The organism is Pseudothioglobus sp. nBUS_23 (assembly GCF_051201565.1).
In the GTDB taxonomy this organism is placed as follows: domain Bacteria; phylum Pseudomonadota; class Gammaproteobacteria; order PS1; family Pseudothioglobaceae; genus Pseudothioglobus.
Genome location: NZ_CP179200.1, coordinates 690,229 through 747,041, shown reverse-complemented (window position 1 = coordinate 747,041; position 56,813 = coordinate 690,229). Strand labels below are relative to the sequence as shown.

The window sequence follows — 56,813 nt, the reverse complement described above, 5'->3', positions numbered from 1 at the left end:
GTAGTCTTTAAAACTCGTTTTGGTCTTCGACTTCGAGCTGTAGGAGAGAATCCAAAAGCGGTGGATACGGCTGGAATCTCTGTTGAGTCTCTTCGCTATAAAGCCCTTTTAATTGGTGGAATATTGTGTGGTATAGGCGGTGTATATCTCTCTACTGCATATAACGCTCAGTTTGTTAAAGATATGACTGCTGGAAGCGGATTTATTGCTCTTGCAGCTCTTATTTTTGGAAAGTGGCATCCCTACAAGGTCCTTGCAGCATGCTTCTTATTTGCTTTTTTAGACGCTATCTCGATTAGACTTCAGGGCATAGTTATTCCGGGTGTTGGGGAAATTCCTGTCCAGCTTATCGAAGCTACACCTTATATTCTTACTATTATTCTTTTGGCTGGGTTTATTGGCAAAGCTGTCCCGCCTAAAGCCTCAGCACAGCCTTATATTAAGGAGTTATAGAATGACTGAAGATAGCCATATACAATTAACCAAAGAAGCAATGAGTAAGGCCTACGTTCCCTATTCAAATTATCCTGTTGGGGTATTAATTATTACCGACAAGGGTAGTGAATATAGTGGCTGCAATGTTGAAAACGCTAGCTATCCTCTTGGTAACTGCGCTGAAGCTTCTGCAATCGCATCTATGGTTATGGGAGGTGAACATAAAATTAACAAAATCTATGTCATGACCAAAAACGATGAAGGAGGAATTCCTTGTGGCGGATGCAGGCAAAGAATAAGAGAGTTTTCTGATGCAACTACCGAGGTCATAATGTGCTCGACAGAAGGCATTAAGAATCGTATGCATTTATCCGATCTTCTTCCGCAATCATTCGGACCGGAGCACCTGTAATGACCCAAGTGCAAGAATGTGTTGAGATTATTAATCAACACGTCAAAGGCTTTAAGCCAAAAATTGGACTCATTCTTGGCTCAGGTCTTGGTCAATTTTGTGACAACATCAATATAAAAAGCACTCTAAATTTTACTTCTTTGCCTGGGTTTCCAGTTGCAGGAGTCGGTGGTCATGCGGGAAAACTATTGTTTGGTGAGGTTCAAGGCACAAGTGTTGTTGTTATGCAAGGAAGGGCTCATTACTATGAGCATGGTAAGGCAGATATTATGGCTGTTGCTATTGAAGTATTGAATGCGATAGGCTGCCAAAGTTTAGTTTTAACAAATGCTGCTGGAAGCACTTTAGAAAAGGCATCTCCAGGAAGCGTCATGCTCATTACAGATCATATTAATATGACAGGGGTTTCCCCTTTATTTGGAGCTGATGGTAACGAGCGATTCGTCAACATGGTCAACGCTTACGACCCAAAACTAAGCAATGACATGAGGATTGCTGCAAAGGCTAATAATATCAATTTATTTGAGGGTGTCTATGCTTGGTTCAGTGGCCCACAGTTTGAAACGCCTGCTGAAATAAGGGCGGTAAAAATGCTTGGGGCTGACGCTGTTGGAATGTCAACTGTTCCAGAGGTCATTCTAGCTCGCCACCAAGGCATTCAACTTTGTGCTCTCTCAGTCATTACAAATTATGCCGCGGGAATGAGTGAAAGCGATATTAGTCATGAACAGACTATTGCTTTTGCAAGTAAAGCAGCAGATACTGTAGAGAAATTATTAAATTCTTACCTAAAAAACCAGTAAGATCAATTGGTTAGAAATATTATGAATACAAATAAAAATTCAACAAAAAACGAAGCATTACAAGAAGACAAGAAAATTCTTAATCTTGTTGAATCTGATGAGATAGAAACCACTCATAGTGATTTAAGAAATCCTGGGATAGACTTTAGTCTTGATCTGATTTCGAGCATATCTGTAAACCGAAGCGCTGTTGAGAGAAGATGTGCAAATTATGGCCCTAGACGAAGCATCAAAAAAGAGAATCAAGCTGCATGGTTATTAAAAGCTATTACTTTAATGGACTTAACCACTTTATCTGGTGACGATACAGTCGCACGAGTAAGAAGACTTTGCAGCAAGGCAAGGCAACCTATCAGTATTAATCTTGAGAAAGAATTGGGCATTGAATCTTTAAATCTAAGTGTTGCTGCTGTATGTGTTTATCATGACATGCTAGTTGCTGCTAAACAAGCCATCAAAGGCTCCTCAATAAATCTTGCTGCTGTATCTACAGGCTTCCCTGCTGGACTCTCCCCGCTTCCACTGAGACTTCAAGAAATAGAATATTCTGTCAATGAAGGAGCTAATGAAATCGATATAGTGATCAGTAGAAGGCATGTTTTAGAGGGTAATTGGAAGGCGCTTTATGAAGAAGTCAAGATGTTTCGTGAACAATGTGGCGATGCCCACATGAAAACTATCTTGGCGACTGGAGAATTAGGGAACCTTACAAATATTGCAAAAGCTTCCCAAATTTGTATGATGGCTGGTGCTGATTTTATTAAGACATCGACTGGCAAAGAGTCAGTCAACGCCACCCTTCCTGTAAGTCTTGTCATGGTTAGAATGATTAGAGATTATTATATTAAAACTGGTATTTCAGTTGGTTTTAAGGCTGCAGGTGGCATCAGTGATACTAAGACAGCACTTTTATATATGACTATGATTAGAGAAGAGTTGGGTCGTCGATGGTTAGAGCCTGATTTGTTTAGATTTGGTGCATCGAGTCTTCTTGGTGATATTGAGCGTCAATTAGATCACTACTCAACTGGCTTCTACTCATCATCATATCGTCACCCATTAGCATAGGATTTAATTATGACAATTCTAAAATCTTTTGATAGTCTCGAATATAGCGAAGCATTTGAAAGCAGCAAAGAGGCCCATGTGTGGCTAGAAAAAAATAATCGAAGATTTGGTCAGCTCATTAATGGTCGATTTGTTTCAAATAATAAATCAGACTTGATCGCCACTCTTGACCCCTCAAACGGAGAGCTTTTAGCTAACATTGAAATTGCCAACTCTAAACAATTAGATTCTGCTGTTTCTGCCGCCAGAAAAGCGCAGCCTGCTTGGGAAAATCTTGGAGGTCATAAGAGAGCTAAAGTTCTTTATGCGCTCGCGCGATTAATCCAAAAACACTCAAGACTTATAGCCGTCCTTGAGTCTCTAGACAATGGGAAACCAATTAGGGAAAGTAGAGACATCGATATACCTCTGGCGATTAGGCATTTTTATTACCATGCAGGCTGGGCACAGCTACAAGCAAAAGAGTTCTCAAGCTATAAAGCCATTGGTGTTGTGGCACAAATTGTTCCCTGGAACTTCCCACTCTTGATGCTTTCTTGGAAGATTGCACCAGCACTTGCCATGGGAAATACTATTGTCTTTAAAGCAGCTGAACAAACGCCATTGACCGCTATGTTTTTTGCTCAACTCTGTGAAGAGGCAGGCCTTCCACCCGGGGTCATTAATATGATTAATGGTGATGGCGCAATTGGTGCTGAGCTTGCAGCACACAATAGCGTTAACAAAGTCGCATTTACTGGCTCTACAGCTGTTGGAAGATCAATCAGGCAGAGCACTGCGGGACAAGGAAAAAAACTAACTCTTGAGCTTGGAGGAAAGTCCGCATTTATTGTATTTGAAGATGCTGATCTTGATGCTGCTGTTGAAGGATTAGTTGACTCAATCTGGTTTAACCAGGGTGAGGTCTGCTGCGCCGGATCCAGATTATTAGTGCAAGCTGATGTCGCAGATGAGCTTCACCAAAAGATTAAAAGAAGAATAAAAACACTTCGACTTGGATCATCACTTGACAAATCAACGGACATAGGCAGTCTTGTTAGTAAAACTCAATTTCAAAGAGTTAGCGAAATGGTTGATGGTGGACTTATCCATGGTGGAGAGCTCTATCAGGCCTGTGATCTTGACTCAGAAAGGAATTACTATCCTCCTACACTCATCACTGAGGTCGATTCAAGTCATCCGCTTGTTCAAGAGGAAATTTTTGGACCAGTTCTGGTTTCAATGACTTTTAGAACTCAATCTGAAGCCATTGAGTTGGCCAATAATAGTCGATATGGACTCGCTGCAAGCATATGGAGTGAAAATATTAATCGCGCTATGGATGTAGCGCCAAAAGTCAAAGCTGGGGTTGTCTGGATAAATTGCCACAATCAATTTGATGCTTCTTGCGGCTTTGGTGGTATTAAAGAGTCTGGTTTTGGAAGAGAAGGCGGCAAAGAGGGTTTATATGAGTACCTCAAACCTGAAGGACTTCAAACATCAACTAAGCTCCCTACTTCATCAGCTTCATATAAAGAAGAAGCGATAGATCGCACTCTCAAGTTTTATATTGGTGGAAAACAAGTTAGACCAGATGGTGGTCATAGCATTGCAACTTTCAATGCGGATGGTTCACTCGCCGCTTATGTTGGCTCTGGAAACAGAAAAGATATTAGAAACGCTATTAGTGCTGCCTCAAAGGCATCATCATGGGGATCACTTAGTGGTCATGGCAGGGCTCAGATAATCTATTTTATTGCTGAGAATTTATCAATACGAGAGTCAGAATGGGTCTATCGTCTGATTAATCTTTGTGGAACTACTAAAAAACAAGCCAAAGCTGAGTTTGATGAAAGTATCAGTCGATTATTTAGTTATGCCGCCTGGGCTGACAAATATGACGGCGCTGTTCATAGTGCTCCATATAGAGGCGTCACCATGGCTCTACCTGAGCCTGTAGGCATTCTTGCTCAAATTGCGCCAGAGCATTCGCCACTCCTTTCAACAGTTTCATTAATTGCTCCAGCAATAGCTATGGGCAATCGCGTTGTATTTGTTCCCAGCCAAAAATTTGCTAGTGTTGCTTTAGAGCTTGTCCAAACCTTTGAAACTTCAGATATTCCAGCTGGCGTTATCAATATTGTTAGTGGTAACAAACAAGATCTCGCTGAACAGCTTGCAGGTCATGCTGATGCTGACGCAATGTGGTGCTGGGCTGACCAAAATGTAATTGCCTCAGTGGAATCTATCAGCGCTAAGGATTTAAAGCGTTTATGGGTCAATGAGGATTTGGATAGAAACTGGATTGACCCAATGCAAGGTGAGGGTCTGGAATTCCTAAGAAATGCTACAGAAATTAAAAACATTTGGACTCCTTATGGAGACTAGTCAAGGATGAGTGAGCTATTTTTACCTCAAGAACTCATCAGAAAAAAACGTGACGGAATTTCGTTGAGTGACCCTGAAATTGGATACATGGTTCGAGGCATCACTGACGGAAGCTTGACGGATGCTCAACTGGGTGCCTTTGCTATGGCTATCTTCAAATGCGGCATGAGTATGGATGAAAGGGTTAACTTAACTAGGCATATGATGAACTCTGGAGATACCTTAAACTGGGATCAGCTCAATCTAAATGGCCCTGTAGTAGACAAGCATTCAACTGGTGGAGTTGGGGATAAAATTAGTTTAATGTTGGCGCCAATTGTGGCCTCTTGTGGAGGCTATGTACCGATGATTTCAGGGCGAGGACTGGGTCACACAGGAGGAACCCTCGATAAACTTGAGAGCATTCCTGGATATGATGCGACGCCCAATAATTCAGCATTCCAGTCTCTCGTTAAGCAAGTGGGATGTGCGATTATTGGACAAACAGCAAACCTAGCTCCTGCAGACCAGCGCTTCTATGCAACACGAGATGTTACTGCTACCGTAGAGTCAATTGATTTAATTACTGCTTCGATTTTATCTAAGAAGCTAGCATCAGGCCTTGATGCTCTTGTCATGGATATTAAAACAGGTAATGGCGCCTTCGCAGCTAATTACAAAATGGCTCAAGAGTTGGCACAAAGTATTGCCAATGTTTCGAGTAATTCTGGAGTCCCAACAAGCTGTTTAATTACCGACATGGACCAGGTTCTAGGGCACAGTGTTGGTAATGCAATCGAAGTGATGGAGTGCATTGACTTCTTGAAAGATCCTCACAATGCTGATCAAAGACTTTTAGAGCTGACTCTTGAATTATCCGCCTACATGCTTCAGCTGAGCGGCCTGGAGTCAGATTTAGATAGCGCTAGAAATAAATCCAAACTCGCACTTGAGTCTGGAAAAGCCGCATCAATATTTGGAAAAATGATCACTGAGCTTGGAGGCCCAGTTGATTTGATTGAAGTTCCGGAAAAACACTTAAAACCAATGCCTTTGGTTGCATCTATTCAGTCAAATTCATCTGGATACGTCTCTGAGGTCGATGCTAGAGCAATCGGACTTAGCATGATTCATTTAAAGGCGGGTAGAACAAAATCTAGTGATCCTATTGATCATGGTGTTGGTCTCAGTGAGATAGTCAGCAAGGGTCAATGGTTAGATAAAGGAGAGTCACTTGCAATGGCGCATTGTCGTGATCAAATGCAACTCGATTTTCTGCAATCTCAGCTTCCTAAACTCATTCATTTCAATCAAAAAAAGCCTAGTAATACAAATTTAATCAAAGAAGTTCTCACCTCAAATAAAGGCCTAAACTGATGAAAAGGGCAATCATTTTAGTTCTAGATTCTCTTGGCCTGGGTTCAAGTGAAGATGCCCATCTCTATGGGGATCAAGGATCAGATACGTTTGGACATATTATTGAAGCGTGTGACTCAGGTAAAGCCAATAATTCAGATCGAAGTGGGCCCCTCAAAATACCAAACCTATTAAGGTGGGGGCTTGGTGAGGCTGCTATTGAAAGCCGAGGGAATTCTCTTCCAATTCAGAGAGTTAAGCCTGAAGGAGCGTTCGGCTTCGCCAAAGAAATCAGTGCTGGAAAAGACACTCCCAGTGGGCACTGGGAAATCTGTGGTCTACCAGTCCCATTTGAATGGGGGACCTTTCCAAAAATTGATAACTGCTTTCCAAGGAGTCTGATTGATGAGCTATTGAAGCAAGGAAATATTCCTGGAACGCTTGCAAATAAACACGCATCAGGAACCCAAGTCATTGAAGAATTTGGAGATGAGCATATCCAATCTGGATTTCCAATTTGTTATACATCAGCAGACTCTGTCTTTCAAATTGCTGCTCATGAAGAGCACTTCGGCCTGGAGAGACTTTACGAGCTCTGTAAAGTTGCCAAAAGACTAGTCGACCCATTAAATATTACAAGAGTTATCGCAAGACCTTTTGTAGGTAACTCTAAAGATGGCTTTAAAAGAACCTCCAACCGCAAGGATTTAACAACCCCTCCAAATGACTTCACTCTGCTAGATCAAATTCAGGAGGCCAATGGACAAGTTATTTCAGTCGGCAAAATAGGTGATATTTTTTCGAATCAAGGCGTTTCTTATACCGTTAAAGCTTCTAACAATATGGGTTTAGTTGACCAACTGATTAATGAAATGGATAAAGTTAAGGATGGCTTAATTTTTGTAAACCTTGTTGATTTTGATACACATTATGGTCATCGAAGGGATGTCCCTGGCTACGCATTAGCGCTTGAAAAATTTGATAAGCGTATTCCAGAAATCGAATCCAAGCTCATTGATGATGATCTTGTCCTCATTACAGCTGATCATGGTTGCGATCCAACTTGGCCTGGGAGTGATCATACTCGTGAGCACGTTCCTGTAGTCTTTTATGGAAAGTCCATTAAAGCCCAAAATCTAGGCAAAAGAGAGACTTTTGCTGATATGGGACAAACTATTGCTCAGCACCTCAAGATAAAGCCCCTTGCCAATGGCAAGGCGTGCGAGCTAAATTAAATGCAAGACCAAGTCTATAGAGTTCCAAAAGTAGAGCTTCATAGTCACCTTGAAGGCACCATCAAGCCTTCGCTTGCCCAGGCGATTGCAAAACGTAACGCTGTCTCCTTAGATAAAAATCTTTTTCTTGCTAATGGTAGTTACGCATGGAGTGATTTCCCTAGTTTTTTGACGGCCTATGATAACGTTAGCTCTTGCTTAAGATCGGGCAAAGATTATGCGGACATTACCTATGAATACTTGAAAGACTGTGCAAAAGACAACGTAATTTATGCAGAAACCTTTATCTCTCCAGACCATGCTGCAGAATGCGGTATCAGTTACGATGATATGATTTCAGGCATTACCAACGGAATAAATGATGCCGAACGTGATTTTGGAATCATTGGTCGCATTATCGTTACCTGCGTCAGGCACTTAGGACCTAAACAAGGCTTCAATGTTGTTCAAACCATGGTTCAAAACCCTCACCCCTATGTTGTCGGCTTTGGAATGGGAGGCGATGAAAACGCATATACATTAGAGGAGTTTGCGGAAGTCTATAAGATTGCTGAAAAGGCAGGTTACTCCTGTACAGTTCACGCTGGAGAGATCTGTGGACCTGAAAGCGTTTGGGATGCAATCAATTACCTGCCTGTAAGTAGGATTGGTCATGGTGTGAATTGCATTAAAGACGAAAAACTAATGAATAAGCTTGTTGAACAAAATATCCATCTAGAGATTTGTCCAGGAAGCAATTTATCGCTATCCATTTTTTCTGATTGGGACACCCACCCTCTTCCATCAATAATGGAAAAGGGTATAAGTATTAGCCTTAATTCTGACGACCCTCCATTTTTTAATACTACTGTTGGCCAAGAATATTATGACAGTGCTAAACACTTTAACTTAGATATTGAAAAGCTAAAGCAGATTTCGCTCATGGCTATGGAGGCCTCGTTTGCTGACTCTGAAATTAAATCTAGGTTGTTAGAAGAAATTCAGAAATTTAAAAGCTAAAAACCCTTTAAAATTTAAGTATTAAATTTCGGAACCCTTCTATGTCAATTGCAAAAAAATATATCACCGCTGATGAACTTCTTCATGACTCGTATAAATTAGGAGTTCAAATTCACAATAGTGGCTTCAAACCTGACTTTATTGTTGGTGTTTGGAGGGGGGGAACACCTGTTGGAATAGCCATTCAGGAAATACTTGCATACCTTGGAAATGACTCTGATCATATCGCTATTCGCACCTCATCATATTACGGCATTAATCAGCAATCCAAAGAGGTTAGAGTTCATGGCATAGACTATCTTATCAGCCACATGAATGCTGAAGATAAATTACTGATAGTTGATGATGTTTTTGATTCTGGAAGAAGTATTAAAGCAATTCTTGACACACTAAAAGAAAAGTCTAGAAAGAATATTCCTCATGATATTAGAATGGCAATGCCCTGGTACAAGCCTGAAAGAAATATCATTGAAGTTGAACCAGATTATTTTGTTCATGAGACTGATGATTGGTTAGTGTTTCCTCACGAAATGGATGGACTCACTGAAGAGGAGATTTTTGAAAACAAAAAAGGTATGAAGGAGATTCTTTCAAAGGTTAAAAAATAAATTAATGTTATTAACTTTTAATTAAATCCCACAGACCATAGAAAATAGCTAGCCATATCAACCCCTTGATTAGAAAAAATAAAAAAGGTACTACAATTAAAAGCCATTTATTTTTAATGCGTTTTTTTAGGTATTTAATCATGGAAGTGGCAAGCAACACTATGGTCTTTCGATAAGCCCTTAAACTCAGGCTTTTCATTTGCACAGACCTCCTGAGCTTTATGACACCTGGTTCTAAATACGCAGCCTGAAGGTGGGTTAATTGGTGATGGTAATTCACCCTCAATCAAGATTAAATCTTTATTTTTTTCAACACTTGGGTCTGGAATCGGAACGGCAGAAATGAGCGCTTGAGTGTAAGGGTGGCTTGGTGCTTTATAAATGTCTTCACTATTCGCTAGCTCAACCATATTGCCCAGATAAAGAACCATGATTTTAGTGCTGATGTGTTTCACAACGCTTAGATCATGAGCGATGAATATTAAAGCCAAGTCCATCTCTTCCTGCAAATCCATCAACAGATTAACGACCTGAGCCTGGATGGACACATCTAGTGCTGAGACAGGCTCATCACATATAATAAGTTTAGGTTTCAAAATTAGAGCGCGAGCAATACCAATTCTCTGGCACTGGCCTCCAGAGAACTCATGCGGATAGCGATTCATTAAATTATCTAGGAGTCCAACTTTATTCATTACATCACTCACTCTAGCTTGGACATCCGACTCTGGTGTTTTTGGGTAATGCGTCCTCAGAGGTTCTGCTATGATTTCTCCAATGTTCATTCTTGGATTGAGGCTTGCTAAAGGGTCCTGAAAAATCATTTGAATTTGTTTGCGATATGGCCTTATTTCAGCGCTACTCATCCCAAGCAAGTCATTGCCAAGCCAAACAACCTCTCCAGATTCTGCGGGCACCATTTTGACAATCGCTCTTGCAAGAGTCGACTTTCCACACCCAGACTCTCCAACCACTCCAAGCGTTTCTCCAGCCTTTAAGGAGAAAGATACATCGTTCACTGCTTTGAGCTTCTTTGCCTTTGTCCATGGCATATCCCCCTCTGACCTAACATCAAAGTTAACCTTTAAGTTTTTGACTTCAAGAATTTCCTGATTACTCATGATATCTTTTCTTTAGCAACGTGACATGCCCTGAAGTGATTATCACTCACTTTTGCTAGAACGGGTGAGTCACTATTACATTTGTCTAGTGTGTAATTACATCTAGGAGCGAAAGGACAGCCCTCTGGAGCCTTCATCATATTTGGAGGGTTGCCCGGAATTGTAATCAACCTCTCCTCAGAATCATTAAGCCTTGGAACCGCGCTCATTAACCCCTGAGTATATGGGTGGGTTGGTGAGGAATATATATCCTCTGTCTTACCAATTTCCATGATTTCACCGCCATACATGACTAGCATGTCATCACTACTTCCTGCAACCACTCCAAGGTCATGAGTAATAAGAATTATTGACATCCCAAAGTCTTTCTGTAGGTCTGCCAAAAGCTTCATAATTTGCGCCTGAACTGTAACATCAAGGGCGGTTGTTGGCTCATCAGCAATGAGTAATTTAGGTCGACAAAGTAGTGACATAGCAATCATTACTCTCTGTCGCATACCTCCTGAAAATTCATGCGGATACATTCTGATACGGTTGCCTGCATCAGGAATTCGAACAGCATCAAGCATACTGATAGATTGTTTAAGTGCATCAGATTTTGATACGCCCTGGTGATGAATTAAAACTTCGGTCATTTGCTCAGAGACTCTGACATAGGGATTAAGACTTGTCATAGGGTCTTGAAAAATCATGGCTATTTTTTCCGCTCTGATTTGATTTAATTTTTGATTGGAGAGATTAAGAATCTCTTCACCTTCAAACATGACACTGCCAGTAGCTTTACCGTTATGATCAAGGAGTCCAGTCATTCCAAATACAGTTTGACTTTTTCCACTTCCAGACTCGCCAACAATGGCTAAAATTTTTCCTTCATCAATAGAAAAGTTAACGTTGTTCACTGCACTCACTACGCCGTCTGCGGTTTCAAATTCAACCTTTAGATTTTTAACATCAAGCAGACTCATTTTGAACTACCTCTCCTTAGGATCAAGCGCATCACGAAGGCCATCACCGATAAAGTAAAAACAAAAAAGACTGACGACAAAAAAAGCAAGTGGAAAGAGAAGTTGCCACTCCGTGTCATAACTAATGGTTCCTGCACCCTCTTTAATGAGAGCACCCCAGCTTGTTGAAGGCTCCTGAACTCCAAGCCCAAGGAATGAAATAAAGCTTTCAGCTAAAATTATTCCTGGAACCAGTAAGGTTGCATAAACTGCGACGATTCCTAATAAATTAGGAACAATATGCCTTGTAATAATTTTGAAGTCACTGACACCAGTTACCCTAGCGGCCTCTATAAACTCCTTGTTCTTTAGGTTTAAAGTTTGGCCACGAACGATCCTACTCATATCCAGCCATGACAGAAGCCCAATTCCGATAAATAGCATCCCAATTGACCTTCCAAAAACCACAAGAAGAAGAATCAGAACAAACATGTATGGTATTGACATTAGTATGTCAACGATTCTCATCATGATTTGGTCTGTTCTTCCGCCTAGATAACCAGAGGTAGCGCCATAAAGCGTCCCAACAATGACTGCAACAGTGGCCCCTAAAACTCCAACCATAAGGGATATTTGTGTCCCCTGTATCACCCTTGAGTAGAGATCTCGGCCCAAGTCATCTGTCCCAAAGAAGTGACCACTTTCAATTGAAGGCATTCCGACTCTGGCTGCTGAACCCATAGCATTCCAATCAATTTGTTCGTAACTCCATACAGCAAAGTAAGGTCCAATGAAAGAGAATAAAACGATAGAAAGTAAAATAAAAAGGCTTATTGTTGCCGCTTTGTTTTGCATAAATCGCATGCGGGCATCCTTCCATAGTGAGCGACCTGCACCAGACTCAGAAAGGTTTTCTGCCATCGTTTTAATCTTGCCTTTATTCGCCACTATCATTTGATTAATACCTTATTTTTGGATCAATCCATGCATACAACAAATCGGCAATCAAGCTAAATAGGATGGTCAAGCTGCCGACAACAATTGTAATTCCCATCATGACTGAGTAGTCTCGGTTAAATGCTGCGTTTACAAAGAAGTAGCCCATACCACCTGTTGAGAAATAAATATCAATAAGGACTGAACCTGTGATTAGCCCCACAAACGCTGGTCCAAGGTAAGAGATAACTGGAAGAAGTGAAGGCTTTAGTACGTGTCTAAAGAAAATAACCTTCGTTGGTAAGCCTTTGGATCTTGCTGTCCTGATGTAGTTTGTATTTAAAACTTCAAGCATAGAAGACCTTGTGATACGCGCAATAGAGGCCATATAGCTGGTAGAAAGAGCTATAACTGGCATAACAAGGTACTGCCACGCTCCCCCATTCCAACCCCCTCCTGGAAGCCAGTCAAGCCACAAAGTGAAAACAATAATCAGCAAAGGCGCCATGACAAAGTTTGGAAGCACCTGAGCACCAATAGATACACCAACAGCAAGATAATCAATCCAAGTATTTTTACGGATAGCTGCAATAGCGCCGAGTGGAATACCTACCCCAACAGCAACGATAAATGACCAGAATCCGTACTTCAAGGTAATTGGGAAGCCATGACCTATAATCTCATTGACCGTCCTGTCGTGATATTTATAAGAAGGTCCAAAATCAAACTCAGTAATAACGCCCCATAAATAGTTAATCATTTGACGCCATATTGGCTGATCTAAGCCATATTTAGCCTCTATGTTTGCAAGCACTTGCGCTGGCAATGGTCTCTCAGAGGTGAATGGCCCTCCAGGTGCAGCATGCATCAAGTAGAAGCTCACTGCTATAAGGATTAAGAGTGTCGGAATAGCAATTCCAATTCGCTTAATTATGTAGTTGATCATATCCGAAATTGACCAGAAAGAAATTTATTGAATTATTGTACCGTACAAACAAAAAAAAGCACCACACAATGATGCATGGTGCTTTATTTTTTTAGAACTAAATGTTACTTCGCAACTTTATATAAATTACGAGAATACCAATTTTGTTCTACGTTGTTATATGGCCAACCTTTAAGATTAGTCTTAAGCATGAACACACCTGCGTAGTGGTATACCGGAATGACTGGCATTTCATTTGCCAAGATTTCCTCAACGCGTGTGTAGTTAGCCGATGCATCATCCAAAGTTCTTGCATCTAACATTAATGAATCTACCTCAGCATTGCTAAATTTACCATCGTTATAACCAGATGGTGTTGTTAGTAGATCAAGGAATGTAGAAGCTTCATTATAGTCGCCACACCAAGCACCACGAGCTAGCTCAAAGTCTTGAGAGCCACGTGTCTTCAGGAATGTTTTCCACTCCTGATTAGCTAGTGTAACTTCAGCACCAAGTACCTCTTTCCACATTTGCTGCGCAGCAATTGCAATCTTCTTGTGTCCTTCTGAAGTATTGTAAATATACTCAAAGCTCAGCGGGTTTCCTGGACCATAACCTGCGTCAGCTAAAAGCTCTTGAGCTTTCGCTTCACGGTCTGCTTGTGACATCTGACCAAAAGCTACCGGAGGAACTTCAAAACCAGCAGTTGCACCAGGCGTAAAGGTGAATGCATTAATTTGACCTGCCTGAAGAATCTTTTCAGTAATCACAGAACGATCAAGCGCGTATGCAAGTGCTTGACGAACCCTAACATCTTTAAAGATTTCAGGACCACTATCTGACAAGTTAAATGTCATGTAATAGTTACAAAGTCTTGGGAATGAAGTCGCTTCATCAGGGTAGTCCTGCTTCAAGCGAATAAATTGACCTGAAGGAACCGTACCTTTGTCAAGTTCATTAGCCAAATAACGAGTGAAGTCTACATTCTCATCATTGATTACTAGAGCAACAACCTTTTCTAAAATAGTAGCCTCATCATTCCAATACATTGAGTTACGCTCACGAACTGAACGCTCATTAGGAATGTGCTCAGTTAAAACATAAGCACCATTAGATACAATATTTCCAGGCTTAGTCCAATCATTTCCAAACGTTCTCACTCTCCACTCTGGAGCTGGGAATGTTGATGAATGAGTTGTCATTGCAGCAAAATAAGGCAATGAATCAGTTAAGCGCACCTCTAAAGTGTGATTATCTAATGCTGTAACCCCTAAAGCGCTTGTTGGTAAATCACCAGACATTACAGCGCCTACATTTTCAAGTGACATAATTTCAGCGAACCATGAGTATGGTGAGGCTGTTGCAGGATCAGCGAGACGCTGCCAAGCATAAACAAAATCATGAGCAGTTACAGGGTTACCGTCTGACCACATTGCGTTGTCACGCAGTGTAAATGTATATACATCCTTAGCATCGTTAGTTGTATAACCAGTAGCTACACCCGGCACAAGATTACCATCAGCGTCTTGATTCATGAGACCTTCAAATAGGTCACGAACGATGTTAGCGCCCTCTACATCTTCTACAATTTGGGGGTCGACTGACGTGAATTCATCGAGCAAACTGTATGTGAATGTTTGATCATCAGCAAGAGTTTCTCCTGTTACTGGGTGAGTTGCAGCCATCACTGATGAGGATGCAAAAATCGCTAATAAGAAACCCGTAGCCAAAGATTTTGGCAAATAGTTCATATATCTCTCCTTAATAATAAAAAATTATAAATCCACCATATTTAAATGAGGATATACAGAAGTTTATACTTTTTTTAAGAATAGAGCTAAGTTTTTCAGCAAATTACTATTGAAAACTCCATCATAAATTCATCAATTCAACATGAACAAAATCTGGACAATTAATATAATTGTACTTAATTCGATCTCCTAAGGCTATTGTGAGATTAGCCATAAATGATAGTAGTTTCTCTCACATCAAAGTTCTCCTTTTCTTTGATTAACTACTACCACCCTTCTCTTAATATTAGAATCAGTGTTCAAACTTAAAACTTAATCTCTGTTTTTTCGAGCTCAATAATCCTATCTTTAATCACTTCAGGAATGGATGTTTTTTTATTTTTTTCGTAATCAAACATTACAACTTTAGCATCGCCAATAGCTACAAGCCTTTGATTATTATTACTAATCACAGCATACTTCATGGTGAAATATTCATTAGCTATTGAGTCAACTCTTGCACCAATGACTATAGTATCTGGGTATTTAAGTGGATAAATGAATTTGCACTGTGTAGATGCCAATATAGTTGAAATCCTGGACTCAGTAAACAGGTTGTCTGAATTATTTTTTTCAAAATAAGCAATGCGAGCCTTCTGAAAGTATTTGAAATATTCGACATTATTTACGTGTTGAAGAGCATCCATATCACCCCAATCAACATCCATTTCTAATTGAAAAGCAAACTCATCTAGTAATTTATTCATGATTAAATTTTATTATAGAAATAAGATATTAATGAGTCTAAAAATAGTTCAAAATGATTTTTTAAAAAAATATCTCTTAAAAATAGAAATTTATATTTAATGAAGCATTTAATTCTTGTTGAAGAGGCCAATCAGTTTGCCAAATTGAGTGAATTTAATAAGGCTATTAGTTCTTATGAAGAGGCGATTTCAATTCAGCCAGGCTTCGTAGAGGCCTACTACAATCTTGGTAACTTATATCATCAGATGGGGGAACTTGACAAAGCAGTCAGACACTATAAAAAAGTTGTAGCGTTAGATCCTGATTACTCAAAAGTGCATCCTAACAAAACACTTCTAGTCATTTATTTCTTCTCAAAAGGTGAAATTAATAATGCCCTAGAAACTCTCCAAAAATGGATTAAATCAAACCCAGATGATGCACTTTTATTCAACATGATGGGTGGCTGTTATTTGAGTCTAAGGGAATTAAAAATGTCAATTCAGAGTTATGAGAAAGCACTTGAATTAAAACCAGATTACGCCATTCCTCAGCACATGATTAACTCACTAAAAGGACATACAAGTAAATCACCGCCTAAAGAGTATGTTAAAAATCTTTTTGATGATTACGCTGAGAGATTCAATGATTCATTAGTTCAAGGCTTGCAATACAAACTCCCCTTCATAATTAAAGATCTTATTCGAAATATATCTTCAAAATCTAAATTCGCAAAAACGATTGATCTAGGCTGTGGAACTGGTCTGTCTGGAAGCGGATTAAGTGAGATTAGTGAACACCTTAGCGGCATTGATATTTCTGAAAATATGATTTCAAAGGCAGATGAGCTTGATGTTTATGATAATTTGTATACTGGAGATATTGTTGAGGCACTGAATGCAGTCCAAGAAAATTTTGATTTGTTTGTTGCTCTAGATGTTTTAATCTATGTTGGAGATGTTGAGTCCATATTTAAAACCGTCCATAAATACTCTAATCCTGAATCAATCTTTGTTTTTTCAACTGAAATACAAGAAGAAAGTGGTTACTCGCTGCTATCAAGCTCAAGATATTCTCACTCTGATAGCTACATTATGAATCAAGCTTCTGGAAAATTTATTTTGATCAAATCAAAAGATACAGTTATAAGAAAAGAGGGAAATAATTTGATTCATGGAAAAATATATTTTTTTAAGCCTTATAGTTAATGATTGTTGTCTTTAATAGACTGTCTAAATATTAATATTTACTCACTCTCATTTCAGAGAGTATTTGGGCTTTAGCTAATTCAAAATTTAAAATTATAGCTAGCATAAATATTCGTCTCGGTCATACCCTGATAGGGCAACTCTTCATACTGCGCCTTTACCCTTAATATTTGATTATCAGTAACTTTATGATCATATCCTAGAGCAACTATAGGTCTGGTAGATTGATGATTTTTTTCTAAATCAACAGTAGTAATTCCTGTAACTCCTGTTGGTGAAAGTGCTGAAACATTGTGAGATAAGTCATACTCTAACCCAAGTGTTCCATAGATACTGAATTTATTATTAATTATATTATGAAATTTTAATCCAGCAATTGCTGTTAAAGAATTATCAACAATCTTGTTATAGGTTAATGGTGAGCTGACTCCTGTTTCACTATATCCTTTTTGAAATTTTTGAGAGTATCGATTAGCAACATAGGGTGATAGAGTTAATGAACTTGATACCGGGATATTGTTTTTCAGCTCTAGAACTAGTTCATTTGCAGTAATAGTTGTGACACCACTAGCCTCTTCAGAGATTCCACTTTGTGGCCTTGTAATTTTTGCACTAGTAGACTGATAGGAATTACCAATTTTAGCTTGTAGCCCAGTTTTATTAGTATTTTCATTCCAAACTCCGTATAGACCAATCATAGGAGTTTTTTCTGATAAAGATAGATTTGAAGATGTTTTAAATGAAATATTTGAATGCAAAAATCCACCCCACCTAAAGTGATCTGATTGCTTTTTTCCATAAACCAGAACAACCCCATTGATATCTGACTCAGGATTATTGACCGATATACTCCTTCCACCAATTGAAAAACACTGGCCTGATGTGCCAAAAGTATCACAGTCATAAGTATTCATATGCGCGAAGTTAGTGTTTGTCAGTGCATTAAGACCATTCTCTATGGATGAGGTAACACATTGCGTTTTATTGCAGTTTATAGAGCTTGAATTGACAGAGCATTGCGTTGGTGCGGTGAAATTATTGATCACTAAGTCCCATTGACTACTTGATGAATTTTTAAGGTTATATTTGTAGTGGATTCCATCACTCATATGATTGCCAGAACTTGTTGATATGTTTTCAGCACTAACTCCATTTACAACAGCTTCATAAGTACCTTCTCCAACTGTTGAATCATCAGCAATACTTACATTCATCGCTCCAGAAGGATTACTAATAGTTATTTTCCCAAAACTAGAAGAGCTATTAACTTTTATATAATAATTGGTAGGAACTTTAGAATAAAACGTAAGATTATTTTGTGAATTAGTTAGATTCGTAATGCTTCCTGTATTATAAATATCATAACCTGAAGTTCCCTTAATCGTTCCAGTATTGACTATGTTGGTTATGCTGCCTCCATTAGCAAATCCGTGCAAGCCTCCAGTAATTGCTCCTGAGTTTGTAACTGATGAAATGCTTCCATTATCTCCTACTCTAATGCCATAACCTTCAGAGGATCCAGTGCCTTGAATTGTTCCAGAGTTAGTCACTGATGTAGCACTATCATTCCAAAAGACAATGCCACGGTTTGAACTACTCCCTCCTTGTGCAATAATTGTTCCAGTATTTATAATTCGATCAATAGTTGCAGTATTAATAGATATTATTCCTCGGGTGTGCACTGAACCAGTAGCTGATATTGTTCCATCATTGGTTATTGTGTTAACTGTTCCACCAGTATTGACTCTAATTGCACCAGAATTGTATGCTGAGTCAGTAACCTTAATGGTTCCGCCAGAAGAGTTGGTAATTTTAGTTAAGGCGGCATCTTGGACGTTAATAGCCTGACCATAATTACCGCTTGTTTCTGTTTGAATAGTGCCACTATTTATAACAGAATTACTTCCTGAGTTATCAATGAATAAAACACCATTTAAATTTGCATTGCCATCAGTATCAATTAATCCCGAGTTATTTACTGATGTTCCAGCCTCTAACCTAATTGTGGGATTACTATTAGAGGTGATATTAGATGATTCAATTGTGCCCGCATTCTCTAAAGTGTAGGGACCACCCGTAAGCTCTTGAATTGTCAGACCAGAAGCATTTGAAACACTAGAGCCGGAAGATATATTAACATTTTGGTTTAAAAGTTGTTCTGAATGAACTAACCAGCTCAGCGAGATAATAATTAAAAGCAATAAAAATTTAAAATTAATTCTCAAGGGTCAAGTACTGATAAATCAACTTATTAATCTGATTAATTTTAATATATATCATTTCAATCAATTGTAAGCAAAATAAAACCGAATGAAGACTCGATAGGATGATTTGTTTCTATTTAGTACCTTTTGTATTGTTGCCAAGATAAACCTCCACTTAAGTGCACGAAATTTACACGAAATGCTAAGATTTATGTCGCAAAAAAAAGGCCTTCATCTCTGAAGGCCTTTAGTTGTATGGTGGGGCGTGAGCGATTCGAACGCTCGACCAGCGGATTAAAAGTCCGATGCTCTACCAACTGAGCTAACGCCCCCAATTAAAAACGTGAAATTATACTGAACAAGGGTTCAATAATCAATCGTATATTAGCCTTTATTAACGGCTTCTTTTAGTAACTTTCCAGGTTTAAAAAAAGGTACAAATTTTTCAGAAACTTGGGTCTTTTCTCCAGTCTTTGGATTAATCCCCATCCTGCCTTTTCTATGTCTTTTTTGAAAACCACCAAAGCCACGAACTTCGACTCCTTTTCCAGAAACAATTGCTGAACTAATCTCATCTAAAATAATTTCTACGGATTGCTTAGCTTCAGAGCGAGTAATCTTTATTTCTTTTGAGACTGCTTCAATAAGATCTATTTTTTTCATATTTAAAGACGCTACTATGCCAAGGCATAGTAGCTCAAAATTTATTTTATTTATCTTTTGCTTCTTTTAAAAGGTCACCCAGAGTTGATCCTGAGGCTTGAGTTGACTGACTATTATAGTCATCCATCGCAGCCTTCTCTTCAACAGAGTCTTTTGCCTTCATGCTAAGATTAACTTTCCTAGTTCTCTTGTCAATCATAGTAATAGCAACCTCAACCTCTTCACCTGCCTTAAGAACAGTGGAGGCATCTTCAACTCTATCTTGAGAGATTTCAGAGGCTTTAAGATAGCCAGTAATCCCTTCAGCAAGCTCAATTACAGCGCCTCTTGCGTCAACTTCTTGAATTGTGCCTTTAACAATAGAGCCCTTCGAGTTAGATGAAGCGTATTGAGAGAAGTTATCAGACGTTAACTGCTTGATGCCTAATGAAATTCTTTCTTTTTCAGCGTCGATATTAAGGATAACAACATCAAGCTCTTGGCCCTTAGAGTAGGTTGAAACAACCTGATCAGCAGATTGCTTCTCCCATGAAATGTCGGCCAAATGAATCAGTCCATCGATTCCACCAGGAAGCCCTACAAAAAGACCAAAATCAGTAATTGACTTAACCGTTACATTGATAGTGTCGCCTTTGTTATGTGAAGACTCGAATGCCTCCCAAGGGTTCTCTTTGGCTTGCTTCATGCTCAGAGAAATTCTGTGTTTTGATTCTTGAACATCAAGCACCACAACGTCAACTTCTTGACCAAGCTTAACGAACTTCGAAGGCCTTGCGTTTGCATTTGTCCAATCCATTTCACTGACGTGAACTAACCCTTCAACACCCTCTTCGATTCTCACAAATGCACCGTAATCAGTCAGATTTGAGACCACACCTGAAACTTTCTTACCCATCGGTAGGCGCTCAGATATATTATCCCAAGGGCTTGGCGTTAACTGCTTAAGTCCAAGTGAAACTCTCATTTTTTCTTTGTCATAGCTAAGAACTTTGACCGTTATTTTGTCACCAATAGAGAGTTTCTCTGATGGGTGGTTAACTCTCTGCCATGAAATATCTGTAATGTGAAGAAGTCCATCTACACCACCGAGGTCAACAAAGGCACCGTAGTCAGCAAGATTCTTAACAATACCCTCAACCTCTTTGCCAGTATCAAGATTCTCAATAAGGGCCTCTCTGTCAGCAGAATTAACTTCCTGCATCACAGCCTTTCTAGAAATTACAATGTTGTTTCTGACTTCGTCCATCTTAATGACAAGTGCTTCAATTTCTTGACCTAACAAGAAGTCAAAATCTTTTACTGGTCTAACGTCAACTAGTGAACCAGGCAAGAAGGCCTTTATTACACCAATATCAACAGTCATTCCACCTTTGACAGATCCAGTAACAATACCCTTCACAACTTCTTTTGAGTTCATCGCAGCCTCAAGCTCTTGCCACATCTTAATGCGCTTAGCTTTCTCTCGTGAAAGGAGTGTATGGCCTAGGCCGTCGTCAATAGACTCAAGGGCAACTTCAACAACATCACCTTCAGTGATTTCTAGTTCGCCTTTGACATCTTTAAATTCGTTTAATGAAATAAAACCTTCAGATTTAAGTCCAACATTGATGATCGCTTTTTCACGATTCATGCTGACGACTGTACCCATTAACAGGGCGCCCGGTTTTACGTTTTGTTGTATTTCGCTATTCTCAAATAGCTCGGAAAATGATTCTGACATAATATCTCGATGTTGACCGCTAAATGTTAAGTTGTATCGGTTTAAACTTAACTCTTATCGGGTTAATTAAAAAAAGGTTTGACCGCTCAAACCTTAACTAGCGCCATTACTTTCGTAACCACTTCATCAACCGTTAGATCAGATGTATCTATGATTAATGCGTCTTTAGATGGCTTTAGGGGGGAGTGTTTGCGACTTGCGTCCCTTTCATCTCTTTTCCTAACGTCTTCTAAAGTGTGCGAAATGTTACCAGTTATGCCTCTTAGGTGCAACTGTTTTAGCCTTCTTTTGGCTCTTTCTTCAACATTTGCGGTTAAAAAAACTTTATAAGGCGCATCTTTGAAGACAACTGTCCCCATATCCCTCCCATCAGCAACGAGTCCAGGTAGTTTTCTGAAGTCTTGCTGCCTTTTAAGGAGTGACTCTCGTAGAGGTCCAATCATTGCAAACTTTGATGCAAGCTCTGCTGTTTTTTCTGTTCTGAGCTCTGAAGAGACGTCTTGATTATCAAGATATACCCCTAAGATATTATTTGCAGAATCTGGCGCAAATCTGAGGTCTAAGTTTGAAGCGAGCTCTAGTAGCTGCTCTGTATTATCAATTTGAATATCTCTTTTGGAGGCTGCTATTGCAAAAGCACGATAAATTGCACCAGAATCTAAAATATGCCATTTGAGCTCAGCTGCTACAATATTAGCGACAGTGCCTTTTCCAACTCCGCTTGGGCCATCAATTGTTAGAACTGGAATCATATGTGGGAGCTAGTAACCCGCTTCTGGATTATTTCTCATACTCTGGTCTCATATGAGGAAACAACAGGACATCTCTGATAGAAGCTGAGTTTGTAAACAGCATGACTAATCGATCGATTCCAATACCCTCTCCTGCAGTTGGAGGCATGCCATATTCGAGCGCTCTAATGTAGTCAGCATCATAGTGCATTGCCTCGTCATCTCCGGCATCCTTTTCGTTAACCTGGTCACGGAATCTTTGTGCTTGGTCCTCAGAATCATTGAGCTCAGAAAACCCATTGGCAATTTCTCTTCCGCCAATAAAGAGCTCGAAACGATCCGTGATAAATGGGTTGTCATCGTTTCTTCGCGATAGCGGTGACACTTCAGTTGGATACTCAATCACAAAGGTGGGCTGAATCAGTTTCTCTTCAACCGTTGCCTCAAATATTTCAATTTGCACCTTGCCTAGACCCCAGCTCTCTTTGATATCAATGCCTAGAGATTTGGCAGTCTTTTTGGCGTTGTCCTCAGACAAATCTATGGCTGATAGAGATGGGTTATGTTTCAAAATTGAATCAAAGACGCTGATTCTCTCAAAAGGCTTTGAAAAATCAAACTCATCGCCCTGATATTGTATAGTCTCTGATTGACAAACATCAGTCGCGATACCTCTCAATAGATTTTCTGTGAGGTCCATGTAGTCGTGGTAGGTTGCATAGGCCTGATAAAACTCAGCCATTGTAAACTCTGGATTATGTCTTGGAGAGAGCCCCTCATTCCTAAAATTTCGATTAATTTCAAAGACTCTATCTAGACCGCCCACTACCAATCTTTTAAGGTAAAGCTCAGGAGCAATTCTAAGGTAAAGATCCATATCAAGAGCATTGTGATGAGTAATGAATGGTTTAGCAGCAGCTCCTCCAGGAATGACCTGCATCATTGGCGTTTCGACCTCAAGGTAGTCATGATCAAGAAAGAACTGTCTGATGTAAGAAATGATTTTTGACCTGAGCTTAAAGACTCTTCTTGAGTCTTCATTCATAATCAGATCGACATACCTTTGTCGATAAATGGTTTCTTGGTCTGACAAGCCATGAAATTTCTCAGGTAAGGGCCTTAGAGACTTCGTCAATAGTCTAATCTCGCTGACTCTGACTGAGAGCTCTCCAGTCTTAGTCTTGAAGAGAGTTCCTGTGGCTCCGATAATATCGCCAATATCCCATTTCTTAAACTGCTCGTTATAGTAGCCATCTTCGAGCTCATCTCTGGTGACAAATAGCTGAATCTGGCCTGAGGTATCCTGGAGCTGAACAAAGCTGGCTTTCCCCATAATCCTCTTGAGCATGATGCGCCCAGAGACCGTTACCGATTCATTCAGCTCTTGCAGCTCGTCATTGGTCTTGCTATCAAAATTGGTGTGGATCTCAGAAGATAAATGGAGCGGAGTAAAGTCATTAACGTAGGGGTTACCAGATTCTCTGAGTAGTGCTAATTTAGATTTTCTCTCAGCTATTAATTTGTTTTTGTCTTGGTCGCTCACTGTTATCCTATTTTTTTGATTGTTCAATTTCTTGTTTAGCTAGCTTCTGTGCCTTTGCAAAATCTTTGTCAGCTAAATCACTTTGTCCAAGTCTTTTGTAGACAGAGCCACGATTATAGTATGCCTGATAAAAATTATTATCTAAATCAATTGCTTGGCTCAAGTCTTTCAAAGCATGATTATCATCTGCTATTTTAGAGTATGCATTGCCGCGATTATAATAAGCTGCAATATATTTTGAATCGATTGATATTGCCTCAGTGTAGACTCTGATGGAATCTTTACTTTTGTTAAGGCGGTCATAACAGTTCCCAAGGTTGTTGAGTGCACCAACGTCGTCTGGCTTAAGCTTTAACGCAGATTTAAAAAAACCAATCGCCTCATCAAAGTTCTCTTTCTCTTGCTCCATATAGGCTAGACAGAAAAAAGCTTCTGAGCTGTTGGGGTTCGCCTTGATGGCTTTTGCCATTGATTCATAGGCGAGGTCACCGTTTCCTTGCTGCAGGTGAAGGTTACCGAGATTTAGGTGTGCATTAGCCGATAAGTCCTGGGTAATTGATTTTTGGTTTATCAGTGCATTCCATGACTGAATGGCTTGAGAGAGTTGCCCATTTTTTTGGTGAGTATAGGCCTTAACTATCAAATCACTGATTTCGTTTTCATTCATATTTTTTACTTTAATAATTTTTTGGCTCTATCGAGATCACCGTCTACATCAATCTTTTTTTCTTTATTTGCTCGAGTCGATCGAAACAAAAACAGAAGAGAGATGATCAAAACCAATACTGGGGCAAACCATAAAACATAAGTCTTGGAGTTGACTGGTGGCTTATAGACCACAAAGTCACCATACCGCTCCACCATGAACGAGTATATCTCTGAGTCGCTCTGACTATCTATAATCATGTCACGTACCTTTGCCCTTAGGTCTTGCGCCAGGTCTGAGTTAGATCCACCAATGCTCTGGCCTTGGCAGACTGGGCAGCGAATGTTTTCAATGAGTTGTGTATATCGACTCTGCTGCTCTTGAGTTTCAAAGCCACTTGCCTCAATACTTTCAGCAAAAGGTGCTTGAATAAGCAAAAGTCCAATAACAAAATGAATAAAATAACGCATTAGTAAAGCTGTTATTTAAAGTTACAATTTTAACTTATGCCACTTATTACCTTAGACAATATTTCTCTGAGATTTGCTGAAAAAGTAATTCTCGACGAGATTAATGCGACCATCCATAAGGGCGATAAAATTGGACTCATTGGAAGAAACGGTGAGGGAAAATCAACCTTTTTAAAACTTTTAGCTGGTCTCATTTCAGCAGATGATGGTGACTTAAAAATACAGAATAGAACAACCATTAGCTACCTAGAGCAGCAACCACCAGAAGACAATAGCGACACCCTTTTTAATATAGTTGCTCACGGACTTGGCGATACTGGAAAAATCCTTGCAAGTTACCACGACGCCCTGAAAGAGGGAAATGAATCAAAAAGCTCTCGACTTCAAGAGCAGATCGAAAGCCAGGATTTATGGCACTACCTCCACAAAATTGATACAATTTTAAACCGATTTCAACTCAAATCTGACACTCAGCTCTCAACACTCTCAGGTGGCTGGAAAAGAAGGGTAATGCTTGCTAAAGCTATTATTCAGGAGCCAGACATTCTTCTTCTGGATGAGCCTACCAACCATATGGATATAACAGCCATCTTGGATCTTGAGAAAATGCTCAAAGATTTTCATGGCACTCTCCTACTCATCAGTCACGATCGCTCCTTTGTTAAGGGCATTGTAAATAAAATTTTTGATCTTGATAGAGGCAGACTATCAATCTTTGACTGCGGCTATCAGGACTATCTGAAGCGAAAGGAAAACCTTCTCAATAGTGAAGAACTTGAAAATGCGCGGTTCAACAAAAAACTAGCTCAAGAGGAGGCATGGATACGTCAAGGCATTAAGGCAAGAAGAACTCGAAATGAGGGCAGAGTGAGAGCGCTTGAGGCCATGCGAAAAAAGTTTATTAACACTCGCAAAAGGCAAGGTAATGTCAAGATTCATACCTTGGAGGATGAAAAACGAGTATCAAAAATTGTGTTTGAAGTTAAAAATATAAGCTACTCGATTAAAGAACTTGAGCTCGTAAAAGAGTTTTCTCTTCTCGTCTTAAAAGGAGAGAAAATTGGAATTATAGGCGGCAATGGATCCGGTAAGTCAACACTCATTAAACTTCTACTCGATGAGTTAAAACCGAACAAAGGCAATATCAGAAGATCAAAAACAATTCAACTCGCCTACTTTGATCAAATGAGAGAGACGCTTGATCCAAACGTAAAGGCGATGGATTTTGTATCCGGTGGAAAAGACTATATTGACATCAACGGAAAGAGTAAGCATGTCATTGGCTATTTGAGACAGTTTTTGTTTACTGGAAAACAAGCCATGGCTCCAATCAAGATGTTTTCTGGAGGTGAGAAAAACCGATTAATGCTTGCAAAAATTTTATCTCAGCCCGCCAACCTTCTGGTTCTGGATGAGCCCACGAATGACCTAGATGTTGAAACGCTTGAGTTATTAGAGGAGATGCTGGTCGATTATGAGGGCACCTTAATACTCATATCTCATGACCGTACATTTTTGAATAACATCGTCAGCTCAACTATTGTGATGGAGGGCAACGCGATTATTGAACAGTACAATGGCGGGTATGACGACTATATCCTTCAGAAAGATAACAATAAATCTAAACCCTCTGAACAACAAAGCGCCAAAGCCAAACCTAAAAAATCTTCTCAAAAGCTTTCATACAATGACCAGCAACTATTAAAATCTTTACCTGGAAATATCGAAGATTTAGAGAACGAGATTTCTATGGCTCAGAAATTACTCTCTGATCCAGACTTTTATCAGAACCCAGACGCCCAAAACTTAACGATTAACCTGAGGTCTATGGAACAAGAATTAGAACTGCTTTATGACAAATGGAGTGAACTAGACAGTGGACAATGACAACCTTCCGTTAATTGTCGATCTGGATCACACCCTTATCGATACGGACCTATTGTTTTTATCATCGCTCGGCGTTCTCACTAAGAGGCCATGGCTTTTAGGTCATTATCTTTTTTGGCTGTCAAAAGGAAAAGGGTTTTTAAAAGATCAACTCGTCAGAAGATTTGAGATTAATATTCCCGAACTGCCTTATAACGATAACGTTATCAGCTATATTATGGAGCGCAAAAAACAAGGATGTCAAATTGTTCTTGCAACGGCATCTCACAAAAACTATGCATTTGCTGTGGCAAAACACCTCAAGATCTTTGATGACGTCATGGCCACCAATAAAGACTTTAATTTATCTAGCCAAAATAAGGCTGATACATTGGTGGAGCGATTTGGCGAGAAAAACTTTGACTATATGGGGGACCATATGAGAGACCTACCAGTTTGGGAGGTATCTAGATTATCTATTATAGTCAACGCAACCAACAGAATCATTAGCAGTACAAAGCACCTTAAAACCTTGGTACTATCGAATAAGTCCTAGGATCCTTCTACCAGATAGGACAGGCCAGAAAGCACTAGAAAGATTACAAAAGTTGCGCTCAGCACCCAGGTCGCAATTTTAGATAGTGCAATATTTTTACCCATGACGCGGGTATTGAATAACCAGATAAGATAGCTAACAATGAGCGCTGCAATTAGAAGTCTTAATATAAACATAGATTCAAGTTATTTCTTTAAAGATTCTCGTATTTTAGTCGCTAATTTAAGATTAATGCCGACTACTTTTTGAAGTTCGTCAATGCTTGCATTTTCAATTTCTTGAATGCCGCCAAAATGATTCAAGAGTGCGCTCCTTTTATTGGTGCCGACGCCCTTGATCGACTCCAGAGATGACTTCGTTCTTTTCTTGGCTCTTTTTTTACGATGGTTTTTAATAGCAAAGCGATGAGATTCATCTCTGATATGATTGATTAAAAGAAGAGCCGGATCAAAAGGCGGCAAGTTTATCTTTTTAACCTTTTCCCCCTCAACTGTAATGAGTGTTTCAAGGCCTGACTTTCTTCCCTCACCCTTTGCAATACCAACCAATAGAACATTGTCGATTCCGATAGAGTTCATCACCATGATGGCTTGATTGAGCTGACCCAGTCCGCCATCAATGAACACAATATCCGGCATCTCTTTTTGTGCTTCTTGAATCCTAGAATATCTTCTATATACTGCTTGGTTAATCGCAGCATAGTCATCACCCGGAGTAATGTCCTTAATATTGAACTGTCTGTACTCACTCGTCTTGGGAGCACCCTTTTCAAAGACAACACATGAGGCCGTAGTTGCCTCTCCCATTGTATGACTAATATCAAAGCACTCCATGACCTCTGGTAGTTTTTTTAAAGCTAGAATTTTTTGAATTGCCTCGAGCTGTTTCTTTTTAGTGAATTTCAGTAAAAGGCGCTGCTTTAGATTCTCTTTAGCATTTAATGTGGCCAATTCAAGGAAATGTTTTTTATCAACCCTTGGAAGATGGATGAGCTTTGTCGAAAGGCCCTTTTCTAGAAGAGATTTGTCATTCAGCTTATGGCTGATGACTATCTCTTTAGGTGTATTCTTTCCAAGGTAATACAAAGGCAAAAATGCACCCAGCACTGTTTCATTAGAGTCATTTTTTACATTTTTCGGAAAGAAGGTTTCACTACCAATCTGCTTACCAGACCTTACAAATACAATTTCAATGCAGTGCACATTAGAATCTTTGACGATACTCAAGACATCCATGTCAGATGTGAACTGAGAGCTGTGCCTTTCTTGGATGGTTCTGAGGTTAATGAGCTGATCTCTATAGCTTGCTGCTGCTTCAAAGTCTAAATGACTAGAGGCATCCTTCATTTTTTTGGAGACCTCATTCAAAAGCTTTGTTGATTTTCCATTCAAAAAGAGGCTGACCAACTGTACATCTTGATCATACCTTTCATCTGAAATTTTTCCAACGCATGGAGCACTACAAAGGCCAATTTGATACTCTAGGCATGGGCGCGATCGTGCCCTATAAAAACTGTTGTTACATTGCCTCACTTTGAAGATTTTTTTTAGAAGAGCAAGCGCGTCCCTTGCTGCATACTTGGATGGATAAGGTCCAAAATAATGGTAGTCCTTGTTCTTCTTTCCCCTAAACATGCCAAGCCTTGGATGTTTATCATTGCTGATATAGATATATGGGTAACTCTTGGAGTCTTTAAGCAGGATATTGTATTTAGGCTTGTACTGTTTGATGAGATCGTTCTCTAGGAGAAGCGCCTGTGTTTCTGTTTTGGTTATTGTGATTGAAAAATCATGAATATTCTTTTGGAGCAATTGCGTTTTTTCATCCTGAGACGACTTATTAAAGTAATTTGAAACACGATTCTTTAAGTTTTTTGCCTTGCCAACATAGATGACATTTCCTGATTTATCAAGCATCTTGTAGACGCCAGATTCTCTTGTCAAATTTTTTAGTTTTAATTTTAGATTTTGGTTTTGCATTTCACTTATTTTTTTCACAGTTATAGTACAATAGCGTCATGAAAATTGTCCTTAATATTTTAAAGGCATTCTTGATAAACTTTCTCTTTATCGGAATAATACATGCCGCAACCCTATGTCCCTCCATTTCACCCAAAGCTGCTGGCACTTCAGCGCCAGAGCAGGTTGAAGCAATTCTCAATGACGTTGTTTGCTCCTTTATTGATCTGAATCAAAATAGTGGCGGATCAATCAAATCCACTATGAATCTAGCGAAAAAGAAAATCATCCCCTTTATTGACCTAGAACACAGCACTGAAATAGCTTTGGGGGACTATTGGAATCAACTGGATACTCAACAGAGAAAAATATTTGAAAGAGATATTAAAAATTCACTCATTGATGAGTATGTTGGTATCCTTGCTGAGATTAATCAGTGGGAGGAAATCAACATTTTTGTTGATGACAACTTTAGTCAAAATGGCAACACTGCAAGAGTTAAAGTTTCAATCTCGCTTGAAGATGACGCCAATGCAAGCGCAACAGTAACTCTTAAATTAATCAACAAAGAAAGTTGGAAACTTTATGATCTAGAATATCAATCCATTAGTATTTTAGATATAGAAAAAATTGGGTATGACTCTAAAATAAAGCGTCAAGGCATTGAAAAGTTGATTGATAAAATGCTGTCAAGCTAATAATTAAATGTATAGATTAGATATTCATGGAGGCTCTCCTCTTTCAGGAAGCATCAAGACCTCCGGATCCAAAAACGCAACGCTTCCCATCTTCTTCGCTTCCATTCTCGCAGATGGTCCGCTTAAGCTGTCGAATACCCCTCAACTGAGTGATGTTTCAACAACTCTGAGGCTGCTCATGGATATTGGATCAAACTTTGTTTTGGAGGAAGATGGATCGATCTTTATTGACTCATCAAAGCTTACTAATTTGGTAGCTGAATATGCTCTCGTTAAAACCATGCGCGCCTCTATTTTGACGCTTGGTCCAATGCTCACAAAATACAAAGAAGCTAAAATATCACTCCCTGGTGGCTGCGCTATTGGAACCAGACCGGTCAACCTTCATCTGGATGCTCTTGAGAAGATGGGCGCAACCATAGAGGTTAAGAATGGATACATTTATGCTAAGGCGAAAGAGCTTGTAGGTGCTCAAATTAATTTTGATTTGATTTCAGTTACCGCCACAGAGAATATCATCATGGCGGCGGCGCTTGCTAAAGGCATTACAACAATTAACAATGCTGCTCAAGAGCCTGAGGTGACTGATCTTATTCGATGCCTTAAAAAAATGGGTGCAAAGATTACTGGTGAGAATACCTCTTCATTGATCATTGAAGGAGTGGATCATCTTGATGGTTGTGAATACTCCATTTGTCCAGATCGAATTGAGGCTGGAACATACCTTGTTGCTGCTGCGATTACTGGAGGCAAAATTACTGTTAATAATATTGAGCCAGACTCCATGCGTGCTGTTATAGGAAAGCTCATTGAAACTGGAGCGGATATTCAGACCAATCAAAACTCTATTAAGCTCGATATGAAAGGTAAAAGGCCAAACCCAGTTAATATTCGAACAAGTGCCTACCCAAACTTTCCGACTGACATGCAGGCTCAATTTATGGCCCTTAATTCTATTGCAGAGGGAAGCAGCACCATAACTGAAACCATCTTTGAAAATCGCTTTATGCATGTGCCCGAACTCAGCCGAATGGGAGCTGACCTCAAGCTAGAAGGCAACACAGTTGTATGTAAAGGGGTAAAATCTTTGTCTGGCGCGAATCTTATGGCTACTGACCTGAGGGCATCTGCCAGTCTAGTTTTGGCTGGTCTAGCTGCTCATGGGACAACCACCATTGAGCGCGTTTATCATCTCGACAGAGGTTACGAGATGATTGAAGAAAAATTTAAAATGTTAGGCGCTGATATAGAACGCGTCCAGCACTAAGTTTTAAACAGACAACTAGAGATTAAAAAAGCATGCTTACGATTGCACTCTCAAAAGGTCGCATATTAGACCAAACCCTGCCGCTTTTAGAAGAAGCTGGGATTAGTATTCCACAAACCGAGCTGAAAAGCAGAAAGCTAATTCTGGATACTAACTTTGACGATATTCAGGTTATTATTTTAAGAGCGAGTGACGTTCCAGTATTTGTTCAGCACGGCGCTGCAGATTTTGGTATTGCCGGAAAAGATGTCTTAATCGAACACGGCGCGGATGGTGTCTTTGAGCTGCTTGATTTGGGTATATCCAAATGCAGAATGATGGTCGCCTCTGAAAAAGATAAAGACCTCAATAAGAGCTCACTTAAGGTAGCTACAAAATATGTCAGGTCTGCAAAAGAGTACTTCTATAGTCAAGGCAAGCAGGTAGAAGTCATCAAACTTTATGGCGCTATGGAGCTTGCTCCTATTGTTGGTTTATCTGACTGCATTGTTGACCTTGTTGATACCGGTAATACCCTCAAAGCAAACAATCTTGTCCCGTTAGATTTAATCTATGAGGTGAGCTCAAGACTCATTGTTAACTCAGCAGCATTTAACACCAAGCATAGCGAAATCAATGGTTGGATTCAAAAAATTAAAGAAAGTTTATGATCCATAAATTTTCTAGTCAAGACAGAGACTTTGATAGCCAACTCAATGCATTAGTAGCCTGGGAAAGCTCTTCAAATGAAGAAATTAATCGCTCTGTTGAGAAAATTATTGATGCTGTAAAACAAAATGGTGACGCCTCGGTTTTAGATTACACCAATCAGTTTGACTCTCTCAAGGCTCATTCTATTTCAGAGCTTATCATTTCTCATAATAGACTCAAAGAATCTTTTGACAATCTGGAGAGTGAGCAAAAAAATGCGCTCTCGATTGCAGCGGAAAGAATTAAGTCATACCACCTTAATCAGATTCAAGAGTCATGGACTTATAAAGAAGAAGACGGCTCCGTACTAGGTCAAAAAATAACTCCATTGCAGAGGGCAGGACTATACGTTCCTGGCGGCAAAGCGGCCTACCCTTCCTCAGTTCTAATGAATAGCATTCCTGCAAAAGTGGCCGGGGTTGAAGAGCTGATCATGGTTGTGCCAACGCCCAATGGCGTGATTAATGAATTAGTCCTTGCTGCAGCTTATGTTGCTGAGGTTGATTTAGTAATCACTATCGGCGGTGCTCAAGCTATAGCTGCTCTTGCTTATGGAACAGAGAGTATTCCAAAGGTTGACAAGATTGTTGGTCCTGGAAATATTTATGTAGCCACAGCCAAAAGACAGGTCTTCGGACAGGTTGGGATTGACATGATCGCTGGGCCTTCAGAAATACTCATTATCTGTGATGGCAATACCAATCCAGACTGGATCGCAATGGATCTATTTTCTCAGGCTGAGCATGACGAGGATGCCCAAGCAATCCTTCTGTGCCCAGATGAAGACTTTATAAAAGAGGTTGAGATGAGCATTTCAAAACTTCTTCCAACTATGGAGAGGGAGCAAATCATTAAAACCTCTCTCAAAAATAGAGGTGCTCTGATTTTGACTCAGGACATTGATGACGCTGTCAAAATCTCTAACAGAATTGCTCCTGAGCATCTCGAGCTCTCTGTTGAAGACCCAGAGTCGATTCTTGATGATATTAAGCATGCAGGTGCTATTTTTATGGGTAAATACTCTTCTGAAGCGCTCGGTGATTACTGCGCTGGAACGAATCATGTTTTGCCCACCTCCAGCACTGCAAGGTTTTCATCACCTCTAGGGGTTTATGATTTTACAAAACGTTCTAGCATTGTCATGGCTTCAAAAGAAGGGGCAAAAAAATTGGGTAAGACTGCCTCCGTTTTAGCATTTGGGGAAGGTCTACAGGCCCATGCAAAATCAGCACTCTATCGCACCGATAAAGAATAATTATCCAGGTATTGCCTGGTAATAACCGTTCTCCTTTATCACTCTAATAGGCCAATCAAACAGATTGGTTAGGTTGGTATTAGTTAAGATTTGATCTTTATCCCCATCCTCAATCACCCTGCCCTCTTTCAATAGAATGACTCTGGTGACCTCAGGTGGTATCTCATGAATGTGGTGCGTGACCAGGATCACTTTTTTCCCCATACTAATAAGCTCTCTAATAATTTCAAGGTACTGAAAGCATGTACTCATATCAAGGCCACTGGTTGGCTCGTCAAAAACTAGAACGGCTGGATCATTAACGAGTGATCTGGCAAGCAAGAATTTTCTTTGCTCTCCGGTAGATAGGGTTGAGAACTCTCTGTCTTTTAGGTTAGTGATTGATAAAAGATCCATAACCTCTTTGGCGCGATCTAGCTTAACGTCATCAAACTCCTGGTGCTGCCATATACCATCACTCGAATAAAAGCCTGAAAGTACAACATATAGACCTATCGCAGTGCTTGAATAGCCGTACTGAAGGTGCTGTGAAACGACTCCCAAGTTGGATCGAAGTTCATCCACATTCCACCTGTCTTTCTCAAAGATTTTAAGGCTGCTATTTTTATCCTCTACGATATAAAGCTCTCTATTTAGAAGCTTAAGGAGTGTTGTTTTACCAGAGCCATTTGGACCAAGAATAACTGTGCTTTGACTCTCATCTATTGTCAGTGAGAATTCGTCAAGGACTTTGTTTCTTCCTTGAAATACCGTTATATTTTGAAAATCGATAATATTCATCAATATCCACTAAAACATCAAATAGCAAAGAAGCTTGGTAATCATACCATGAGATTTAAGGGCTGCTTTAATTAGCTTTCTTGAAACTCAGGCGCGGCAATAGTTGAGACAAGAACATTCCTGCTAGCATCAGTGCACAGCCAATAAGTCCTCGAGTTGACAAGTTTTCATCCAGGATAAGCCAACCACCAAGGACAGCAAATGCTCCCTCTAAACCCAAAATAATAGCTGCATGTGAGGATTTGGCATGCTGCTGAGCAACCACTTGCAGCGTGTACCCTACTCCAATCGACATAATGCCGGCATAGAGGAGCGGAATCGCAGTATCCACAATCATCTGCCAAGTAATTACTTCTATAGCAACTGCTATAAAAAGACTTAAGACGCCAGAGACAAAGTATTGGATCAATGAAAGCTTCAATGGGTCCATTCTCTTGGCAACATAGCCAACCACTAAAATGTGCGCGGCAAAGAAGACGGCGCATATGAGTTGAAGGAGGTCACCCCTGGCAATACTGAAGTCATCATTGATGCTCAGCAGATAGAGTCCTATGACGGCAATGAAGGCGCCCAGCCAGGTACCAGAGCCAGTCCTCTGACCAAAAAATATGGCAATAATTGGAACAAAAAAGATGTAAAGGCCAGTTATAAAGCCAGCTTTCCCTGCAGTGGTGTATTGAATTCCAACTTGCTGAAAACTCGAAGCCATAAATAAAAATAGTCCAGCAATAAAGCCTGCGAACAAGAGCTTTTTAGTGGATGTTTCTTTATTCTCTTGAGGTTTATTCTTTTTAGATAAATACCAAACGATTGGAAACAAAAAAACAGTACCAATAAAAAACCTTGCAGTGTTGAATAGAAATGGACCCATCGTCTCCATCCCCTCTCTTTGGGCAACAAAGGCAAAGCCCCATATCGCTGCTGCAAGAAGCATAAGAAGGTCTGCTCTAATTGCTTGTGATTTCATAAATTTTAATTTTTTGATTGTTTAGCACTATAAATTGAGTGAATGAATAAAGTTAAAACGACTATTACACCGCCAAATACAGCGTTATTCGACAACTCCTCCTTAAGAACGAGCCAGGCCAACAAAGTACCAATCACGGTCCCCATTGGAAAGAATATAGCGACTTCAGGTGCGGGAATGTATTGAGGTGCAATTGTAATCAATGTAAATGAGATTGCAACTAAAACACTACTGATGACAATATAAGTCATCGCTTGCGAGGTCAGTGTTAATGACTCTGCAAAGATTAATCCAACTAGGGTGATAAATAAACCATTGATCGCCATAGCTGGGACCATATTCACCTCTTTATATTTTCTGAGCAAAGTAAAAGAAAACCCACCCGTTGTAACAGATGCAAGCGCAAACAAACTTCCCTTTAAATTTAGCCCACTGGTATCTCCAGACATGACAATGTAAATTCCAAAGAAGACAACAACCATTGCTAGCCAGGTAAAAATTTTTGGCTTTTCCTTTAAGAGCAGGAACGAAACCAAGGCCACCATGAGCGGCGAAGCACTAATAATCACCAAAGTTTTAGCTAGTGTCGTGTAGTGAATAGCAAGAATAAATGTGGCGCCTCCAAGGCCAGTCAAACAGCCAATTAAAATTCCTTCTTTTCCGATACTCTTTATCTCATTTATAGCTCTTGATCCATAGCCAATGAACAGAATAATTAATATACTCAGAGCAAAAAAGATGCCTCTCCAAAACAGAATTGTAAAACTATCTGAGTCAGCCAACTTGACAAGTATCCCTTCGGGGGTGAGCACGAGGACACCAAAGAAAGCAATGAGGAGGCCTTTTAAGTGATTAGACATGACTATTGCAACAAACCTATTGCACCAACTGCTTGTCTAGTCAATTTGATTTTTGGCAAGCCTAGTGCTATACCATGAATGTAAAAACAGTGTGACGATCACAATACTGCCCCCAACAAGAGCGTTGACAGAAGGCACCTCACTAATAACATACCAAGCAATGAGAGAACCTAAGACCGTTTCTAGAGGCATTATCATCCCAACTTCAGCAGCAGGCATATACCTAGGAGCAATTGTAATCAAGCTAAACGAGATGGAGAGTATCGCTCCCATTGCAATAATGTAACCTACTACCTCAGCCGGTACAGTAATTTGATTGGCCATTAAGAATGCAATTAAGGCAGCAATAAGGCCACCAATAGCGTTGACTGGAACCATGTTGACGTGTTTATATTTTCGAGTCAGAGTAAAGGTAAAACCCATCATCACAGCGGTAATCAATGCAAAGAAGTCTCCAACGAGACTCTTGCCACCAAAGCTACCACTCATCACTATATAAATACCTATAAAAACGATGATCATAGCGGCCCAAGTGATTAGACTGGACTTCTCTTTCAGTAAAAACCAGGCAACGATTGCAATCATAATGGGGCCAGTACTAATAATGACTAGTGCGTTAGCAATTGAAGTGTAGACGATAGCAAACACAAATGTGCCTGTACTGATTCCAGAAAAAAGACCAATTACTAGACCGCCTTTTCCAATATTTTTGAACTCAGCAATAGTTTTACTTCGATACTTAATGAGAACGAGAAGAGAAACTCCAACTGCATAAAGCAAACCCCTCCAGAACAAAACAGTCCAGCTGTCAACCTCAGAGGATGCCTCTTCTACAAGCCTTATTAAAACTGAGTCTGGACTTAAAATAACTACTGCAAAAATAGTCATCAAAAGGCCTTTTAGATGGTTTGTCATGCAGCCCTCAAAATCAAAAGTAAACGCTCAAAATCTTTTGATTATGAACAGTCGACAATTGATTAAAGATTTAATTAAAGATTAAAGAATCTTTCTGATTGAAAATTTGTAAATTTGAATAGTTCCTAAGAGCAATATAAGCACCAAATATGGCACCGGACCAGATTAGGTCACCAGCAATTGTATTTTGGAAAAAAGGAATCGCCATAGTGTAACAAAGCACAAGACCTTCAAAGGTCTTTGCATACATCGGTGAAAACGCCCATACAGCAAAGTTAGTTGCAATGAAGAAGACTGTTGAGCTTGCAAGCGCAGCACCAGCAATTCTTAGAGCACCAAGCTTTCTTTGAAGGTAGTTTTTGAAAACGATTGGAAAAAGTAAAGCCAGATAAACAACAAACATCGACTTTGACCCAAACCAGTTCGCTGAAAGAGAGCCAAAAGCAAAATAGTCGCAAAGCAGCATTGTAACGACTACAGCAACAATCGCCATGTATCTTTTTACAAAAATAAAGCCTGCGAAAAGTGCAATTGCAGCCATTGGTGTAAAGTTTGGTGGATGAGGTAAAAGTCGTCCAGCGACGCCTAGGGCAATTAAGACTGCCAAAATAACTAAATAACTAAAACTTGAATTAAGTTTGTAATCTTGATTGTCCATCATTTCTCTCCAAATAATTTGAAATAATCATATCTTAAAAGGCTTCCATGTTCAAGCGAATAAATGTATCTTCAGAAAGAATAACATCATGCGCGCCTACCATAGACATTGTGCCGTTAACATACAAGGCCCAATAGGTATTCCCATCAGCCTCTACTCCGCCCAAAGACATAATCTGAGGACCAAAACTTGTATCTTTAACCCCGACAACTATCAGCTGTCTAATAGCATCATAGGCATTAATTCCTGTCTCGACCTGCTTGACTGCTGTTAAATTGATATGATCAGCCGAGGTAATTGCTAGAGACAATCGAACCGTCTCAATTGAGTTGTCAGCTGATACAGACAACGGCTGGAATGAAAACAAACCAATCAAAAATATTGCTATGATTTTGAGGTTAAGTCTCATTGAGCTTAAGGGTTGGTTAAAAGGTCGAATTTTATATCAAAAACAAGAAACTGCAAGAGGCAACAACAAAAATATTTCTAACTCAGAAAGGAAACTTCTTGTTTCCAAAGCCAGGCATTTTAGAAAGATCTGGCATGCCGCCTTGACCTTGCATCCCTTCCATTTGTTGCATCATCTTTTTCATCTTGCCGCCTTTCATTTTTTTCATTGTTTTTTGCATTTTTTCAAACTGTTTGAGCAGCTTGTTGACATGCTGAACATCAGTGCCCGACCCTGCGGCTATCCTTTTTTTACGTGACCCTTTAATGAGGTTGACATGGTTTCTTTCTTTCGGAGTCATTGAATTAATAATGGCAATCATCCTGGAGCTCTCTTTGTCACCAATCATTTGATTTTTAACACTTTGAGGCATTTGTCCCATACCTGGAAGCTTATCCATAAGGGCACCCATACCCCCCATATCCTGCATTTGAATGAGCTGGTCTCTCATATCATCCAAATCGAAGCGGCCTTTTGCCATCTTCTGAACATTTTTTTGTGCCTTTTTATGATCAACCTTCTTGGAAATCTCATCGACCAACGAGAGCACGTCACCCATTCCAAGAATCCTTGAAACCAATCTATCTGGATGAAATGGCTCCAACGCGTCAGTCTTTTCACCGACACCCATAAACTTGATTGGCTTTCCAGTAATGTGCCTAACAGAGAGCGCAGCACCGCCTCTCGCATCACCATCCGTTTTAGTAAGGATCACACCTGTTAACGGCAACACATCAGAGAACGCTTTTGCAGTATGAGCTGCATCCTGACCAGTCATTGAATCAACAACAAAGAGGGTTTCAATGGGGTTTACTTGCTTCTGAAGGATCTGTATCTCAGACATCATCTGCTCATCAATAGCAAGCCTTCCTGCAGTATCGACTAAAAGTACATCATGGAACTGAGACTGTGCTTGTTTTTTTGCATCAGCAACAATTTTTTCTGGCCTCTCATCTACAGTTGAAGGAAAAAAATCGACCTCTATCTCTTGGGCGAGAACTTTCAGCTGTTCTATCGCAGCTGGCCTATAGACGTCAGCACTAACCACCAGGACCTTCTTTTTTTGATCTTCCTTTAAAAATCGAGCTAACTTTGCAATTGAGGTTGTTTTACCAGAACCCTGGAGACCAGCAACCATAACGACCGCAGGTGGCTGAGTTGCTAGATTGAGAGACTCATTTTGTCCACCAATCACCTCTGTAAGCTCTGACTCAACTAACTTGATGAAGGCTTGAGATGGGTTTAACCCTTCGCCAACCTTAAGGCCAATAGCTTTTGTTTGAACCCTTTCAATGAAATACTTTATGACGTCAAGCGCAACATCGGCCTCGAGAAGAGATCTTCTTACCTCACGGATAGCTTCCTTGATGTTGGCTTCTGATAACTTATTTTTTCCCTGTAGGGCTTTAAAACTGTTGGATAGACGGTCTGTTAAATTATCAAACATTATGTTCTGGTTGACTGAAATATATTATTATATAAGCTTTTGCAAAGCCATTGCTAGAGATGCCATTACTACACACTCTGCCATTTATTACTTACCTGATTGCTGGTCTTTTGCTTACCCGATATTTTGTACTAGATACGGTTTCAAATCAACATAGGGTTATAGTTAATTTATTGCTCTTTGTTGCGTGCTGGTCTCATGGCTATATCTTGTTTGAGCTCTGGCAGCATGAAGGCGTATTCTTTGGATTAACGGTTAGCGTTTCTTTTGTTGCCTGGGTAGTAGCAACGCTGTTGTTTTTGACCTCATTCACTAAGCCTATTCACTCTCTTGGAATCATCGTATACCCGTTGAGTGCAATTGCAGTGATTGTCGCCTTTCTCTATCCTGGCTCAGGAGGAAAATTACTATCAATCTCAATAGCAGCACACGTATTTTTGTCCATTGGTGCATACGCTCTTCTCTCTCTGGCTGTCGGACAATCACTGCTTCTGAGCATTCAAGAGCGCTTTCTTCATGAACACAACTTCAACACTTTTGTAGATAAACTTCCTGCACTTCAAACTATGGAAGATTTTTTATATCAAACTTTAAAGATGGGCTTCTTACTGCTCACACTGTCACTCATCTCAGGCTACCTCTATATCAGTGATTTTTTCACTCAGCAACTGACCTATAAGACAATCCTATCTGTTTTGGCTTGGCTTGGTTTTGCTGGTATCTTGTTTGCACACATGGTTTTCGGAATCAGGGGCAAATTAATTGTTTTATTAACTCAAATAGCTTTTGCTGTATTGCTCTTATCTTACTTTGGAACTAAATTCTTCATAGAAGTCTTTGCCTTATGAGCTCTGAATTTAAAACACTCAAAGGCGAATGTTTATGTGGCGAAGTTTCATGGGAGCTCTCAGGCCCCTATGAATTTTTTGGGATGTGTCAATGCTCAAGGTGCAGAAAGGTAACGGGCGCTGCATTTGCAACGAACCTCTTTGTCAAAGCGAATCAATTTAGGTGGATTTCAGGTCAAGAGAATACGGGTCAATATACTTTAGAGCCGCCTAATACTTTTGGGAATGCTTTCTGTAAAAAATGCGGCTCAAGAGCGCCAAGATTTATACCCTCAAAAGGATGGATGTTGGCACCACTGGGAAGCACTATGGAAATCCCTGAAATTAAGCCAACACTCGTTTGCGCTAAAGACCACACAGACTGGTTTAGCGGTCTTGAAAAGATAGTTTAGTCAATATGAAGTACAGCAAGGAATGCCTCTTGCGGAATGTCTACCCTTCCAATCGACCTCATTCTTTTCTTGCCCTTCTTTTGCTTTTCGAGTAGCTTTCTTTTTCTGGTTATATCTCCGCCGTAACACTTTGCGGTCACATTCTTTCTGAGCGCCTTAACGTTAGTACGAGAAATAATCTTAACTCCAATGCAGGCCTGAATTGCAACATCAAACATTTGTCTTGGAATAAGCTCTTTCATTTTTCCAGCAATCTCTCTCCCTTTGTAGACAGAGTTATCCCTATGGATAATGAGTGCTAAAGCATCAACGCCTTCATTATTAATGAGAATATCTAAGCGGATTAAGTCTGAGGCTTGGTAGCGTTCAAACTGATAGTCCATTGAGGCAAACCCTCTTGAGACAGACTTTAACTTGTCAAAGAAATCCAAGACAACTTCATTCAGAGGTAATTCGTAAACGATAGATACCTGCCTACCCATATAGTTAATACTTTTCTGAACCCCTCTTTTTTCCACGCACAGGCTTATGACAGGGCCGACATATTCACTGGTCACCAGAATATTTGCTGTAATGATAGGCTCTCTGAACTCTGCTATGGTTTGAACTGGTGGAAGCTTTGAGGGACTATCAATTCTCGATACATTGCCCTTAGTATCTAATATTTCATAGATTACGGTAGGAGCTGTGGTGATTAAATCTAAATCATACTCACGCTCAAGCCTCTCCTGAACAATTTCCATATGCAGAAGACCTAAAAAGCCAATTCTAAATCCAAACCCTAAAGCATCTGAATTTTCAGGCTCGTACTGCAAAGCTGCGTCATTGAGTCGAAGCTTTCCAAGCGCATCTCTAAATTTTTCATAATCCTCACCCGAGGTCGGGAATAGACCAGCAAAAACACGAGGCTGGACTGGTTTAAAGCCATCAAGTGGCAACTCAACAGGGTTTTTACTGCCTGTAATCGTATCACCAACTGGCGCGCCATCAATATTCTTAATGCTAGCAATCAAGTAGCCAACCTCACCCGCCTTGAGGCTTTCTGTTTTAGTTCTCTTGGGAGTAAAAATACCTACCTCATCTACCAGGTGCTCATTTTTATTGGAAAAGATTTTAATTTTTGTTTTGGCCTTGATCTCGCCATCGATGACTCTAATTAAGGAAACAACTCCAAGATAGTTGTCAAACCAAGAGTCAATAATCAGCGCCTTGATTGGGGCATCCAGTTCACCCTCGGGTGATGGAATCTTTTCTACAATCTGTTCTAATATTTCTTCTATACCAATTCCAGATTTAGCACTCGCATGAACTGCATCATGCGCCTCAACCCCTACAACATCTTCAATCTCATCAACCACTCTCTCAGGCTCGGCGGCTGGGAGATCTATCTTGTTTAGAACAGCTAAAACCTCTAATCCCTGATCTATTGCAGTGTAACAATTCGCAACAGTCTGAGCTTCAACACCTTGTGAAGCATCTACAATGAGTAAAGCACCCTCGCAGGCTGAGAGCGAGCGAGAGACCTCGTATGAAAAATCTACGTGTCCAGGAGTGTCGATAAAGTTGAGCTGATAAGTCTCACCATCCCTTGCCTTATAATTCAAAGAGACGCTTTGAGACTTAATTGTAATCCCTCTCTCCTTCTCAATATCCATAGAGTCAAGAACCTGTGAGGACATCTCTCGATCAGTTAAACCGCCACAGAATTGAATGAAGCGATCAGCAATGGTTGACTTGCCGTGATCGATGTGAGCAATGATAGAAAAATTTCGGATTTTTGGCATATCAATGATAAAATGAATGCTTTTAATTTAAACCATGAGATTATATCGTATATGAATAAAGTAAACCCTACTACATGTGTCGCAACAAGTGATCAAAATGTCAATATTCCTGATGACCAAGGAAGAAACATTGTTCTCTACTTCTACCCTAAGGATGACACTCCAGGATGCACTATTGAAGGCAACGACTTTACTAGGCTCAACGACGCTTTTGCTGAGAATAATTCTGTTGTATACGGCGTCTCTAGAGACTCCATCGCATCCCATGAAAAATTCATCAACAAATTTAATTATACGATTGACCTGATCTCAGATGAAGATGAGTCTCTTTGTAAGCAGTTTGATGTACTCAAGCTCAAAAAAATGTATGGCAAAGAGCATATCGGAATAGTCAGATCTACTTTTGTAATAAGTCCTGATGGTGATATTCTCAAACAATGGGACAAAGTTAAAGTTGATGGGCACGCTGAGGAAGTTCTAGACTTTGTAAAGTCGCTATGAATTCAAACGTTGATCACGAAGAGGTAAATAAATTTGCAGCACTAGCAGCGCGCTGGTGGGACAGAGATTCTGAATTTAAACCGCTTCATGACATTAACCCGCTTCGTCTAAACTATATCAAGGAGCAGTGCGGAGGTAATCTCGAAGGAAAACGCATACTTGATGTAGGCTGTGGTGGTGGAATACTGAGTGAATCCTTAGCTCTTGAAGGCGCTACTGTGGTTGGAATTGATCTTGCTGAAGCTGGCCTTGAAGTTGCCAAACTTCACCTCCTTGAGTCAGGTCTCGATATTGAATATCAATCAATATCTGCTGAAGACTTAGCTAAATCTGAAACCGAATCTTTTGACGTTATTGCCTGCCTTGAGATGTTAGAGCATGTCCCGGATCCTTCACTTGTGATTGAGGCTTGTTCGAAATTAGTTAAGCCAAGTGGGAGGATTTTCTTCTCAACAATTAACAGAAATCCAAAGTCTTATTTCTTTGCAATAGTAGGCGCTGAGTATGTCTTAAATCTTCTACCTAAAGGGACCCACAACTATCAGAAATTCATTCGTCCAAGTGAAATCGATGAGTGGGCAAGATTGTCCAATTTATCAATCAGCTCGATGATTGGAATGACCTATAACCCAATTACTAAGAAATATAAGCTGGGTGATGATGTCAGCGTTAATTACATGACGCAATACAAAAAAATAAACCTATAGTTTTTTCTCTAAATTTAACAGCAAGAGCAGGATGGAGGGTCTATCTTTGGAGGAGTAGCGATACCCTCTTCTGATATAACGCCGTCTTTATAAATGATGTATTTTCCAGATGGCCTTCCCTTTTTCATCATAATTTCTGAACTAAGTTGACCCTTATCATTCCAGGTAGTGGCTTTACCATGCTCTAAGTTATTTTTATAAGTCAATTCTTGAAGTAACTGACCATCTTCTCTCCACTCCCTGAGCTTGCCTTGAAGGAGTCCTTTAGAGTAATATGCCTCAGATGCGATAGAACCTGAGGCATACTTATAGACCTCCTTACCGTGCTTCAAACCATCTTTATAGAAAGTCTCAAGAGACATTCCATTTTCTATAGTCTCCGTTTGAAGTCCGTCTTTCATATTAGTCTTTTTTGGATAGACATTCGTGCAGGCTATCAGCCATGTTACGGATCAGAGTGAAGTAAAGCTCTGGACCGTCCTTGATCGAAGCACCAAGCGGGTCAAGAACCCCTGTGTTTGCTGGAGTTCCCTCTATCACTGTAGAAACAAGCTTCGGCTCGAATTGAGGCTCAGAAAAGACACAGTGAGCGTTTAATTCATTAATCTTCTCTTTCAGCTCTCTAATGCGGTTAGCTCCTGGAACAACCTCAGGAGAGACCGTTATAGATCCAACTGCGCTCATACCAAATCGCTGCTCAAAATATTGATAGGCATCATGAAATACAACATAGCCTTTACCTTTTTCAGATTCAAGTTTCTTAGAAACTTCATCCATAAGCTGGTCTAGCTTAGTAATCATTTTGTTAGAGTTTGCTTCATATTTTGAAGCATTAACTGGATCAAGCTCAATTAGCGCTAGCTTGATTTCATTAACCAAAACTTTGGCATTTTCTGGATCAAGCCAAACGTGGACATCAAACTCACCATGTCCATGATCATCATGTCCTTCGTGCTCATCATGGTCATCATGTCCTTCGTGCTCATCATGGTCATCATGTCCTTCGTGCTCATCATGGTCATCATGTCCTTCGTGCTCATCATGGTCATCATGTCCTTCGTGCTCATCATGGTCATCATTTCCTTCGTGCTCATCATGGTCATCATTTCCTTCGTGCTCATCGTGGTCATCATGTCCTTCGTGCTCATCATGGTCATCATGTCCTTCGTGCTCATCATGGTCATCATGTCCTTCGTGCTCATCATGGTCATCATGCGCGTGAGCATCAAACATTCCACCTTCACGCATTTTTATTTTTTTAAGTTTACTTGAATCAATCAGTTCAACTACATGGGCCTTAGTTGCAATTGCCTCAAGAGGCTGCTCTAAAAAAGACTCCAATTCATGACCCATCCAGAAAACCAGGTCAGCGTCCTCAAGCTGTCTAGCTTGTGAAGGTCTTAATGAGTAGGTATGTGGTGAAGCAGAGCCCTGGACAATTAGATCCGGCCTACCAATACCGTCCATGACTCCAGAGACCAATGAATGGACTGGCTTAACAGATGCAACGACATTAATTTCAGCATTTGCAGTAAATGAAAGGCCTGAAATTAAGGCAGATGTGAGGAAAATTGATTTTAAATGATTCATTATTTTCATTTCATAGTTGACAATCTTGCAATGTTATCAGGAAACAAAATATATTGCAATAATATTGCAATCATAATATATAATTGCATTTTCTTTTAGCAAATTGATTGAAATATCAAAAGTTAGAAATGACACAACTAAACGAGCCTCTTATATCACTTAATAAAGCAGGTATTTATAGATCTGATCGGTGGCTAGTGCGTGATGTTTCGTTGACCCTAGGGTCGGGTGAAATTCTTACATTGATTGGGCCGAATGGCTCTGGAAAATCAACAACAGCAAAAATGGCTCTTGGCATTCTTAAACCTGATGAGGGTTCAGCTAAAAGACGAAAAAAATTGAAGATTCGTTATGTCCCTCAGAAGGTTTCTATAGATTGGACTGTGCCTTTAAAAGTAAGGCGTTTGATGAGCCTTACAGGCCATGTTACTAAAGAGGAGGCTGATCGAGCTATGAATCTTACGGGAACTTTGCATTTAGCTAACTCAGAGGTTAGGACTCTCTCAGGCGGCGAATTTCAAAGAGTATTACTTGCTAGAGCTATAGCTTTTAAGCCAGAGCTATTGGTTCTTGATGAGCCTGTTCAAGGTGTTGACTTTAGTGGTGAGATTGAAATGTATGAGCTTATTAAAAAGATTCGTGATGAACTGCAGTGCGGAGTTCTTCTCATCTCACACGATTTACATATAGTCATGGCAGCGACAGACCGCGTGATTTGTCTCAACGGTCATGTCTGTTGCAGCGGCACGCCAATGAAAGTTGCTGTCAGCAAGGAATACAAGGATCTTTTTGGAGCGCGAGCAGCTTCAGGACTTGCTCTCTATGAGCACCAACATGACCACCAACATCTTTCAAATGGAAGTATCAATCCTGAAAACAATCCCCTTACTTTTGTAAATCGGATTAACAATTCAAACCAAAATACAGAAGGCGATAAACATGATGGATGATTTTTTTAGTCGAGCAATAATTGCTGGAGTCGGTGTTGCTATAGTGGCTGGACCGCTTGGTTGTTACATTGTTTGGAGACGGCTTGCCTATTTCGGTGATACGCTCTCACATGCAGCTCTTTTAGGCATAGCGTTAGCTTTACTTTTTCAGGTGAACATCACATTAAGTGTTTTCTTGGTATCTGTATTTGTCTCTCTTGCACTTTTAATTTTGCAACGAAGAGTCACCCTATCTGCTGATGCATTACTCGGCCTTCTTGCCCATTCAGCTCTAGCGTTTGGCATGGTGGCATTAAGCTTTATGACATGGGTCAGAGTTGACCTGATGGGCTTTCTGTTTGGGGACATACTAGCAGTTACTCCCTTTGATATTGCCGTCATTTGGGGCGGCGGTTTATTGGTTTTAATTGTATTGGCCATATTCTGGAGATCATTATTTGCCGCCACGGTAAACCTTGAGCTTGCTCAAGCAGAAGGCATGAGACCAGAACAAGCCAATATTATCTTTATGCTATTGATGGCAGCAGTGATCGCTATTTCTATGAAAATCGTTGGAGTTTTACTGATCACTTCAATGCTTATTTTTCCTGCAGCAATTGCACGACGTTTCGCAAGCGGACCCGAACAGATGGCATTGATAGCAGCTCTGATTGGAGTCATAGCGGTATTTGGAGGTCTTTTTGGTTCGCTTCAATGGGATACCCCAGCAGGGCCTAGTATCGTTGTCGCCGCATCAATATTTTTTATCATTACAGTTTTACCGACCGCCATTATTGAAATAGTGAAAAGTATTCGTTTTAACAAAGTTAAAAACGAGTAAATAGATTGATATATTTTTAAGTAGATTGAGGAAATAATTTATGACAAAGCTTCTACCTGTAACTGTTCTATCCGGTTTTCTTGGTGCTGGAAAGACAACAGTTCTTAGCCATATTCTTAATAACCGTGAGGGAAAAAAGGTGGCTGTTATCGTTAATGATATGAGCGAAATCAATATTGATGCAGAAATGATTAAGAGTGAAGTGTCGCTCAGTCATAAAGAAGAAAAATTAATAGAAATGAGTAACGGTTGTATCTGTTGCACGCTTCGAGAGGATCTACTTCTAGAGGTAAATAAACTTGCCAAAGAAGGTAAGTTTGACTATCTTGTAATTGAATCAACTGGCATTTCAGAGCCTTTACCCGTAGCAGAAACTTTTACCTTTGCAGATGAAGATGGTAACTCACTATCTGAAGTCGCAAAATTGGACACAATGGTCACAGTCGTTGATGCTGTTAATTTTCTAAAGGATTATGATGAAGCAAAATATTTACAAGAGTCTGGAGAATCTCTCGGTGAGGATGATGAGAGAAGTGTTGCAGATTTATTGATCGATCAAATCGAGTTCGCCGATGTACTCCTGATCAGTAAAACTGATTTAGTGAAGAAGTCGGATATTGATAGGCTGATTGCTATTCTCAAAACTCTCAATACAAACGCTCGAATCCTGCCCATAAGTCAAGGTAAAGTCTCAGTCAACGAGGTGCTCAGCACAGGTCTATTTAACTTTGAGCGTGCCCAGCAAGCTCCAGGCTGGCTTAAAGAGATGCAAGGAGAACACGTTCCTGAAACTGAAGAATATGGAATCAGTAGCTTCAGCTATCTGGCACGGCGCCCCTTCGATCCAGAGCGGTTTTTTAAGTTTCTTCATGACACTGAAAAATTTGGAAAACTAATTCGCTCTAAGGGCTACTTTTGGCTCTGCACTAGACCAGCCTATGTGTGGGAATGGAATCAAGCAGGAGGAATCGCACATTACGGATTTGCAGGAACTTTCTGGAAATCTGTTCCTCAAAAAAATTGGCCCACAGATGAAGGATCCCTAGATGCGATCAATAAGAACTGGGAGGGTCCGTTTGGTGACATGCGACAAGAATTGGTATTTATAGGTCAAAAGCTAGACAAGGAAAGTATGACCGAGGCCTTAAATGATTGCTTATTATCAGAAGAGGATGTGCTCAAAGGAAAAGAGCACTGGGTGACTTTAGATGATCCTTTTCCAGCATGGAGGGATAGCGAATGAGTTCAATCCTTGATTCGTCAATGTCAAACACATCATTAGCACGGAGCATTGTAGGAACAGATCCTGAAGTCTTAAAAGATATTTACATAGAGGATATAAATATAGTGACCTGGCAACGCAAACTTTCTCATTTAATAGCCGATGCCTCTGAAAGCGTTATATATTCGAATCCAGCTCTACAAATATCTCAAATCGTTACTCCTCAAGATGCCTACTCTTCTGTCAATGAATTGCTCGGAGGATCGAAAATGTCTGAACTCTTGAGTGAGGATATTTCAGAACTGGTCGATATGTTTTGCTGCTTGTTTGGTCTTAATCGTACTGGCTTGAGACTATCTGTTTTGAATAGTGCGATGTGTCCTAAGTTCCATGTAGATCGAGTCCCATGCAGACTCATAACTACTTATCATGGGATTGCCACTGAATGGCTGCCTCACCACGCTGCTGATCGCTCCAAATTAGGTCACGGAAGCAAAGGCATGCCAGATGATCAGTCGGGACTTTTTAATACTTTAGAGGACATACAGCAACTACACCAGGGAGAGGTAGCTCTACTTAAGGGAGAATCCTGGGAAGGCAATCAAGGGGCTGGCCTTATTCATCGATCCCCTCAATTGATTGATCAAACAAATCGACTTATTCTAACACTTGATTTTATTGATGAATAAAACTCCCATGAAAATATCAAAAGAAATTTGAATAACTATCTTTGAAACTCTCGAAGATATTGATGAGAAATAATTTTACCGTCTTCAATTTTAGCTATAAACATCACAGTTGAATCTAGGGCGTTTGGCTCTATTACGTTATGAGTACCTACTATAACCTCATCATTTTCATAACAGCATAAAAAATCTACAGCTTGGAAATTAGTGTCTTTGCACCAATCTATAGTCTCTTTTTTGTCTAGTTTAAAATTGAATCTATCATTTACCCAGATAAAGTCATTTGATAAAACATCAGACATACTATTTACATCTTTATCATTGACAGCCTTAATCCAAGTATCACTATAAGTTTTAAAATTTACTGACATTATTATTTCCATTAATTTTTAATTACTTAAATTATAGTTTAGATTTACCCTCTCTCTTAATAACAAATCAAACGAAATTTGACCTACAAAAGAATCGTCATAGAAAATTCTTCTAATTACCTTAGATAGTTTAGTAGATAAACCTCATATTTTTAATAAGCGTGCTTTCAAAAAAATAATGATTAAAATCTTACTTTTTTAAAAGTAATCTTTGCAAATAAAACTAGAAGAAAGAAAACAAAATGAATTTAAATTTTTTTAAGAAAACAAGAATTTTTGATGGAGGCATGGGTCAAGAATTGCTAGCAAGAGGTATGAAGCCTAATGGAACTTTATGGAGTGCTAACGCCTTGCTTCAAGAAAAGTATCATCAACTTTTACTTGAAACGCATTTAGATTTTATAAACGCTGGTGCTGAAATTATTGTAACTGCTACATTTACAACAAGAAGGCTGAGGCTCAGAGATAATAATGTTGAAGATAAATTCGAATATTTAAATACTAAGGCAGGTGAGATTGCAAAAAAAGCTAAGGATTTAAATCCTCATATTTTAGTTGCAGGAGGATTGCCGCCTCAATACTTAACTTATGATTCAGATACAAGGTCTGATTCTGAGATTAAAGAAAATTTTTATGAACAAGCAAAACTATTAAACCCTTTTGTTGATTTTTTTTATTTCGATGTTTTAGGCAGTGTTAGAGAGATTCAGTTAGCTATTGAAGCTATAAAGACTTTAAACAAACCTTACTTAATAGGCGCCCATATTTCTGAGGGTGTTAAGCTACCTAGTGGTGAAAAAATTTCAGATATTATTCATAAAATTAATCATCAAAACCTTTTAGGATTGATGCTTTCATGTGTATCACCTGAAAATTTCGAGCAAAATTTAGATGAAATAAAAAATTTAGGCGTACCTTTTGGTTTTAAGCTAAATGGATTTGTAACAACTAAACCTAAAGATGGCTATACAAATACTTTTAATAAAAGTACATCAGGAAATCCAAACGAATTCTTAGGAAGCAGAGAAGACCTAACTCCAGCAAAAATGTCAGAGTTTGTAAAAACTTTTAAAGAGGCAGGAGCAACCATTTTGGGTGGGTGTTGTGAAACAAGGCCTGCTCATATAAGAGAGATGGCTAAACTTAAGTAAGTTTGAGATATACACACCCTACCTCACATATCAAACGAAATTTGGACTTTAGTCCATGTTGAATTATAATTCAAATATGAAAAAACTAGTGCTACTTCTAATACTAATCTCTAGCCTTTCAGCTTATACAGACGATACTCCAGTCAAAGAAACTGCTGCTAGTATTACAATTGAGAGACTTCAATCAACAGATTGTGAAAGCAAAGATATTACTGAAGAACTTGAAAGACATATGAAGGAGGGATTTGGTCACCTGGTCAAAGGAAGTGATTCATATAAAGCGATAAGCTCATTAGTGGAGCCTATGTTAAGAGAGCTTGTATGCAGACCAATAGACAAAGGAATAGAAGCTTCTCAAGAATTGATGAATGAATTATTGAGTCAATAGCGCTCATCTATTTTTTCCTTGCCCTCACACATCCTACAAAGTTTGGCCTTTAATTTGTGTTGACTTATAATCCCTATATGCAAAAAGATAATAATGGCTTTAAAAATGGCATTGAAACTTGCTGGCATCCTTCAGGTAAAAAATCCTCAGAAGGCCTTTGGGTTGATGGAAGCAAACAAGGGAAATGGCTTGAATGGTATGAGAATGGTCAACTCAAAAGTAAAGAGTCATTTAAAAACAATGTTTGGCATGGAAACCATATCTATTGGCATGAAAATGGTCAAAAAATGAGAGAGAGTATAGATGTTGATGGTCTCTATGAAGGGAGATGGATCTCATGGCATGATAACGGACAAAAATGCGAGGAAGGGTTGTATCGGAAAGAAAAAAAGAATGGCACTTGGACCAAGTGGGATGAAAGTGGAAATAAAATATTCGAGGGCAATTACAAAGACGGAGAATTAATTTAGCATTTTTTTGTAGAATACTGTTTTAAAGATGGAGGAATTTAAGGGTATAACAATAATAACAAAATATTCTTTAAATTAATTAAATAATTAGGGGTTAAGAGATGAGAATTGAAGAAGATATAAAGCTTGATTATAACAATGTTCTAATTAGACCTAAACGAAGCACATTAGGCTCTCGCAAGGAAGTTGACTTAGAACGAGGCTTTAAATTTCGAAATTATCAGGGCGAGACAATAGACGATTATAGGCATTACAGAGGCGTTCCTATCATGGCCTCTAATATGGATGGCGTGGGAACATTTGATATGGCAGACACCCTTGCCAAACAAAAAATATTTACCTGTCTTGTTAAAACATTACAGGTAGACGAATTAGTTGATTACTTTAATGCAGATCATGATTTCAGAAGAGAGCATGTTGCAATGAGTATTGGGATTACAGACAATGATTCTGAAAAATTTAAAGAGGTATACAATCAAGTCGATAAAGGCAATCTAAAGTATGTTTGTATTGACGTAGCAAATGGATACAGCGAGCGATTTAGTAACTTTGTTAGAAAATTTAGAAAGCAGTATCCATACATGGTAATCATTGCTGGTAATGTAGTTACTGGCGAAATGACTGAAGAGCTAATTTTAAATGGTGCTGACATTGTCAAAGTTGGAATCGGGCCTGGTAGCGTTTGCACAACGCGCATTCAAACCGGGATTGGCTACCCTCAATTATCAGCAGTCATAGAGTGTGCCGATGCGGCTCATGGACTGGGCGGACACATTATTGCCGATGGCGGCTGCGCGACTCCTGGTGACGTCGTAAAAGCATTTGCTGGAGGAGCCGACTATGTGATGCTAGGTGGAATGTTAGCTGGCCACGACGAAGGCGGAGGCAAAGTTGTTACTAAAGAGTACCTTACAAAAGAAGTTGGCGTGACCGAAGAAAAATCATTTATTCAGTTTTATGGCATGAGTTCAGATGCGGCAAATGTTAAGCACTTTGGCGGCCTAAAGGATTACAGAAGTTCAGAGGGACGAGAAGTATTAGTTCCCTATCGAGGAGAAGTGTCTAATACAATTCAAGACATCTTAGGAGGTATAAGGAGTTCTTGCACATATGCAGGAGCCCAGAGACTGAAACACTTAATGAGATGCGCAACGTTCATTCGATGCTATGATACTCATAACAGAGTTTATGAGAATAATTAAGGTAGACCTCTCTTTTAAGGAAACTTTCATTTAATCTCAAATCATAATAACTCCAAATAAGACCACTTATTGAGTAATCAAACTTCAAAATTTGAATACTTATAATTTATATAAGTTCTTTTCATGTGTAAAAACTTTATAGATTTTAATTTTTTTATTTACTTGTTTGTTTCATATAGTGGAACAATGTACTAATATTTGGGCAAAATTGATTTATATGATTACATCTTGATGTATACTAAATCTCGATTAGTATTTTTCAAGAATATGAAATCAATAAAGTAAGTTTGGTAACGCCAATCATTTACTTTAAAAAATATAAACTTAACTGAAGTCAAAACCTTTTGGCTTCTTTTTTTTAACTAAGCATCTAAATGGGTGCAAAGGAGAAAATATGAAAAAATATCTATCAGGAATACTGGTAGCAGCAACATTGTTCTCGCCAATATCAGTAGCTGAGCCTACTGAAGTGCATTTCTGGCATGCCTTTACTGGTCGCCTTGGAGAGCTCGTTGCAGCCCAAGTTAATGATTTTAACGCAAGCCAAAGCGACTATAAAGTCGTTCAAACTCACAAGGGTAACTACTCTGAAACTCTTAACTCAGGTATTGCAGCATTCCGTGCGAATGAACAGCCACATATCCTTATGGTTTTTGAAGTTGGAACTGCGACTATGATGGCTGCCCGTGGAGCGGTACGTCCAATGCATGAAGTGATGGAACTTAGTGGTGCAGAATTTGACCAAGATGCATATATTGGTGCGGTCAAAGGATACTACACATCTACAGAGGGTGACATGTTATCACTTCCTTTCAACGCGTCAACGCCAGTTCTATGGGTAAACCGCGACGCAATGGCAGCAGCAGGTGTTGATCCAGATACTGATCTATCTACTTGGCAGAGTGTTGGAACAGCTTTAACTGCTTTGAAAGCTGGTGGTGAAGAATGCCCACTTGTAACTGCTTGGCAGAGCTGGATTCACCTTGAAAACTTCTCAGCCTACCATGACGTGCCTTTTGCAACTAAGGATAATGGCTTCGCAGGCCTAGATACGGAGTTGACTTTAAATGGTCCAGCTCAGGTAGCTCACCTTTCAGCAATGGGGCAATGGGCTAAAGATGGTAAGTTCATTTATACTGGACGTAGAAATGAAGGTGGAGCAAACTTCCGTGCTGGTGAATGTGCATTATTTACCGAAAGTTCAGCTGGATATGCTGGTATTAAAAAAGAAGCTGAATTCGACTTTGAAGTTCGCCCATTACCTTACTGGAAAGGTGTTGGAAACAGCCCTCAAAATACAATCATTGGTGGTGCTTCATTATGGGTAATGGAAGGACATAGTGATGCTGAATATAAGGGTGCTGGTGAATTCTTGAGCTACTTGTCATCAACTGATGTTCAAGCACAGTGGCATCAAGACACAGGCTACTTACCAATTACGGTTGCGGCTGGAGATGCAACACGTGCATCTGGCTTCTACGCTGAAAATCTTGGCACAGAAGTTGCTGTAATTCAGATGACGGCAAATAAGCCAACGGCGAACTCTAACGGTTTACGTCTTGGATCCTATGACCAGATTCGTGGTCTGATTGATGAGGAACTTGAAGCTATTTGGTCTGGTGATAAATCAGCCCAAGAAGCGATGGATAGCGCAAAAGAGCGTGGTGATGCTTTACTACGCCGCTTTGAGTCAGCAAATCGTTAAGACTTAAAAAAAGGCAGGCCTTCTTAAGGCCTGCCTACTTTAAAATACTTGAGTATGAATCAACGCGTTACATTTCGTGGCTGGTGGTTGCCCATTTTATTAATTGCTCCGCAAGTCATTATTTCTGCTGTTTTCTTTTTCTATCCTGCCGGTCAAGCGATTTGGCAGTCACTTTTTATCCCTGACCCTTTTGGGCTATCTTCAGTCTTTGTCGGTCTAGGTAATTTTGAATTTCTTTTTAGTGATAAATTTTATCGTGCATCCTTTATAACCACTGCGGTATTCTCAATTCTTGTAACACTATGCTCAATGATTCCAGCACTATTTCTTGCTGTGATGGCAGATCGACTAATCAAGGGATCCGGAACCTATCGTACAATGCTCATTTGGCCTTACGCTGTAGCTCCAGCTATTGCAGGTGTTTTATGGTTATTCATGTTCAACACACGTGTAGGGGTTGTTTCGTGGTACCTTGGACAGCTTGGATATGATTGGAATCATGTTTTGAATGGTGGTGAAGCCATGGGTCTTGTCGTTATAGCGTCGGCTTGGGGACGCATTAGTTACAACTTTCTATTCTTTTTAGCCGCACTTCAAGCTGTTCCTCGATCTGTAATTGAAGCAGCTGCAATTGATGGGGCTAGGTTTTGGAAACGTTTTTGGACAGTTGTTCTACCTCTCTTATCGCCAACTGCATTTTTCTTATTGGTGGTCAATATCGTTTACTCATTCTTTGAAACTTTTGGTGTAATTCATACAATTACATCCGGTGGACCTCAGCAGTCAACAACCATATTAGTCTATAAAGTATTTGCTGATGGTTTTGTGGGTCAAGATCTTGGCTCGTCTGCAGCACAATCAGTTGTCTTGTTGTTTGTGGTCGGTCTACTGACTGTCATTCAATTTAAATATATTGAAAAGAAGGTGCACTACTGATGAGCAAAAATATTAATGGCATGGTTGAAAAAAGAGGCTCAGGTTTATGGCTAACTCATGTTTTTATGATTATAGGTGTTCTGATTATCTTCTTTCCAATTTGGCTAGCCTTCGTTGCCTCAACGGTTACTCAACCTGAAATCGTAAAACCACCAATGCCCCTATGGCCTGGTGATCAATTTTGGGAGAATTACTCAAAAGCGCTTTTCTCTGGTGTAAATGTTCCTGTATCAACTATGCTAGTGAATAGTTTTGTGATGGCAATTAGTATAGCAATTGGTAAGATTATTATCTCGCTTCTGTCTGCTTTTGCAATTGTATATTTTCGCTTTCCAGGTAGAATTTTTTTCTTTTGGATGATCTTTTTAACTTTAATGCTACCTGTTGAAGTTCGCATTGTTCCTACCTATGAAGTTGTAGCAAGTTTTGGCATGCTTAATAGTTATAGCGGTCTCATTTTTCCATTAATTGCTTCAGCTACTGCAACATTCTTATTTCGACAATTTTTCCTCACTATTCCGGATGAGTTGGCTGAAGCCTCAAGAGTTGATGGCGCCAGTCCAATGAGATTCTTTTGGGATATTGTCTTGCCAATGAGTAGGACAAACATTGCAGCATTATTTGTAATCTTATTTATTTATGGTTGGAATCAATATCTGTGGCCTTTACTAATAACAACAGAGCCCGAAATGAATACTATTGTGATGGGTATTAAACAAATGTTTCCATCAGGTGATGACGTGGCTGATTGGCCCGTGATTATGGCTACTTCAATCCTTGCAATGATTCCACCTGTAATCGTTGTAGTTGGAATGCAGAAACTATTTATCAGAGGCCTGGTAGACAGTGAGAAATAGAATATATTAGATAATAGGAAAAATTATGGCAACAGTATCCCTTAAGAATGTCAAGAAAAAATTTGGTTCAACAGAGGTTATTCAGGGCATTTCAACGGACATCAAAGATGGTGAGTTTATAGTAATTGTTGGACCTTCTGGATGTGGTAAATCTACGCTTCTTAGAATGATTGCTGGGTTAGAAACCGTCACAGAGGGAGAAATCTTTATTGACGAAGATTTTGTAAATGAAAAGGAACCCATGGATCGAGATATTGCCATGGTTTTTCAAAACTATGCGCTGTATCCTCATATGTCTGTTCGTCAAAATATGGGCTACGGTCTCAAGATAGCCAAAATGCCTAAAGATCAAATTGATGCTAAAGTAGTTGCGGCTGCAAAGTTACTGCAATTGGAGCCATTACTTGACCGCAGACCCAAGCAATTATCAGGCGGGCAGCGTCAGAGAGTTGCAATGGGTCGTGCAATCGTGCGCGAGCCAGCAGTGTTTTTATTTGATGAGCCTTTATCGAACCTTGATGCCAAATTAAGAGTTCAAATGCGATTGGAAATTCGCGAATTACAAGAAAAACTTGGAGTAACAGCGCTTTATGTAACACATGACCAGGTTGAAGCGATGACCATGGCAGACCGAATGATTGTTATGAATGCAGGCATTGCAGAGCAAATTGGCACGCCTCTTGAGGTATATGAAACACCGGGCTCAGTCTTTGCAGCGCAATTTATTGGGAGTCCGGCAATGAATATTATTGAAGGCAGTATTAATAATGAAGAAATTTATATTCGTGACTCTAAAATTGGTTCCGGGCCTAAAGGAGATTGCTCTTTGAAAATTGGTCTTCGCCCCGAACATTTAATTCCAGATGATAATGGTCCAATTGAGATAACAATTCTTAACTCTGAGCCGCTCGGTGCTAATACTCTCCTGCATGGAAAACTTACCTCAACAGGTGACTTTATCACAGCCAGTATCCCTGGTGTATATTCACCTGAAAGCAAGAATACAAAAAAGCAATTT

At 39.7% G+C, this 56,813-nt stretch carries 58 protein-coding genes and 1 tRNA gene (2 of these 59 only partly in view); 32 read left to right on the top strand and 27 right to left on the bottom strand.

The features are described from left to right. The 9 genes in view from ACMAZA_RS03705 to ACMAZA_RS03665 are tightly spaced (at most 41 nt apart) and all read left to right on the top strand, a layout consistent with a single transcriptional unit that may run on beyond the window. Window positions 1-453: the final stretch of an ABC transporter permease gene (locus ACMAZA_RS03705; RefSeq protein WP_435190146.1), read on the top strand. It extends 522 nt beyond the left edge of the window; the window shows 453 of its 975 coding nt (coding positions 523-975); its start codon lies off the left edge, out of view; it ends in the stop codon at window positions 451-453. A 1-nt stretch (window position 454) separates the two neighbouring features. Next, a complete protein-coding gene (gene cdd / locus ACMAZA_RS03700; RefSeq protein ID WP_435190144.1) occupies window positions 455-847 on the top strand; it encodes a cytidine deaminase in 393 nt (130 codons plus the stop codon). Next, complete coding sequence (locus ACMAZA_RS03695; RefSeq protein ID WP_435190142.1) at window positions 847-1,650, top strand: purine-nucleoside phosphorylase; 804 nt, start codon at window positions 847-849, stop codon at window positions 1,648-1,650. Before cdd ends, ACMAZA_RS03695 begins: the two co-directional genes overlap by 1 nt. Window positions 1,651-1,671: 21 nt before the next feature. Then, on the top strand, window positions 1,672-2,718 hold the full coding sequence (gene deoC, locus ACMAZA_RS03690) for a deoxyribose-phosphate aldolase (protein WP_435190141.1): 1,047 nt from the start codon (window positions 1,672-1,674) through the stop codon (window positions 2,716-2,718). Between the two features lie 9 nt (window positions 2,719-2,727). Beyond that, window positions 2,728-5,085 carry an aldehyde dehydrogenase family protein gene (locus tag ACMAZA_RS03685; protein WP_435190139.1) on the top strand — a complete coding sequence of 786 codons (2,358 nt, stop codon included), beginning with the start codon at window positions 2,728-2,730 and terminating at the stop codon, window positions 5,083-5,085. Window positions 5,086-5,091: 6 nt separating this feature from the next. Continuing rightward, entirely contained in the window at window positions 5,092-6,441 is a 1,350-nt protein-coding gene (deoA, locus tag ACMAZA_RS03680) for a thymidine phosphorylase (RefSeq protein ID WP_435190137.1), read from the top strand. Then, entirely contained in the window at window positions 6,441-7,655 is a 1,215-nt protein-coding gene (locus ACMAZA_RS03675; protein WP_435190135.1) for a phosphopentomutase, read from the top strand. The genes deoA and ACMAZA_RS03675 overlap by 1 nt, the downstream gene beginning before the upstream one ends. After that, window positions 7,656-8,654: an adenosine deaminase gene (gene add, locus ACMAZA_RS03670; RefSeq protein ID WP_435190134.1), complete on the top strand. Its 999-nt coding sequence runs from the start codon at window positions 7,656-7,658 to the stop codon at window positions 8,652-8,654. It abuts the gene before it with no gap. Between the two features lie 41 nt (window positions 8,655-8,695). Next, window positions 8,696-9,262: a phosphoribosyltransferase gene (locus tag ACMAZA_RS03665; RefSeq protein ID WP_435190132.1), complete on the top strand. Its 567-nt coding sequence runs from the start codon at window positions 8,696-8,698 to the stop codon at window positions 9,260-9,262. A gap of 134 nt (window positions 9,263-9,396) precedes the next feature. On the opposite strand, the gene oppF is transcribed toward ACMAZA_RS03665, so the two are convergent. The 6 genes from oppF to ACMAZA_RS03635 form a co-directional block, all read right to left on the bottom strand. Next, window positions 9,397-10,383 carry a murein tripeptide/oligopeptide ABC transporter ATP binding protein OppF gene (gene oppF, locus ACMAZA_RS03660; RefSeq protein WP_435190131.1) on the bottom strand — a complete coding sequence of 329 codons (987 nt, stop codon included), beginning with the start codon at window positions 10,381-10,383 and terminating at the stop codon, window positions 9,397-9,399. Then, complete coding sequence (locus ACMAZA_RS03655) at window positions 10,380-11,348, bottom strand: oligopeptide/dipeptide ABC transporter ATP-binding protein (RefSeq protein WP_435190129.1); 969 nt, start codon at window positions 11,346-11,348, stop codon at window positions 10,380-10,382. Before ACMAZA_RS03655 ends, oppF begins: the two co-directional genes overlap by 4 nt. A gap of 6 nt (window positions 11,349-11,354) precedes the next feature. Next, window positions 11,355-12,281, bottom strand: coding sequence for an ABC transporter permease subunit (locus ACMAZA_RS03650; protein WP_435190127.1), 927 nt, complete (start codon window positions 12,279-12,281; stop codon window positions 11,355-11,357). A 4-nt stretch (window positions 12,282-12,285) separates the two neighbouring features. Beyond that, window positions 12,286-13,209, bottom strand: coding sequence for an oligopeptide ABC transporter permease OppB (gene oppB / locus ACMAZA_RS03645; protein ID WP_435190125.1), 924 nt, complete (start codon window positions 13,207-13,209; stop codon window positions 12,286-12,288). A gap of 104 nt (window positions 13,210-13,313) precedes the next feature. Then, window positions 13,314-14,939 (bottom strand): peptide ABC transporter substrate-binding protein, encoded by a 1,626-nt coding sequence (locus ACMAZA_RS03640; RefSeq protein WP_435190123.1) that lies wholly within the window; start codon window positions 14,937-14,939, stop codon window positions 13,314-13,316. A gap of 305 nt (window positions 14,940-15,244) precedes the next feature. After that, on the bottom strand, window positions 15,245-15,685 hold the full coding sequence (locus ACMAZA_RS03635; protein WP_435190121.1) for an acyl-CoA thioesterase: 441 nt from the start codon (window positions 15,683-15,685) through the stop codon (window positions 15,245-15,247). 99 nt (window positions 15,686-15,784) lie between these two features. On the opposite strand from ACMAZA_RS03635, the gene ACMAZA_RS03630 reads away from it, so the two are divergent. After that, window positions 15,785-16,873, top strand: coding sequence for a tetratricopeptide repeat protein (locus ACMAZA_RS03630; RefSeq protein WP_435190119.1), 1,089 nt, complete (start codon window positions 15,785-15,787; stop codon window positions 16,871-16,873). Window positions 16,874-16,953: 80 nt separating this feature from the next. Here the strand turns inward: ACMAZA_RS03630 and ACMAZA_RS03625 are convergent, their stop codons facing one another. The 8 genes from ACMAZA_RS03625 to ACMAZA_RS03590 all read right to left on the bottom strand — a co-directional run bounded on the left by ACMAZA_RS03625 (window position 16,954) and on the right by ACMAZA_RS03590 (window position 24,850). After that, window positions 16,954-19,074, bottom strand: coding sequence for an autotransporter domain-containing protein (locus tag ACMAZA_RS03625; RefSeq protein WP_435190117.1), 2,121 nt, complete (start codon window positions 19,072-19,074; stop codon window positions 16,954-16,956). Window positions 19,075-19,333: 259 nt separating this feature from the next. Beyond that, window positions 19,334-19,409: transfer RNA gene (locus tag ACMAZA_RS03620), tRNA-Lys, on the bottom strand. Window positions 19,410-19,461: 52 nt separating this feature from the next. Further along, window positions 19,462-19,740, bottom strand: a complete 279-nt coding sequence (locus ACMAZA_RS03615; RefSeq protein WP_435190115.1) for an HU family DNA-binding protein — start codon at window positions 19,738-19,740, stop codon at window positions 19,462-19,464. A gap of 46 nt (window positions 19,741-19,786) precedes the next feature. Then, entirely contained in the window at window positions 19,787-21,463 is a 1,677-nt protein-coding gene (gene rpsA / locus ACMAZA_RS03610) for a 30S ribosomal protein S1 (RefSeq protein ID WP_435190464.1), read from the bottom strand. An 83-nt stretch (window positions 21,464-21,546) separates the two neighbouring features. Beyond that, window positions 21,547-22,212: a (d)CMP kinase gene (cmk, locus tag ACMAZA_RS03605; RefSeq protein WP_435190113.1), complete on the bottom strand. Its 666-nt coding sequence runs from the start codon at window positions 22,210-22,212 to the stop codon at window positions 21,547-21,549. Window positions 22,213-22,240: 28 nt separating this feature from the next. Then, entirely contained in the window at window positions 22,241-23,734 is a 1,494-nt protein-coding gene (gene lysS / locus ACMAZA_RS03600) for a lysine--tRNA ligase (protein WP_435190111.1), read from the bottom strand. A 7-nt stretch (window positions 23,735-23,741) separates the two neighbouring features. Then, window positions 23,742-24,401, bottom strand: a complete 660-nt coding sequence (locus tag ACMAZA_RS03595; protein WP_435190109.1) for a tetratricopeptide repeat protein — start codon at window positions 24,399-24,401, stop codon at window positions 23,742-23,744. Window positions 24,402-24,406: 5 nt separating this feature from the next. Beyond that, the gene (locus tag ACMAZA_RS03590) at window positions 24,407-24,850 is read right to left on the bottom strand and encodes a cytochrome c-type biogenesis protein (protein ID WP_435190107.1); all 444 of its coding nucleotides are present in this window, start codon (window positions 24,848-24,850) and stop codon (window positions 24,407-24,409) included. A gap of 36 nt (window positions 24,851-24,886) precedes the next feature. On the opposite strand from ACMAZA_RS03590, the gene ACMAZA_RS03585 reads away from it, so the two are divergent. Both ACMAZA_RS03585 and ACMAZA_RS03580 read left to right on the top strand, forming a co-directional pair. Continuing rightward, a complete protein-coding gene (locus ACMAZA_RS03585; RefSeq protein WP_435190105.1) occupies window positions 24,887-26,737 on the top strand; it encodes an ATP-binding cassette domain-containing protein in 1,851 nt (616 codons plus the stop codon). Beyond that, window positions 26,727-27,272 carry a hypothetical protein gene (locus ACMAZA_RS03580; protein ID WP_435190103.1) on the top strand — a complete coding sequence of 182 codons (546 nt, stop codon included), beginning with the start codon at window positions 26,727-26,729 and terminating at the stop codon, window positions 27,270-27,272. Before ACMAZA_RS03585 ends, ACMAZA_RS03580 begins: the two co-directional genes overlap by 11 nt. Here the strand turns inward: ACMAZA_RS03580 and ACMAZA_RS03575 are convergent. Together ACMAZA_RS03575 and uvrC are read right to left on the bottom strand one after the other, a co-directional pair. Then, window positions 27,269-27,448, bottom strand: coding sequence for a hypothetical protein (locus ACMAZA_RS03575; protein WP_435190101.1), 180 nt, complete (start codon window positions 27,446-27,448; stop codon window positions 27,269-27,271). The two genes, ACMAZA_RS03580 and ACMAZA_RS03575, sit on opposite strands and share 4 nt — an antisense overlap. Before the next feature lie 9 nt (window positions 27,449-27,457). Then, window positions 27,458-29,251, bottom strand: coding sequence for an excinuclease ABC subunit UvrC (gene uvrC / locus ACMAZA_RS03570; RefSeq protein WP_435190099.1), 1,794 nt, complete (start codon window positions 29,249-29,251; stop codon window positions 27,458-27,460). Window positions 29,252-29,289: 38 nt separating this feature from the next. Here uvrC and ACMAZA_RS03565 point away from each other — a divergent pair, with 38 nt between their 5' ends. The 4 genes from ACMAZA_RS03565 to hisD are packed head-to-tail and all read left to right on the top strand — an operon-like array spanning window position 29,290 to window position 33,140. Next, window positions 29,290-29,928 carry an MlaC/ttg2D family ABC transporter substrate-binding protein gene (locus ACMAZA_RS03565; RefSeq protein ID WP_435190097.1) on the top strand — a complete coding sequence of 213 codons (639 nt, stop codon included), beginning with the start codon at window positions 29,290-29,292 and terminating at the stop codon, window positions 29,926-29,928. Between the two features lie 7 nt (window positions 29,929-29,935). Further along, window positions 29,936-31,195: a UDP-N-acetylglucosamine 1-carboxyvinyltransferase gene (murA, locus tag ACMAZA_RS03560; RefSeq protein ID WP_435190095.1), complete on the top strand. Its 1,260-nt coding sequence runs from the start codon at window positions 29,936-29,938 to the stop codon at window positions 31,193-31,195. Window positions 31,196-31,227: 32 nt separating this feature from the next. Continuing rightward, window positions 31,228-31,845 carry an ATP phosphoribosyltransferase gene (hisG, locus tag ACMAZA_RS03555; protein WP_435190093.1) on the top strand — a complete coding sequence of 206 codons (618 nt, stop codon included), beginning with the start codon at window positions 31,228-31,230 and terminating at the stop codon, window positions 31,843-31,845. Beyond that, on the top strand, window positions 31,842-33,140 hold the full coding sequence (hisD, locus tag ACMAZA_RS03550; RefSeq protein ID WP_435190091.1) for a histidinol dehydrogenase: 1,299 nt from the start codon (window positions 31,842-31,844) through the stop codon (window positions 33,138-33,140). Before hisG ends, hisD begins: the two co-directional genes overlap by 4 nt. On the opposite strand, the gene ACMAZA_RS03545 is transcribed toward hisD, so the two are convergent. From ACMAZA_RS03545 to ffh, 7 genes are all read right to left on the bottom strand, one after another. After that, a complete protein-coding gene (locus tag ACMAZA_RS03545) occupies window positions 33,141-33,920 on the bottom strand; it encodes an ABC transporter ATP-binding protein (protein WP_435190089.1) in 780 nt (259 codons plus the stop codon). 67 nt (window positions 33,921-33,987) lie between these two features. Continuing rightward, window positions 33,988-34,887: a DMT family transporter gene (locus ACMAZA_RS03540; protein ID WP_435190087.1), complete on the bottom strand. Its 900-nt coding sequence runs from the start codon at window positions 34,885-34,887 to the stop codon at window positions 33,988-33,990. 5 nt (window positions 34,888-34,892) lie between these two features. Next, a complete protein-coding gene (locus tag ACMAZA_RS03535) occupies window positions 34,893-35,747 on the bottom strand; it encodes a DMT family transporter (RefSeq protein ID WP_435190085.1) in 855 nt (284 codons plus the stop codon). Window positions 35,748-35,783: 36 nt separating this feature from the next. Beyond that, a complete protein-coding gene (locus ACMAZA_RS03530) occupies window positions 35,784-36,662 on the bottom strand; it encodes a DMT family transporter (protein WP_435190083.1) in 879 nt (292 codons plus the stop codon). A gap of 70 nt (window positions 36,663-36,732) precedes the next feature. After that, window positions 36,733-37,323, bottom strand: a complete 591-nt coding sequence (locus tag ACMAZA_RS03525; RefSeq protein ID WP_435190081.1) for a DUF6580 family putative transport protein — start codon at window positions 37,321-37,323, stop codon at window positions 36,733-36,735. A gap of 31 nt (window positions 37,324-37,354) precedes the next feature. Further along, window positions 37,355-37,729 carry a DUF4430 domain-containing protein gene (locus ACMAZA_RS03520; RefSeq protein ID WP_435190079.1) on the bottom strand — a complete coding sequence of 125 codons (375 nt, stop codon included), beginning with the start codon at window positions 37,727-37,729 and terminating at the stop codon, window positions 37,355-37,357. An 82-nt stretch (window positions 37,730-37,811) separates the two neighbouring features. After that, window positions 37,812-39,215 carry a signal recognition particle protein gene (gene ffh / locus ACMAZA_RS03515; protein ID WP_435190077.1) on the bottom strand — a complete coding sequence of 468 codons (1,404 nt, stop codon included), beginning with the start codon at window positions 39,213-39,215 and terminating at the stop codon, window positions 37,812-37,814. Between the two features lie 59 nt (window positions 39,216-39,274). Here ffh and ACMAZA_RS03510 point away from each other — a divergent pair, with 59 nt between their 5' ends. Both ACMAZA_RS03510 and ACMAZA_RS03505 read left to right on the top strand, forming a co-directional pair. Then, entirely contained in the window at window positions 39,275-40,063 is a 789-nt protein-coding gene (locus ACMAZA_RS03510; RefSeq protein ID WP_435190075.1) for a cytochrome C assembly family protein, read from the top strand. Beyond that, the gene (locus ACMAZA_RS03505) at window positions 40,060-40,455 is read left to right on the top strand and encodes a GFA family protein (RefSeq protein ID WP_435190073.1); all 396 of its coding nucleotides are present in this window, start codon (window positions 40,060-40,062) and stop codon (window positions 40,453-40,455) included. The genes ACMAZA_RS03510 and ACMAZA_RS03505 overlap by 4 nt, the downstream gene beginning before the upstream one ends. Here ACMAZA_RS03505 and lepA read toward each other — a convergent pair. After that, entirely contained in the window at window positions 40,452-42,239 is a 1,788-nt protein-coding gene (gene lepA, locus ACMAZA_RS03500; protein ID WP_435190071.1) for a translation elongation factor 4, read from the bottom strand. The genes ACMAZA_RS03505 and lepA overlap by 4 nt on opposite strands. Window positions 42,240-42,290: 51 nt before the next feature. On the opposite strand from lepA, the gene ACMAZA_RS03495 reads away from it, so the two are divergent. Together ACMAZA_RS03495 and ubiG are read left to right on the top strand one after the other, a co-directional pair. Next, entirely contained in the window at window positions 42,291-42,740 is a 450-nt protein-coding gene (locus tag ACMAZA_RS03495; protein WP_435190069.1) for a peroxiredoxin, read from the top strand. Beyond that, window positions 42,737-43,447 carry a bifunctional 2-polyprenyl-6-hydroxyphenol methylase/3-demethylubiquinol 3-O-methyltransferase UbiG gene (gene ubiG, locus ACMAZA_RS03490; RefSeq protein WP_435190067.1) on the top strand — a complete coding sequence of 237 codons (711 nt, stop codon included), beginning with the start codon at window positions 42,737-42,739 and terminating at the stop codon, window positions 43,445-43,447. The genes ACMAZA_RS03495 and ubiG overlap by 4 nt, the downstream gene beginning before the upstream one ends. A 14-nt stretch (window positions 43,448-43,461) precedes the next feature. Here ubiG and ACMAZA_RS03485 read toward each other — a convergent pair whose 3' ends face one another. Then, the gene (locus ACMAZA_RS03485; protein WP_435190065.1) at window positions 43,462-43,848 is read right to left on the bottom strand and encodes a toxin-antitoxin system YwqK family antitoxin; all 387 of its coding nucleotides are present in this window, start codon (window positions 43,846-43,848) and stop codon (window positions 43,462-43,464) included. Window position 43,849: 1 nt separating this feature from the next. Further along, entirely contained in the window at window positions 43,850-45,037 is a 1,188-nt protein-coding gene (locus ACMAZA_RS03480) for a metal ABC transporter solute-binding protein, Zn/Mn family (RefSeq protein WP_435190063.1), read from the bottom strand. A 128-nt stretch (window positions 45,038-45,165) separates the two neighbouring features. Between ACMAZA_RS03480 and ACMAZA_RS03475 the strand changes: the two genes are divergently transcribed. Genes ACMAZA_RS03475 through ACMAZA_RS03460 form a run of 4 tightly spaced genes read left to right on the top strand, consistent with a single transcriptional unit; the run spans window position 45,166 to window position 48,718 of the window. Further along, window positions 45,166-45,987: an ATP-binding cassette domain-containing protein gene (locus ACMAZA_RS03475; RefSeq protein WP_435190061.1), complete on the top strand. Its 822-nt coding sequence runs from the start codon at window positions 45,166-45,168 to the stop codon at window positions 45,985-45,987. Continuing rightward, window positions 45,977-46,807 (top strand): metal ABC transporter permease, encoded by an 831-nt coding sequence (locus tag ACMAZA_RS03470; RefSeq protein ID WP_435190059.1) that lies wholly within the window; start codon window positions 45,977-45,979, stop codon window positions 46,805-46,807. The genes ACMAZA_RS03475 and ACMAZA_RS03470 overlap by 11 nt, the downstream gene beginning before the upstream one ends. 40 nt (window positions 46,808-46,847) lie before the next feature. After that, window positions 46,848-48,050, top strand: coding sequence for a zinc metallochaperone GTPase ZigA (zigA, locus tag ACMAZA_RS03465; RefSeq protein ID WP_435190057.1), 1,203 nt, complete (start codon window positions 46,848-46,850; stop codon window positions 48,048-48,050). Beyond that, complete coding sequence (locus ACMAZA_RS03460) at window positions 48,047-48,718, top strand: DUF1826 domain-containing protein (protein ID WP_435190055.1); 672 nt, start codon at window positions 48,047-48,049, stop codon at window positions 48,716-48,718. The genes zigA and ACMAZA_RS03460 overlap by 4 nt, the downstream gene beginning before the upstream one ends. A 35-nt stretch (window positions 48,719-48,753) precedes the next feature. On the opposite strand, the gene ACMAZA_RS03455 is transcribed toward ACMAZA_RS03460, so the two are convergent. Beyond that, complete coding sequence (locus tag ACMAZA_RS03455) at window positions 48,754-49,086, bottom strand: hypothetical protein (protein WP_435190053.1); 333 nt, start codon at window positions 49,084-49,086, stop codon at window positions 48,754-48,756. Between the two features lie 242 nt (window positions 49,087-49,328). Between ACMAZA_RS03455 and ACMAZA_RS03450 the strand changes: the two genes are divergently transcribed. The 8 genes from ACMAZA_RS03450 to ugpC all read left to right on the top strand — a co-directional run. Then, entirely contained in the window at window positions 49,329-50,237 is a 909-nt protein-coding gene (locus ACMAZA_RS03450) for a homocysteine S-methyltransferase family protein (protein WP_435190051.1), read from the top strand. A gap of 76 nt (window positions 50,238-50,313) precedes the next feature. Further along, window positions 50,314-50,625, top strand: coding sequence for a hypothetical protein (locus tag ACMAZA_RS03445; RefSeq protein WP_435190049.1), 312 nt, complete (start codon window positions 50,314-50,316; stop codon window positions 50,623-50,625). A 77-nt stretch (window positions 50,626-50,702) separates the two neighbouring features. Next, window positions 50,703-51,095: a hypothetical protein gene (locus ACMAZA_RS03440; RefSeq protein ID WP_435190048.1), complete on the top strand. Its 393-nt coding sequence runs from the start codon at window positions 50,703-50,705 to the stop codon at window positions 51,093-51,095. Window positions 51,096-51,196: 101 nt separating this feature from the next. Next, the gene (locus tag ACMAZA_RS03435) at window positions 51,197-52,297 is read left to right on the top strand and encodes a GMP reductase (RefSeq protein WP_435190046.1); all 1,101 of its coding nucleotides are present in this window, start codon (window positions 51,197-51,199) and stop codon (window positions 52,295-52,297) included. 394 nt (window positions 52,298-52,691) lie between these two features. Beyond that, the gene (ugpB, locus tag ACMAZA_RS03430; protein WP_435190044.1) at window positions 52,692-54,002 is read left to right on the top strand and encodes a sn-glycerol-3-phosphate ABC transporter substrate-binding protein UgpB; all 1,311 of its coding nucleotides are present in this window, start codon (window positions 52,692-52,694) and stop codon (window positions 54,000-54,002) included. Window positions 54,003-54,056: 54 nt separating this feature from the next. Next, window positions 54,057-54,938 (top strand): sn-glycerol-3-phosphate ABC transporter permease UgpA, encoded by an 882-nt coding sequence (ugpA, locus tag ACMAZA_RS03425; protein WP_435190042.1) that lies wholly within the window; start codon window positions 54,057-54,059, stop codon window positions 54,936-54,938. 20 nt (window positions 54,939-54,958) lie between these two features. After that, window positions 54,959-55,795 carry a sn-glycerol-3-phosphate ABC transporter permease UgpE gene (ugpE, locus tag ACMAZA_RS03420; protein ID WP_435190463.1) on the top strand — a complete coding sequence of 279 codons (837 nt, stop codon included), beginning with the start codon at window positions 54,959-54,961 and terminating at the stop codon, window positions 55,793-55,795. A 25-nt stretch (window positions 55,796-55,820) separates the two neighbouring features. After that, window positions 55,821-56,813: the 5' portion of a sn-glycerol-3-phosphate ABC transporter ATP-binding protein UgpC gene (ugpC, locus tag ACMAZA_RS03415; RefSeq protein WP_435190040.1), read on the top strand. Its footprint extends 63 nt past the window's final position; the window shows 993 of its 1,056 coding nt (coding positions 1-993); its start codon is at window positions 55,821-55,823; its stop codon lies off the right edge, out of view.

What these genes read in the sequence shown, in the direction of transcription:
- cdd (WP_435190144.1), top strand. Translation starts at nt 455, where the DNA reads ATGACTGAAGATAGCCATATACAATTAACCAAAGAAGCAATGAGTAAG.
- ACMAZA_RS03695 (WP_435190142.1), top strand. Translation starts at nt 847, where the DNA reads ATGACCCAAGTGCAAGAATGTGTTGAGATTATTAATCAACACGTCAAA.
- deoC (WP_435190141.1), top strand. Translation starts at nt 1,672, where the DNA reads ATGAATACAAATAAAAATTCAACAAAAAACGAAGCATTACAAGAAGAC.
- ACMAZA_RS03685 (WP_435190139.1), top strand. Translation starts at nt 2,728, where the DNA reads ATGACAATTCTAAAATCTTTTGATAGTCTCGAATATAGCGAAGCATTT.
- deoA (WP_435190137.1), top strand. Translation starts at nt 5,092, where the DNA reads ATGAGTGAGCTATTTTTACCTCAAGAACTCATCAGAAAAAAACGTGAC.
- ACMAZA_RS03675 (WP_435190135.1), top strand. Translation starts at nt 6,441, where the DNA reads ATGAAAAGGGCAATCATTTTAGTTCTAGATTCTCTTGGCCTGGGTTCA.
- add (WP_435190134.1), top strand. Translation starts at nt 7,656, where the DNA reads ATGCAAGACCAAGTCTATAGAGTTCCAAAAGTAGAGCTTCATAGTCAC.
- ACMAZA_RS03665 (WP_435190132.1), top strand. Translation starts at nt 8,696, where the DNA reads ATGTCAATTGCAAAAAAATATATCACCGCTGATGAACTTCTTCATGAC.
- oppF (WP_435190131.1), bottom strand. Translation starts at nt 10,383, where the DNA reads ATGAGTAATCAGGAAATTCTTGAAGTCAAAAACTTAAAGGTTAACTTT.
- ACMAZA_RS03655 (WP_435190129.1), bottom strand. Translation starts at nt 11,348, where the DNA reads ATGAGTCTGCTTGATGTTAAAAATCTAAAGGTTGAATTTGAAACCGCA.
- ACMAZA_RS03650 (WP_435190127.1), bottom strand. Translation starts at nt 12,281, where the DNA reads ATGATAGTGGCGAATAAAGGCAAGATTAAAACGATGGCAGAAAACCTT.
- oppB (WP_435190125.1), bottom strand. Translation starts at nt 13,209, where the DNA reads ATGATCAACTACATAATTAAGCGAATTGGAATTGCTATTCCGACACTC.
- ACMAZA_RS03640 (WP_435190123.1), bottom strand. Translation starts at nt 14,939, where the DNA reads ATGAACTATTTGCCAAAATCTTTGGCTACGGGTTTCTTATTAGCGATT.
- ACMAZA_RS03635 (WP_435190121.1), bottom strand. Translation starts at nt 15,685, where the DNA reads ATGAATAAATTACTAGATGAGTTTGCTTTTCAATTAGAAATGGATGTT.
- ACMAZA_RS03630 (WP_435190119.1), top strand. Translation starts at nt 15,785, where the DNA reads ATGAAGCATTTAATTCTTGTTGAAGAGGCCAATCAGTTTGCCAAATTG.
- ACMAZA_RS03615 (WP_435190115.1), bottom strand. Translation starts at nt 19,740, where the DNA reads ATGAAAAAAATAGATCTTATTGAAGCAGTCTCAAAAGAAATAAAGATT.
- cmk (WP_435190113.1), bottom strand. Translation starts at nt 22,212, where the DNA reads ATGATTCCAGTTCTAACAATTGATGGCCCAAGCGGAGTTGGAAAAGGC.
- ACMAZA_RS03595 (WP_435190109.1), bottom strand. Translation starts at nt 24,401, where the DNA reads ATGAATGAAAACGAAATCAGTGATTTGATAGTTAAGGCCTATACTCAC.
- ACMAZA_RS03590 (WP_435190107.1), bottom strand. Translation starts at nt 24,850, where the DNA reads ATGCGTTATTTTATTCATTTTGTTATTGGACTTTTGCTTATTCAAGCA.
- ACMAZA_RS03585 (WP_435190105.1), top strand. Translation starts at nt 24,887, where the DNA reads ATGCCACTTATTACCTTAGACAATATTTCTCTGAGATTTGCTGAAAAA.
- ACMAZA_RS03575 (WP_435190101.1), bottom strand. Translation starts at nt 27,448, where the DNA reads ATGTTTATATTAAGACTTCTAATTGCAGCGCTCATTGTTAGCTATCTT.
- uvrC (WP_435190099.1), bottom strand. Translation starts at nt 29,251, where the DNA reads ATGCAAAACCAAAATCTAAAATTAAAACTAAAAAATTTGACAAGAGAA.
- ACMAZA_RS03565 (WP_435190097.1), top strand. Translation starts at nt 29,290, where the DNA reads ATGAAAATTGTCCTTAATATTTTAAAGGCATTCTTGATAAACTTTCTC.
- murA (WP_435190095.1), top strand. Translation starts at nt 29,936, where the DNA reads ATGTATAGATTAGATATTCATGGAGGCTCTCCTCTTTCAGGAAGCATC.
- hisG (WP_435190093.1), top strand. Translation starts at nt 31,228, where the DNA reads ATGCTTACGATTGCACTCTCAAAAGGTCGCATATTAGACCAAACCCTG.
- hisD (WP_435190091.1), top strand. Translation starts at nt 31,842, where the DNA reads ATGATCCATAAATTTTCTAGTCAAGACAGAGACTTTGATAGCCAACTC.
- ACMAZA_RS03545 (WP_435190089.1), bottom strand. Translation starts at nt 33,920, where the DNA reads ATGAATATTATCGATTTTCAAAATATAACGGTATTTCAAGGAAGAAAC.
- ACMAZA_RS03540 (WP_435190087.1), bottom strand. Translation starts at nt 34,887, where the DNA reads ATGAAATCACAAGCAATTAGAGCAGACCTTCTTATGCTTCTTGCAGCA.
- ACMAZA_RS03535 (WP_435190085.1), bottom strand. Translation starts at nt 35,747, where the DNA reads ATGTCTAATCACTTAAAAGGCCTCCTCATTGCTTTCTTTGGTGTCCTC.
- ACMAZA_RS03530 (WP_435190083.1), bottom strand. Translation starts at nt 36,662, where the DNA reads ATGACAAACCATCTAAAAGGCCTTTTGATGACTATTTTTGCAGTAGTT.
- ACMAZA_RS03525 (WP_435190081.1), bottom strand. Translation starts at nt 37,323, where the DNA reads ATGATGGACAATCAAGATTACAAACTTAATTCAAGTTTTAGTTATTTA.
- ACMAZA_RS03520 (WP_435190079.1), bottom strand. Translation starts at nt 37,729, where the DNA reads ATGAGACTTAACCTCAAAATCATAGCAATATTTTTGATTGGTTTGTTT.
- ffh (WP_435190077.1), bottom strand. Translation starts at nt 39,215, where the DNA reads ATGTTTGATAATTTAACAGACCGTCTATCCAACAGTTTTAAAGCCCTA.
- ACMAZA_RS03510 (WP_435190075.1), top strand. Translation starts at nt 39,275, where the DNA reads ATGCCATTACTACACACTCTGCCATTTATTACTTACCTGATTGCTGGT.
- ACMAZA_RS03505 (WP_435190073.1), top strand. Translation starts at nt 40,060, where the DNA reads ATGAGCTCTGAATTTAAAACACTCAAAGGCGAATGTTTATGTGGCGAA.
- lepA (WP_435190071.1), bottom strand. Translation starts at nt 42,239, where the DNA reads ATGCCAAAAATCCGAAATTTTTCTATCATTGCTCACATCGATCACGGC.
- ACMAZA_RS03495 (WP_435190069.1), top strand. Translation starts at nt 42,291, where the DNA reads ATGAATAAAGTAAACCCTACTACATGTGTCGCAACAAGTGATCAAAAT.
- ubiG (WP_435190067.1), top strand. Translation starts at nt 42,737, where the DNA reads ATGAATTCAAACGTTGATCACGAAGAGGTAAATAAATTTGCAGCACTA.
- ACMAZA_RS03485 (WP_435190065.1), bottom strand. Translation starts at nt 43,848, where the DNA reads ATGAAAGACGGACTTCAAACGGAGACTATAGAAAATGGAATGTCTCTT.
- ACMAZA_RS03480 (WP_435190063.1), bottom strand. Translation starts at nt 45,037, where the DNA reads ATGAATCATTTAAAATCAATTTTCCTCACATCTGCCTTAATTTCAGGC.
- ACMAZA_RS03475 (WP_435190061.1), top strand. Translation starts at nt 45,166, where the DNA reads ATGACACAACTAAACGAGCCTCTTATATCACTTAATAAAGCAGGTATT.
- ACMAZA_RS03470 (WP_435190059.1), top strand. Translation starts at nt 45,977, where the DNA reads ATGATGGATGATTTTTTTAGTCGAGCAATAATTGCTGGAGTCGGTGTT.
- zigA (WP_435190057.1), top strand. Translation starts at nt 46,848, where the DNA reads ATGACAAAGCTTCTACCTGTAACTGTTCTATCCGGTTTTCTTGGTGCT.
- ACMAZA_RS03460 (WP_435190055.1), top strand. Translation starts at nt 48,047, where the DNA reads ATGAGTTCAATCCTTGATTCGTCAATGTCAAACACATCATTAGCACGG.
- ACMAZA_RS03455 (WP_435190053.1), bottom strand. Translation starts at nt 49,086, where the DNA reads ATGTCAGTAAATTTTAAAACTTATAGTGATACTTGGATTAAGGCTGTC.
- ACMAZA_RS03450 (WP_435190051.1), top strand. Translation starts at nt 49,329, where the DNA reads ATGAATTTAAATTTTTTTAAGAAAACAAGAATTTTTGATGGAGGCATG.
- ACMAZA_RS03445 (WP_435190049.1), top strand. Translation starts at nt 50,314, where the DNA reads ATGAAAAAACTAGTGCTACTTCTAATACTAATCTCTAGCCTTTCAGCT.
- ACMAZA_RS03440 (WP_435190048.1), top strand. Translation starts at nt 50,703, where the DNA reads ATGCAAAAAGATAATAATGGCTTTAAAAATGGCATTGAAACTTGCTGG.
- ACMAZA_RS03435 (WP_435190046.1), top strand. Translation starts at nt 51,197, where the DNA reads ATGAGAATTGAAGAAGATATAAAGCTTGATTATAACAATGTTCTAATT.
- ugpB (WP_435190044.1), top strand. Translation starts at nt 52,692, where the DNA reads ATGAAAAAATATCTATCAGGAATACTGGTAGCAGCAACATTGTTCTCG.
- ugpA (WP_435190042.1), top strand. Translation starts at nt 54,057, where the DNA reads ATGAATCAACGCGTTACATTTCGTGGCTGGTGGTTGCCCATTTTATTA.
- ugpE (WP_435190463.1), top strand. Translation starts at nt 54,959, where the DNA reads ATGGTTGAAAAAAGAGGCTCAGGTTTATGGCTAACTCATGTTTTTATG.